Source organism: Microbacterium sp. NPDC087665, from assembly GCF_044743285.1.
Lineage (GTDB): Bacteria > Actinomycetota > Actinomycetes > Actinomycetales > Microbacteriaceae > Microbacterium.
Window position 1 is genome coordinate 450983 of the sequence record NZ_JBIUWD010000001.1, and the last position, 55473, is coordinate 506455.

Annotated in this window: 59 protein-coding genes and 1 tRNA gene (2 of these 60 only partly in view); 31 read left to right on the forward strand and 29 right to left on the reverse strand. The window is 67.9% G+C overall.

The genetic code is table 11. The features are described 5' to 3' along the window. The 3 genes from ACIOSY_RS02180 to ACIOSY_RS02190 all read right to left on the reverse strand — a co-directional run. Nucleotides 1-1084 carry the 5' portion of an alpha/beta hydrolase gene (locus ACIOSY_RS02180; RefSeq protein ID WP_400848286.1) on the reverse strand. The gene continues 899 nt to the left of window position 1, outside the view, so the window shows 1084 of its 1983 coding nt (coding positions 1-1084); its start codon is at nt 1082-1084; its stop codon lies off the left edge, out of view. Further along, nucleotides 1081-1452: a hypothetical protein gene (locus ACIOSY_RS02185; RefSeq protein WP_400848289.1), complete on the reverse strand. Its 372-nt coding sequence runs from the start codon at nt 1450-1452 to the stop codon at nt 1081-1083. The genes ACIOSY_RS02180 and ACIOSY_RS02185 overlap by 4 nt, the downstream gene beginning before the upstream one ends. Before the next feature lie 153 nt (nt 1453-1605). Beyond that, nucleotides 1606-2613, reverse strand: a complete 1008-nt coding sequence (locus ACIOSY_RS02190; RefSeq protein WP_400848291.1) for a LacI family DNA-binding transcriptional regulator — start codon at nt 2611-2613, stop codon at nt 1606-1608. 191 nt (nt 2614-2804) lie between these two features. Here ACIOSY_RS02190 and ACIOSY_RS02195 point away from each other — a divergent pair, with 191 nt between their 5' ends. Continuing rightward, nucleotides 2805-8828 (forward strand): GH92 family glycosyl hydrolase, encoded by a 6024-nt coding sequence (locus tag ACIOSY_RS02195; protein WP_400848294.1) that lies wholly within the window; start codon nt 2805-2807, stop codon nt 8826-8828. A gap of 92 nt (nt 8829-8920) precedes the next feature. Beyond that, nucleotides 8921-9367, forward strand: coding sequence for an NUDIX hydrolase (locus tag ACIOSY_RS02200; RefSeq protein ID WP_400848297.1), 447 nt, complete (start codon nt 8921-8923; stop codon nt 9365-9367). Nucleotides 9368-9467: 100 nt separating this feature from the next. On the opposite strand, the gene ACIOSY_RS02205 is transcribed toward ACIOSY_RS02200, so the two are convergent. Further along, on the reverse strand, nt 9468-10583 hold the full coding sequence (locus ACIOSY_RS02205) for a M24 family metallopeptidase (protein ID WP_400848300.1): 1116 nt from the start codon (nt 10581-10583) through the stop codon (nt 9468-9470). 10 nt (nt 10584-10593) lie between these two features. Next, on the reverse strand, nt 10594-11766 hold the full coding sequence (locus tag ACIOSY_RS02210) for an MFS transporter (protein WP_400848303.1): 1173 nt from the start codon (nt 11764-11766) through the stop codon (nt 10594-10596). 50 nt (nt 11767-11816) lie between these two features. Here ACIOSY_RS02210 and ACIOSY_RS02215 point away from each other — a divergent pair, with 50 nt between their 5' ends. Then, nucleotides 11817-12812: a LacI family DNA-binding transcriptional regulator gene (locus tag ACIOSY_RS02215; RefSeq protein ID WP_400848306.1), complete on the forward strand. Its 996-nt coding sequence runs from the start codon at nt 11817-11819 to the stop codon at nt 12810-12812. A 4-nt stretch (nt 12813-12816) separates the two neighbouring features. Here the strand turns inward: ACIOSY_RS02215 and ACIOSY_RS02220 are convergent, their stop codons facing one another. Next, nucleotides 12817-13266: a hypothetical protein gene (locus ACIOSY_RS02220; protein WP_400848309.1), complete on the reverse strand. Its 450-nt coding sequence runs from the start codon at nt 13264-13266 to the stop codon at nt 12817-12819. A 120-nt stretch (nt 13267-13386) separates the two neighbouring features. On the opposite strand from ACIOSY_RS02220, the gene ACIOSY_RS02225 reads away from it, so the two are divergent. Both ACIOSY_RS02225 and ACIOSY_RS02230 read left to right on the forward strand, forming a co-directional pair. Next, a complete protein-coding gene (locus tag ACIOSY_RS02225) occupies nt 13387-14979 on the forward strand; it encodes an amidohydrolase (RefSeq protein WP_400848312.1) in 1593 nt (530 codons plus the stop codon). A gap of 44 nt (nt 14980-15023) precedes the next feature. After that, nucleotides 15024-15446, forward strand: coding sequence for an NUDIX hydrolase (locus tag ACIOSY_RS02230; protein WP_400848315.1), 423 nt, complete (start codon nt 15024-15026; stop codon nt 15444-15446). A gap of 3 nt (nt 15447-15449) precedes the next feature. Here the strand turns inward: ACIOSY_RS02230 and ACIOSY_RS02235 are convergent, their stop codons facing one another. Both ACIOSY_RS02235 and ACIOSY_RS02240 read right to left on the reverse strand, forming a co-directional pair. Next, on the reverse strand, nt 15450-15878 hold the full coding sequence (locus tag ACIOSY_RS02235; RefSeq protein WP_400849079.1) for an aminoacyl-tRNA deacylase: 429 nt from the start codon (nt 15876-15878) through the stop codon (nt 15450-15452). Nucleotides 15879-15943: 65 nt separating this feature from the next. After that, on the reverse strand, nt 15944-16468 hold the full coding sequence (locus tag ACIOSY_RS02240; protein WP_400848318.1) for a DNA helicase: 525 nt from the start codon (nt 16466-16468) through the stop codon (nt 15944-15946). 146 nt (nt 16469-16614) lie between these two features. Here ACIOSY_RS02240 and ACIOSY_RS02245 point away from each other — a divergent pair, with 146 nt between their 5' ends. Both ACIOSY_RS02245 and ACIOSY_RS02250 read left to right on the forward strand, forming a co-directional pair. Beyond that, nucleotides 16615-17172, forward strand: coding sequence for a peptidylprolyl isomerase (locus tag ACIOSY_RS02245; protein WP_400848321.1), 558 nt, complete (start codon nt 16615-16617; stop codon nt 17170-17172). A 21-nt stretch (nt 17173-17193) separates the two neighbouring features. Next, nucleotides 17194-18084 carry a rhomboid family intramembrane serine protease gene (locus tag ACIOSY_RS02250; protein ID WP_400848323.1) on the forward strand — a complete coding sequence of 297 codons (891 nt, stop codon included), beginning with the start codon at nt 17194-17196 and terminating at the stop codon, nt 18082-18084. Nucleotides 18085-18259: 175 nt separating this feature from the next. Here the strand turns inward: ACIOSY_RS02250 and ACIOSY_RS02255 are convergent, their stop codons facing one another. After that, the gene (locus tag ACIOSY_RS02255; RefSeq protein ID WP_400848326.1) at nt 18260-18499 is read right to left on the reverse strand and encodes a cell division protein CrgA; all 240 of its coding nucleotides are present in this window, start codon (nt 18497-18499) and stop codon (nt 18260-18262) included. A gap of 102 nt (nt 18500-18601) precedes the next feature. Here ACIOSY_RS02255 and ACIOSY_RS02260 point away from each other — a divergent pair, with 102 nt between their 5' ends. The 3 genes from ACIOSY_RS02260 to ACIOSY_RS02270 are packed head-to-tail and all read left to right on the forward strand — an operon-like array spanning nt 18602 to nt 20197. After that, nucleotides 18602-19396 (forward strand): class E sortase, encoded by a 795-nt coding sequence (locus ACIOSY_RS02260; protein ID WP_400848329.1) that lies wholly within the window; start codon nt 18602-18604, stop codon nt 19394-19396. 19 nt (nt 19397-19415) lie between these two features. After that, the gene (locus ACIOSY_RS02265; protein ID WP_400848332.1) at nt 19416-19571 is read left to right on the forward strand and encodes a hypothetical protein; all 156 of its coding nucleotides are present in this window, start codon (nt 19416-19418) and stop codon (nt 19569-19571) included. Further along, entirely contained in the window at nt 19568-20197 is a 630-nt protein-coding gene (locus tag ACIOSY_RS02270) for an anthranilate synthase component II (RefSeq protein WP_400848335.1), read from the forward strand. The genes ACIOSY_RS02265 and ACIOSY_RS02270 overlap by 4 nt, the downstream gene beginning before the upstream one ends. Nucleotides 20198-20253: 56 nt before the next feature. Here ACIOSY_RS02270 and pknB read toward each other — a convergent pair whose 3' ends face one another. Genes pknB through ACIOSY_RS02305 form a run of 7 tightly spaced genes read right to left on the reverse strand, consistent with a single transcriptional unit; the run spans nt 20254 to nt 29087 of the window. After that, nucleotides 20254-21933 (reverse strand): Stk1 family PASTA domain-containing Ser/Thr kinase, encoded by a 1680-nt coding sequence (pknB, locus tag ACIOSY_RS02275; protein ID WP_400848338.1) that lies wholly within the window; start codon nt 21931-21933, stop codon nt 20254-20256. A 47-nt stretch (nt 21934-21980) separates the two neighbouring features. Next, nucleotides 21981-23720: a protein kinase gene (locus ACIOSY_RS02280; RefSeq protein WP_400848341.1), complete on the reverse strand. Its 1740-nt coding sequence runs from the start codon at nt 23718-23720 to the stop codon at nt 21981-21983. Further along, nucleotides 23717-25171: a peptidoglycan D,D-transpeptidase FtsI family protein gene (locus tag ACIOSY_RS02285; protein ID WP_400848344.1), complete on the reverse strand. Its 1455-nt coding sequence runs from the start codon at nt 25169-25171 to the stop codon at nt 23717-23719. Before ACIOSY_RS02285 ends, ACIOSY_RS02280 begins: the two co-directional genes overlap by 4 nt. After that, entirely contained in the window at nt 25168-26553 is a 1386-nt protein-coding gene (locus ACIOSY_RS02290; protein ID WP_400848347.1) for an FtsW/RodA/SpoVE family cell cycle protein, read from the reverse strand. The genes ACIOSY_RS02285 and ACIOSY_RS02290 overlap by 4 nt, the downstream gene beginning before the upstream one ends. Continuing rightward, complete coding sequence (locus ACIOSY_RS02295) at nt 26550-27845, reverse strand: PP2C family protein-serine/threonine phosphatase (RefSeq protein ID WP_400848350.1); 1296 nt, start codon at nt 27843-27845, stop codon at nt 26550-26552. Before ACIOSY_RS02295 ends, ACIOSY_RS02290 begins: the two co-directional genes overlap by 4 nt. A gap of 7 nt (nt 27846-27852) precedes the next feature. Beyond that, nucleotides 27853-28374 (reverse strand): FHA domain-containing protein, encoded by a 522-nt coding sequence (locus ACIOSY_RS02300; RefSeq protein WP_400848353.1) that lies wholly within the window; start codon nt 28372-28374, stop codon nt 27853-27855. Continuing rightward, nucleotides 28371-29087: an FhaA domain-containing protein gene (locus ACIOSY_RS02305; RefSeq protein ID WP_400848356.1), complete on the reverse strand. Its 717-nt coding sequence runs from the start codon at nt 29085-29087 to the stop codon at nt 28371-28373. Before ACIOSY_RS02305 ends, ACIOSY_RS02300 begins: the two co-directional genes overlap by 4 nt. Before the next feature lie 203 nt (nt 29088-29290). Here ACIOSY_RS02305 and ACIOSY_RS02310 point away from each other — a divergent pair. Beyond that, nucleotides 29291-29373, forward strand: a tRNA-Leu gene (locus ACIOSY_RS02310). Nucleotides 29374-29706: 333 nt separating this feature from the next. Here the strand turns inward: ACIOSY_RS02310 and ACIOSY_RS02315 are convergent. The 3 genes from ACIOSY_RS02315 to ACIOSY_RS02325 all read right to left on the reverse strand — a co-directional run bounded on the left by ACIOSY_RS02315 (nt 29707) and on the right by ACIOSY_RS02325 (nt 31274). Next, nucleotides 29707-30288 carry a helix-turn-helix domain-containing protein gene (locus ACIOSY_RS02315; RefSeq protein WP_400848359.1) on the reverse strand — a complete coding sequence of 194 codons (582 nt, stop codon included), beginning with the start codon at nt 30286-30288 and terminating at the stop codon, nt 29707-29709. Between the two features lie 53 nt (nt 30289-30341). Then, on the reverse strand, nt 30342-30692 hold the full coding sequence (locus ACIOSY_RS02320) for a cupin domain-containing protein (protein ID WP_400848362.1): 351 nt from the start codon (nt 30690-30692) through the stop codon (nt 30342-30344). Between the two features lie 96 nt (nt 30693-30788). Further along, a complete protein-coding gene (locus tag ACIOSY_RS02325; protein WP_400848365.1) occupies nt 30789-31274 on the reverse strand; it encodes a MarR family winged helix-turn-helix transcriptional regulator in 486 nt (161 codons plus the stop codon). Nucleotides 31275-31358: 84 nt separating this feature from the next. On the opposite strand from ACIOSY_RS02325, the gene ACIOSY_RS02330 reads away from it, so the two are divergent. Further along, nucleotides 31359-32150 carry an SDR family NAD(P)-dependent oxidoreductase gene (locus ACIOSY_RS02330; RefSeq protein WP_400848368.1) on the forward strand — a complete coding sequence of 264 codons (792 nt, stop codon included), beginning with the start codon at nt 31359-31361 and terminating at the stop codon, nt 32148-32150. A gap of 26 nt (nt 32151-32176) precedes the next feature. On the opposite strand, the gene ACIOSY_RS02335 is transcribed toward ACIOSY_RS02330, so the two are convergent. Then, a complete protein-coding gene (locus ACIOSY_RS02335; RefSeq protein WP_400848371.1) occupies nt 32177-32668 on the reverse strand; it encodes a hypothetical protein in 492 nt (163 codons plus the stop codon). A 107-nt stretch (nt 32669-32775) separates the two neighbouring features. Here ACIOSY_RS02335 and ACIOSY_RS02340 point away from each other — a divergent pair, with 107 nt between their 5' ends. From ACIOSY_RS02340 to ACIOSY_RS02360, 5 genes are all read left to right on the forward strand, one after another. Next, nucleotides 32776-33573, forward strand: a complete 798-nt coding sequence (locus tag ACIOSY_RS02340; RefSeq protein WP_400848374.1) for a siderophore-interacting protein — start codon at nt 32776-32778, stop codon at nt 33571-33573. A gap of 192 nt (nt 33574-33765) precedes the next feature. After that, entirely contained in the window at nt 33766-34293 is a 528-nt protein-coding gene (locus tag ACIOSY_RS02345) for a hypothetical protein (RefSeq protein WP_400848377.1), read from the forward strand. Nucleotides 34294-34374: 81 nt separating this feature from the next. Further along, entirely contained in the window at nt 34375-34995 is a 621-nt protein-coding gene (locus ACIOSY_RS02350) for a DUF2510 domain-containing protein (protein WP_400848380.1), read from the forward strand. A 76-nt stretch (nt 34996-35071) separates the two neighbouring features. Continuing rightward, the gene (locus ACIOSY_RS02355; protein ID WP_400848383.1) at nt 35072-36061 is read left to right on the forward strand and encodes an aldo/keto reductase; all 990 of its coding nucleotides are present in this window, start codon (nt 35072-35074) and stop codon (nt 36059-36061) included. Nucleotides 36062-36069: 8 nt separating this feature from the next. Continuing rightward, nucleotides 36070-36495 (forward strand): hypothetical protein, encoded by a 426-nt coding sequence (locus tag ACIOSY_RS02360; RefSeq protein WP_400848386.1) that lies wholly within the window; start codon nt 36070-36072, stop codon nt 36493-36495. 33 nt (nt 36496-36528) lie between these two features. On the opposite strand, the gene ACIOSY_RS02365 is transcribed toward ACIOSY_RS02360, so the two are convergent. The 4 genes from ACIOSY_RS02365 to ACIOSY_RS02380 all read right to left on the reverse strand — a co-directional run bounded on the left by ACIOSY_RS02365 (nt 36529) and on the right by ACIOSY_RS02380 (nt 40163). Continuing rightward, nucleotides 36529-38124, reverse strand: coding sequence for a hypothetical protein (locus tag ACIOSY_RS02365; RefSeq protein WP_400848389.1), 1596 nt, complete (start codon nt 38122-38124; stop codon nt 36529-36531). Between the two features lie 61 nt (nt 38125-38185). Next, nucleotides 38186-39175, reverse strand: coding sequence for a hypothetical protein (locus tag ACIOSY_RS02370; protein ID WP_400848392.1), 990 nt, complete (start codon nt 39173-39175; stop codon nt 38186-38188). Beyond that, nucleotides 39172-39810, reverse strand: coding sequence for an RNA polymerase sigma factor (locus ACIOSY_RS02375; protein WP_400848395.1), 639 nt, complete (start codon nt 39808-39810; stop codon nt 39172-39174). The genes ACIOSY_RS02370 and ACIOSY_RS02375 overlap by 4 nt, the downstream gene beginning before the upstream one ends. Nucleotides 39811-39980: 170 nt before the next feature. Further along, nucleotides 39981-40163, reverse strand: coding sequence for a hypothetical protein (locus ACIOSY_RS02380; RefSeq protein ID WP_400848398.1), 183 nt, complete (start codon nt 40161-40163; stop codon nt 39981-39983). Nucleotides 40164-40346: 183 nt separating this feature from the next. Here ACIOSY_RS02380 and ACIOSY_RS02385 point away from each other — a divergent pair, with 183 nt between their 5' ends. Beyond that, a complete protein-coding gene (locus ACIOSY_RS02385; RefSeq protein ID WP_400848401.1) occupies nt 40347-40946 on the forward strand; it encodes a class I SAM-dependent methyltransferase in 600 nt (199 codons plus the stop codon). Nucleotides 40947-40961: 15 nt separating this feature from the next. Here ACIOSY_RS02385 and ACIOSY_RS02390 read toward each other — a convergent pair whose 3' ends face one another. Further along, entirely contained in the window at nt 40962-41339 is a 378-nt protein-coding gene (locus tag ACIOSY_RS02390; RefSeq protein WP_400848403.1) for a UBP-type zinc finger domain-containing protein, read from the reverse strand. A gap of 389 nt (nt 41340-41728) precedes the next feature. On the opposite strand from ACIOSY_RS02390, the gene ACIOSY_RS02395 reads away from it, so the two are divergent. After that, a complete protein-coding gene (locus ACIOSY_RS02395) occupies nt 41729-42130 on the forward strand; it encodes a GreA/GreB family elongation factor (protein ID WP_400848407.1) in 402 nt (133 codons plus the stop codon). A 39-nt stretch (nt 42131-42169) separates the two neighbouring features. Here ACIOSY_RS02395 and ACIOSY_RS02400 read toward each other — a convergent pair whose 3' ends face one another. Further along, nucleotides 42170-43717: a Fic family protein gene (locus tag ACIOSY_RS02400; protein ID WP_400848410.1), complete on the reverse strand. Its 1548-nt coding sequence runs from the start codon at nt 43715-43717 to the stop codon at nt 42170-42172. 223 nt (nt 43718-43940) lie between these two features. Between ACIOSY_RS02400 and ACIOSY_RS02405 the strand changes: the two genes are divergently transcribed. From ACIOSY_RS02405 to ACIOSY_RS02420, 4 genes are read left to right on the forward strand one after another with little or no spacing between them, the layout of a single operon-like run. After that, complete coding sequence (locus tag ACIOSY_RS02405) at nt 43941-44852, forward strand: ABC transporter ATP-binding protein (RefSeq protein WP_400848413.1); 912 nt, start codon at nt 43941-43943, stop codon at nt 44850-44852. Continuing rightward, nucleotides 44849-45670, forward strand: a complete 822-nt coding sequence (locus ACIOSY_RS02410) for an ABC transporter permease subunit (RefSeq protein ID WP_400848416.1) — start codon at nt 44849-44851, stop codon at nt 45668-45670. The genes ACIOSY_RS02405 and ACIOSY_RS02410 overlap by 4 nt, the downstream gene beginning before the upstream one ends. Nucleotides 45671-45680: 10 nt before the next feature. Further along, the gene (locus ACIOSY_RS02415; protein WP_400848419.1) at nt 45681-46934 is read left to right on the forward strand and encodes a sensor histidine kinase; all 1254 of its coding nucleotides are present in this window, start codon (nt 45681-45683) and stop codon (nt 46932-46934) included. Then, complete coding sequence (locus tag ACIOSY_RS02420) at nt 46931-47605, forward strand: response regulator (RefSeq protein ID WP_400848422.1); 675 nt, start codon at nt 46931-46933, stop codon at nt 47603-47605. Before ACIOSY_RS02415 ends, ACIOSY_RS02420 begins: the two co-directional genes overlap by 4 nt. A gap of 26 nt (nt 47606-47631) precedes the next feature. Here the strand turns inward: ACIOSY_RS02420 and ACIOSY_RS02425 are convergent, their stop codons facing one another. Further along, entirely contained in the window at nt 47632-48252 is a 621-nt protein-coding gene (locus ACIOSY_RS02425) for a cyclodeaminase/cyclohydrolase family protein (RefSeq protein ID WP_400848425.1), read from the reverse strand. A 104-nt stretch (nt 48253-48356) separates the two neighbouring features. Between ACIOSY_RS02425 and ACIOSY_RS02430 the strand changes: the two genes are divergently transcribed. From ACIOSY_RS02430 to trxA, 3 genes are all read left to right on the forward strand, one after another. After that, nucleotides 48357-48944, forward strand: coding sequence for a hypothetical protein (locus tag ACIOSY_RS02430; protein WP_400848428.1), 588 nt, complete (start codon nt 48357-48359; stop codon nt 48942-48944). After that, on the forward strand, nt 48944-49462 hold the full coding sequence (locus tag ACIOSY_RS02435; protein ID WP_400848431.1) for an RNA polymerase sigma factor: 519 nt from the start codon (nt 48944-48946) through the stop codon (nt 49460-49462). The genes ACIOSY_RS02430 and ACIOSY_RS02435 overlap by 1 nt, the downstream gene beginning before the upstream one ends. 71 nt (nt 49463-49533) lie before the next feature. After that, complete coding sequence (gene trxA / locus ACIOSY_RS02440; RefSeq protein WP_400848434.1) at nt 49534-49899, forward strand: thioredoxin; 366 nt, start codon at nt 49534-49536, stop codon at nt 49897-49899. A gap of 23 nt (nt 49900-49922) precedes the next feature. On the opposite strand, the gene ACIOSY_RS02445 is transcribed toward trxA, so the two are convergent. Continuing rightward, nucleotides 49923-50243, reverse strand: a complete 321-nt coding sequence (locus ACIOSY_RS02445) for a DUF952 domain-containing protein (protein ID WP_400848437.1) — start codon at nt 50241-50243, stop codon at nt 49923-49925. A 51-nt stretch (nt 50244-50294) separates the two neighbouring features. Between ACIOSY_RS02445 and ACIOSY_RS02450 the strand changes: the two genes are divergently transcribed. Further along, complete coding sequence (locus tag ACIOSY_RS02450; RefSeq protein ID WP_400848440.1) at nt 50295-50867, forward strand: TetR/AcrR family transcriptional regulator; 573 nt, start codon at nt 50295-50297, stop codon at nt 50865-50867. A 1-nt stretch (nt 50868) separates the two neighbouring features. On the opposite strand, the gene ACIOSY_RS02455 is transcribed toward ACIOSY_RS02450, so the two are convergent. After that, nucleotides 50869-51447: an isochorismatase family protein gene (locus ACIOSY_RS02455; protein WP_400848443.1), complete on the reverse strand. Its 579-nt coding sequence runs from the start codon at nt 51445-51447 to the stop codon at nt 50869-50871. 165 nt (nt 51448-51612) lie between these two features. On the opposite strand from ACIOSY_RS02455, the gene ACIOSY_RS02460 reads away from it, so the two are divergent. The 4 genes from ACIOSY_RS02460 to ACIOSY_RS02475 form a co-directional block, all read left to right on the forward strand. Continuing rightward, nucleotides 51613-52617, forward strand: coding sequence for an SIS domain-containing protein (locus tag ACIOSY_RS02460; RefSeq protein ID WP_400848446.1), 1005 nt, complete (start codon nt 51613-51615; stop codon nt 52615-52617). 19 nt (nt 52618-52636) lie between these two features. Beyond that, nucleotides 52637-53920, forward strand: a complete 1284-nt coding sequence (locus ACIOSY_RS02465) for an ABC transporter substrate-binding protein (protein ID WP_400848449.1) — start codon at nt 52637-52639, stop codon at nt 53918-53920. A gap of 71 nt (nt 53921-53991) precedes the next feature. Next, the gene (locus tag ACIOSY_RS02470; protein WP_400848452.1) at nt 53992-54873 is read left to right on the forward strand and encodes a carbohydrate ABC transporter permease; all 882 of its coding nucleotides are present in this window, start codon (nt 53992-53994) and stop codon (nt 54871-54873) included. A gap of 2 nt (nt 54874-54875) precedes the next feature. Continuing rightward, a protein-coding gene (locus tag ACIOSY_RS02475; RefSeq protein ID WP_400848455.1) for a carbohydrate ABC transporter permease crosses the window boundary here: on the forward strand, nt 54876-55473 show its 5' portion. Its footprint extends 242 nt past the window's final position; 598 of the gene's 840 nt are visible here — the first part of the coding sequence; the start codon lies at nt 54876-54878; its stop codon lies beyond the right edge, outside the window.

Consider the following 55473-nt stretch of genomic DNA (forward strand, 5'->3'; position numbering starts at 1 on the left):
GGTCTGGATCTGCCTTCTTCTGCTTGTCGAGGTTGTCACTCAACCCCTGCAGTTGCGCCCTCTGCTCCGCAGTCAGATCCCCGGCGAGCCACTCCTTCAAGGTCTGCCGGTTGAACTCATCCCGAGCGTCCGCTGGGATCCCATTGAGGTTGCCGATCACGGCCGGGGCGACGTCGAAGAGGTGCGCGAGAGGCCCGTCTTCCCATTGCTCGCCCGCCGCATCGCGGGTCGACTTCTTCTTCAGGTCGTCCCACAGCTTCGCCGCCGGCGCGACCGCCACGAAGCCGACGGCCCCCGGGAAGTCGGGGTGAGCGTCGAGCCAGTCCTCCACGTCATCGGGATCGGCGGTGGCCATCCAGGAGATGACATTCGCGACCTTCGTCGACAGTCGGTCGCGCAGGCGATCGGCGAGCCCGACCTCGGTCAGCGGACCGCCCGGGTAGTCGCGGATGCTCTCACCCCACGAGGCCTGCGAGGCGAGAATCTCATCGCCCCATGCGCCCGCCACCGTGTCACCGCCGCTGATCTTCTTGAGTCCGCGCGCGACCTCGTCTTCGGCGTCTTCGAGATCGTGGACGAATTTCCGGATGTCGGCTTTCAGCTCCTCGACCGCTGCGTCCGCGGCGTTCCAGGCATCCGTCGCATCGGTCTGCGCCGTGCCCATCTGCCGGGTCGTGTCCGACGCCGGATCCGACTCGTAGGCCGACCAGTACGCCGTGTTCGCGCACTCAAGGCCGCTCTGCGCGGCGTCCCACTGCTCGTTGACCGCGATGATGCGCGAGGCGAGCTCTTTGCGCCGAGTGCGCAGCGCCGGAAAGGTGTCGGTCGCTGCATCGCTCAGTGTCTTCTGCGCCTGCTCCATCGCATCGGCGAACAACTCCGTGGAGGTCTTGGCTGGCACGAGCATCATGAACGCGCCTTCGGCACCGGTCACGGCGAACACCTCGGGCAGACGCGCCCAGCGCTCATTCGCCTGAAGGGTGGTCGCATGGAGCGCGTCCGCACCCGCCGCGATCCGGGTACCGAGATCTTCGAGCACAGCGGGATCGACGACGTTCGGGAGCTCTGTCGTGATCGCGCTCACCACGCACCTCCGGGCATGTAGGCGAGCGACGGCGCGATTCCCCAGGCATCCTCGGCGTGGTCCTGCGCTGCCTCGGTATCGGTAGCGATCTGTTCGTCGCCGGCGACGATGGCGAGCGTCGCCTCGCTCACCGCGTGAGACGAGACATTGATCGTGTGGATGACCTTGCCCGGAACCGACCGTCGCTCGTCCATGAACGCGGTCCATGCCCGTGACATCACGGTGCGATCGTCGATTGCGAGGGCGGTCGTGCCGTCATCCGCCACCTCATCGATGTCGCGCACCGCCTTCTCGAATTCGCCACCGAGGTCGTCGAGCCCGGCGAGGATGCCCAGCACCCCATCCGCATCGACCCGATACTCGCTCACGTCTCGCCTCCGATCGCGCCGGCCTTCGGCGACGATCGAAGATACCAAATATGCACCCATATGGCGACACAAAGAATCTGGACGGATAACCCATGTCGGTGGTGCGGGGCCCCGACGCGGTCGCAACCGGTCAGCGCGCGACCGCGCAGAACCTCAGGATGCCGTCGAGCGCCGCACGATCAACCGCATCGGCAGCACAACGTTCTCGTGCGCGCGGGTGCGATCGCCCAGACGCGCGACGGCGAGACGCGCGGCGCTGCGGCCGAGCTCTTCGATGTCGCCCGTGACGACGCTGATGCCGAGCACCCGGGCCCACTCGGGGTCGTCGAATCCGATGACGGCGGGCGAGGAATCCGATGCCGAGATCTCTTCCATCGCACCGAGCAGGATGCGGTTGTTACCCGCCACGATCGCCGTCGGCGGCTCATCGAGGGCGAGCAGTCCGCGCACGCACTCGCGAGACGAGGCGACATCGTGCGCATCCGTCCGCAGCAGATCCCGCCAGCTCGCAGAAGAACCATCGAGCACGTCGCCCATGCCGGCGAGACGCTGCCGGTAGGTGGGCAGCCAGGCGTAGTCGCCGATGAAGGCGATGCGTCGGTGGCCGGCCTCGATGAGGTGACGGGCGACGAGACGCCCGCCTTCGCGGTTGTCGAAGACGACGGAGTCCGCCGCGAGGTTCTCGGCGGGGCGGTCGACGAAGACGACGGGGATGCCGCGGGCCTGCAGTTGCGCGTAGTCGCTGTGGTCGGTCATGGCCGAGACGGTGATCACGGCTTTGGTCTGGCGGTCGGCGAGGTCGTGCGCGACGCGCTTCTCCTGCTCGGCGGACTCGCGCGAGTTTGCGACCGAGAGGTGCATGCCACGGGGGCGGATCTCGTCTTCGACGGCCTGTGCGAGCGCCGAGTAGAAGGGGTTGGTGAAGTCTCCGGTGATGAGTCCGAGCGAATCGGCCAGGCGTCCGCTGGCGAGCAGGCTGGCGGCAGCGTTGCGCTGATAGTCGAGTTCGGCGGCGGCCGCGAGCACGCTGGTGAGGGTCTTCTCGCTCACGTACGACTCGCCTCCGAGTGCCCGTGATGCGGTCTTGAGGCTCACGCCGGCGCGGGCGGCGACCTGGGCGAGGGTGGGGCGAGGCGTCACCTCGTCATCTGTCCGTGTCATTCGACTCCTGCCGCCTCCCGTGGTCAGCCCATTATGGCGGCTCATTCAATGTGAGATGCATCTTCCCTGCATCGCACGCGCTGTGATAGCGTCCTCATCATATGACAGCGATGTCATATCGTCGCGCAGCCCGACCCCCGGAAATCTGCGACAGGCGAACGACACACAGCAGTGGAGTTTGAGGAGCAATCATGACGGTTCCCAGCCCGAGGAACGAAAGACCCGTACGCCGAGTATGGGCGGCCGCAGGCGCCGCTCTCACGGTGACCCTGGCCATGCTGACGCCGATGCCGGCATCCGCTGCGGCCGGCGGGACGTTCTCATCATCATTCGAATCGGCGGATGCCGCGCCCGTGCTCACCGGCACCGGTCAGCCCGTCAACGTGACGGGCAACCGCTTCGCGACCGGCAGCATGCTGCCCGCCGTGAAGAACGTGACCGCTTCCGCGCAGAACGCCCCGGGCGAGGCGGCAGCCTTCGCCGCTGACGCCAACGCGGCGACCAAGTGGCTCGCCTTCGTGAACAAGGGGTGGCTGCAGTACGAGCTCAACGGCGCGCAGCCCCTGACGAAGTACACGCTCACCTCGGGCGGCGATGCCCAGGAGCGCGACCCCAAGAACTTCCGCGTCCTCGGCTCCAACAACGGCACAGACTGGATCCCGGTCGACGAGCGCTCCGGCGAGATGTTCACCGGTCGCGGCCAGACGCGCACCTTCGAGCTCGCCGCTCCGAGCGCCGCGTTCGTCTTCTACCGTCTCGACATCACCGAGAACCGCACCCCCACCACGAACCTGATCCAGCTCGCCGACTTCGAGCCGATCACCGTGAACGATGGCGTTCCCACCCCCAGCGACCTGCGCCTCGCCGTCGGCAACGGCCCGACGGCATCCGACACCGCCAAGACCGGCGTCGGCTTCACCGGTACTAAGGCGCTGCAGTACACCGGCCGCCACCTCGCCGCCGGTCCCGCCTCGTCGACGAGCACCCTCTACACCGACGTCGACGTGACCGTCGAGGACGACAGCCAACTCTCGTACCTCGTCTTCCCCAACCTCGACGGCGAGCAGACCTACGCCGCCACCTTCGTCGCGGTCGACCTCACCTTCGACGACGGCACGAAGCTGTCGACCAGCGGCGCCGTCGACAGCTACGGCTACACGGCGAACGCCCGCACCCAGGGCCAGTCGAACCGCCTCTGGCCGAACCAGTGGAACAAGGTGTCCGTCGACCTCGGCCAGTTCGAGGGGCGCACGATCGACGACATCCTCTTCACCTACGACCACCCGGGATCCGACGTCAAGGGCGTGGAGGTGCCCACCGCGGCCACCGGCTTCAGCGGATGGCTCGATGACGTGGCGATCGGAGCATCCGAAGAGCGCGACATCAGCGACGGACTCGTCTCGTACGTCGACACGCGTCGCGGCACCAACTCGACCGGTGGATTCTCGCGCGGCAACAACCTGCCCGCGACCGCATGGCCGAACGGCTTCAACTTCATCAGCCCGATGACCAACGCCGACAACACGGGCAACATCTACCAGTACCAGCGTGGCAACGACGCGCAGAACCGTCCGGGCCTCAACGGCATCGGCTTCTCGCACCAGCCCAGCATCTGGATGGGTGACCGCAACCAGTTCGCGGTCATGCCGGCCGCGAACGCGAACCCCTCGTCGAGCCTCACCGGACGCAAGCTCACGTTCACGCACGAGAACGAGACCGCACGCCCCGACATCTACGACGTCTCCTTCGACAACGGCATCCGCACCGAGGTCACCGCCACCGACCACGGCGCGATCTACCGGTTCACCTTCACCGGTGACGCGAGCTCGATCCTCATCGACCAGGTCGTCGGCAGCTCCAAGCTCTCGATCAACGGCGACACGGTGAGCGGATGGGTCGACGGCGGCTCCGGCTGGCCCGGACGCACCCGCATGTTCGTCTACGGAACCTTCGACCGCGCGGCCTCGACCGCCGGCCCGACGACCGTCGGCGACCGCAACGGCAGCGCCCGCTTCGCCTCGTTCGACACCACGGGCGACCGCACGGTCGAGCTGCGCATCTCGTCGTCGTTCATCTCGCAGGACCAGGCGAAGAAGAACCACAACCTCGAGGTCGAGGGCGTCTCGTTCGAGCAGGCCCACACCGCGGTGAAGGATGCCTGGAACGAGCGTCTGAGCGTCGTCGACAAGGTCAAGGGCGCGACCGACACGCAGCTCGTCACCCTGTACTCGAGCCTCTACCGCCTGAGCCTGTACCCGAACTCGCAGTTCGAGAACACCGGAACGGCGGCGAACCCGGTCTACAAGTACGCCAGCCCCGTGGCCGGCACGACCGGTTCGGCGACCGACACCCAGACCAACGCCAAGATCGTCGACGGCAAGATCTACGTCAACAACGGCTTCTGGGACACCTATCGCACCGCCTGGCCGCTCTACTCGCTGCTCTACCCCGACGTGACCGAAGAGCTCGTCGACGGCTTCGTGCAGCAGTACCGCGACAGCGGCTGGATCGCCCGCTGGTCGTCTCCCGGCTACGCCGACCTGATGACCGGAACGAGCTCCGACGTCGCGTTCGCCGAGGCCTACCTCGCCGGCTCCCTCAGCACCGAGACGGCGCTCGAGGCCTACGATGCCGCGGTCAAGAACGCCACCGTGCTGCCGGCATCCAACGCCGTCGGCCGTAAGGGTCTCGCGCAGTCGATCTTCCTCGGGTACACCGAGGAGACGACCCACGAGAGCGCATCGTGGGGTCTCGAGGGTTACATCAACGACTTCGGCATCGCCGAGATGGCGAAGGCGCTGTCGGAAGACCCCGCCACCCCGGCAGATCGCGTGGAGCAGCTGAAGGAAGAGGCCACGTACTTCGAGGCCCGCGCCGAGCACTACGTCGAGATGTTCAATCCCGAGGCGGGCACGTTCACCTCGCGCAACGCCGACGGATCGTGGACCTCGGGTGCCGAGTTCGACAAGAAGGCCTGGGGCGGTGCCTTCACCGAGGCGAGCGCCTGGACCTTCGGGTTCCACGCACCGCACGACGTCGACGGCCTGGCTTCGCTCTACGGCAGCCGTCAGGGCCTCGTCGATGTGATGCACCAGTTCCTCACCGAGCGCGAGAAGGCCGACTACTCCGGCATCCACGAGGCTCGCGAGGCGCGTGACGTGCGACTGGGCATGCTCGGCATGTCGAACCAGATCGCGCACCACATCCCCTACGTGCTGGCCGAGGCCGGCGACCCGTCGGGGGCGCAGGAGCTCATCCGCGACATCCAGGACCGTCTCTTCATCGGCGACGACATCGGCCAGGGCTACCCGGGCGACGAGGACAACGGCGAGTTCTCGGCCTGGTACGTCTTCTCGGCCCTCGGTTTCTACCCGCTCGAGGTCGGATCCGGCGACTACACGATCGGCACGCCGCTCTTCGACAGCGCGACGCTGAACATCGGTGACAAGAAGCTCGTCATCAATGCGACGGGAGCGTCTGCGGGCAAGGACTACGTGGCCGGCGCCAGCATCAACGGCACGCCGATCACCGAGACCACGTTCGACGGAGACCTGCTCCGTGCGGGCGGAACGCTCGACTTCACCATGAGCGCCACGCCCTCCACCTGGGGTGCGAAGGACCTCGACGAGAAGCTCGACGTGCCCACCACGCTGGTCGACGCGACGAAGGTCGGCCGCGGCATCCTGGCGGCGACCGATGGCACTCCCGTCGGATCGCTGGTCGACGACAACATGAACTCGAAGGTGACCTTCGCGGGTGACACCACCGAGCTCGTCTGGACCTCGCAGTCCGGGCCCGTCTCGATCGGCCAGTACACGCTCACCAGCGCGGCGAAGGCGAACGCCCCGTCGAGCTGGAAGCTGGAGGGGTCGCTCGACGGCACCACCTGGACCGAGATCGACAGCCGTGAGGGCCAGTCGTTCACGTGGGACAGCCAGACCAGGCCGTTCACGGCCGCCAGCCAAGACGGCTACACGAGCGTGAAGCTGACGCTGAAGACGGATGCCGCGACGCTGGCGCTGTCGGAGATCGAACTGTTCGCCTCGGCATCCGCCGCAGAGGGACTCTCGATCGCCGCGGGTGCCCCGCAGCGGGTCGCCGTCGACACGGCCTTCACGGGCACGATCGCGACGATCGTCGGCACCGAGACGGATGCCTCCGGCTACACCGTCACGGTCGACTACGGCGACGGCGTTCCGGCGACCGACGTGAAGCTCACGCGTGACGACCTGGGCGGCTGGAAGGTGAGCGCTCCGCACACCTTCACCACTCCGGGCACCTACTCCGCCGCCGTCACGGTGCGGGACTCCAACGGGGCAGTGGCGCAGACCACCGCGACCGTCACGGTCTTCCGCGACGAGACGCTGGTCGGTGCGTTCAACAACGTCTGCATCGGTGACCTCAACGTCACGGCCGCGAACTGCGACTCGCAGGGCCACGGCTACTTCCGCGACAAGATCAACGCCGACGGGTTCGTGCAGGGTCAGACCCTGCCGGTCCCGGGCACGAGCCTGACGTACGACCTTCCGGCCATTCCGGCCGGCGCGCCCGACAACATCACCGGCGAGGGCCAGACGGTCAAGGTCTCGTTCGGCGAGGGCGCGAAGCAGATCTCGTTCATCGGCACCGCCACCGAGAGCAACCGTGACTCCGACGCCACGTTGCACTTCACCGACGGCACCACGCAGAAGGTGACGATCAGCCTCGGCGACTGGGTCGGAGCATCCGGCAACCCGTACAAGCAGAACACCGTGCTCACGATCTCGGAGGGTCGCCTCTCGGGCACCGGTGCCGAGTCGAGCGTCAAGAACACGGCGATCTACGCCACCGCCCCCATCACCCTCGCGGTCGATGAGAACGGTGCGCCGAAGGTGGTCGAGTCGCTCACGATGCCGAAGGAGACGGGTTCGCTCAACAACGGACGCGTGCACATCTTCGCGATCGCCTCGGACGGCGACCGTGCGGAGTCCGCAGCCCTCTCGGTCACGGGGGGAACGGTCGACGGACAGATCGCGGGCGAGGAGTTCGACGCGAAGCTGGCCACGGTCGCCGGCGGTCTCGGCGACACGACGGCGATCGTCAACTGGGGTGACGGATCACCCGTCGCCGCGGTCGAGGTCGCAGACGGCACCGTTGCCGGCACCCACACCTACGCCAAGGGCGGCACCTACACGGTGACGGTCACGGCCGATGACGGTGTGCAGTCGGCGGATGCCCAGCTGCAGATCGCTGTGGAAGAACCCGAACCCGAGTACGCCCCCGAGATCGGAGTGCCCGCTTCGGCGGCCCCCGGTGACACGGTGGCCGTGACGGGTACCGGATTCGCCCCGAACGAGAACGTCTCGATCCGCATCGACGACGAGCAGCCGGTGGTCGTGAAGGCCGATGAGAACGGTGAGCTCGACGGTGCACAGATCGTCGTTCCGGTCGACGCGCTCGACGGACCGCACCCTGTGGTGGCGCTCGGCGACGTCTCGAATGTCGAAGCACGGGCGTCACTCCAGGTCACGATCGACACCACGGTGCCGCAGCGCACCTCGGTGACGGTGGCCGCAGGGTCGGACGACCCGGTCGCCGGCGAGTCGATCCCGCTCATCGCGACGGTGAAGCCCGCAGGAGCGGCCGGCAAGGTCGACTTCTTCGAGGGCGACGAGATCGTCGGATCGGCGGAGGTCACCGGCGGAACCGCCACGGCCGACGTGACGATCGCGACCTCGGGCGAGCACACCTACATCGCGCGGTTCGTGCCGTCCGACCCGGAGGCGTTCGCAGGCTCCGAGTCGACGCCGCTCACCGTCGATGTGCGGAACACCCCGGTGCTCGACGCCGAGCTCGTGGTCAGCGCCAACAGCGTGGTGCAGGGCGGTTCCGTGCAGGTCACCGGCCGGGGCTTCGCCTCGGGCGAGACCGTCACGGTCACCCTGCACTCGGCCCCGATCCGCCTGGCCCAGGTGGTCGCCGATGAGAACGGCGCCTTCCGCATCCAGGTGACGGTGCCCGCGAACGCAGAGGTCGGCGCCCACACGCTGATCGCTGAGGGTGCGGCTTCCGGACTCAGTGCAGAGGCGGCCCTCGCGGTCACCGCCGCACCGGGCGCGGGTGGCGGACTCGCCGGTACCGGCGGCACGGTTCCGATCGCGGCGGTGGGGATTCTCCTCCTCCTGCTCGCCGCGGGTGGCGTGCTGGTGCTCCGTCGACGCCGCGTGGAGTCGTAACCCACTCCCCAGAAAGAGAGGCCGCCTTCCCCAACGCCGGGGAGGGCGGCCTCTTCTGTCGAAGCATCCGAGACGGCCGATACGCTCGCGAGGTGGATGCTGAGCACGAGACCGTCGTACACGTGACACCGGATGCCCCGTGGCTGCCGAGCGGCGGCAGGGCCGAGGTGGTCCGGTGCTCGGTCCCGCCTCAGCCCATGTCGATCGTGCGGCTGCTGCTGCGACGCGGCGACGAGGTGTTCTGCGTGCCCCGGCCCGAGACGGGCAAACTCGACCTTCCGATGCGGATCGCGGCTACCCATGATGCGGACGGCTCGATCACGATCCGTGCGCTCGCCGACGAGGTCGTCGGCTCCGGGCCTGTGGAGTTCCTCGGCGCCGTGCGCAACGTGGTCGATGCACCGGGTGACGACTACGCCTGGCCGGCGCCTCTCGCGCACTTCGGCGTGTGGACGACGACGGATGCTCCGCTCATCGCCGGCACCTGGGTCGACGTCGCGGCGCTGCGCGCCCGACACTGGCACCCGCTGCTCGGCTGAGCACCTGTGTTCCCGGACCCTTCGACAGGCTCAGGGACCCAGCTGCATCTGGTCGCTGATCCTCCTGGGTCGCTGAGCCTGTCGAAGCGTCCCCGCCGCGTCAGACCGACCGCAGTGCGTGCTCGGCCACGTTCAATCGTTCACACCCGTCGGCGGTCAGCACGACGATGTCCTCGATGCGGGCACCCCACGAGCCTGCGAAGTAGATGCCGGGCTCGATGCTGAAGGCCATGCCCTCGCGCAACACCAGGTCGTTGCCGGGAGCGATGTACGGCTCTTCGTGCACCGAGACGCCGATGCCGTGCCCGGTGCGGTGCAGGAAGGCATCCGCCAGATCGGCATCCGCGAGCACCTGGCGGGCCGCCGCATCGACCTCGGATGCCGTCGCCCCGGGCCGTGCCGCGTCGACCGCCGCCTGCTGCGCCCGCACCAGTACGGCGATGCGCGCTGCCGCCGCGGGGTCGGGTGTGCCGACGACGTACGTGCGGGTGCTGTCGGAGTTGTAGCCACTGGGCACCGCTCCCCCGATGTCGACGACGACGATGTCGCCGTCTTCGATGACCCGGTCTGACACCTCGTGGTGCGGGTCGGCGCCGTTCGGACCCGACCCGACGATGACGAACTCGACAGTGCGGTGGCCCTCGGCGACGATCGCCTGCGCGATGTCGGCGGCGACCTCGCGCTCGGTGCGACCGGCTCGCAGCCACTCGGGCACGCGACGGTGCACGGCATCGATCGCCTGGCCTGCACGACGAAGCTCGGCGATCTCTGCCGCATCCTTGATCATGCGTCCTTCGCGCAGCACGGGCGTCGCCAGTTCGAGGCGCGCGCCGAGCCGTTCGCCGATCGGGATGACATGCAGGGCGGGCAGAGCATCCGACACCCCGACGCGGGCGACCGTGCCCGCGGCCGCGGCCACGAGGTCGTACGGATTCTCGCCGTCGACCCAGTCCGACAGCGCCAGCCCGAGCGACCCGACGGCGGTGCTGCGCACCTTCGCCAGCTCCATGCGGGGCACGATGACGGTCGGCGCGATGCCGGGTCCGAGCACCAGCGCCGTCAGCCGCTCGATCGTGTCGCCCTCGACGCCGACGAGGTACTGCAGGTCAGGACCGGGCCCGACGATCACGGCATCGAGACCGGCCTCGGCGGCGAGAGCGGATGCCCGATCCAGCCGGGCGGCGTACACGGACGAGTCGAAAGGCAGAGTGCTCACGCGACCCACGCTACTCCGCACGTGACTCCGCACGCTGGTCCGCACGCTGGCCGCGCCGGGTGAAGGCCGGGGCGAAGACGGCGAAGGCCAGGGCGAGGACCGCGACGCCGACCATGGCCGTGCGCAGGCCGAGGCCACCGGCGAGCAATCCGACGTAGACGGGACCGAGGAGGAAGCCGAGGTAGGCGGTGGTTCCGACGATCGATGTGGCCCGCCCCCGTTGCTCATCGGGCACGTCGCGCGTCGCTCGACTCAGGAGAGTGGGGAACAGCACCGAGGTGCCCACCGCCGCCACCGCGAGACCGGCCACCGCCCACACGATGCTCTGCGAGGCGCTGAGGAGTAGCGTTCCCGCCGCCGCGGCGATCGCGCCTCCGAACAGCAGAACGACGTCCGGGATGCGTCGGAAGGCCCCTACCCCGAACCGAGTCGCCGCAGAGAACGCGGCGAACGTCGCCGGTGCGAATGCGGCGATGAGCGGACTGGCGTGGAGCTCATCGGCGAAGAAGATCGCGCTCCAGCTCTGATGGGCGTTCTCGATCGCGAAACCGAGAGCGCCGATGAGTCCTGCTGCCAGGAACGGCAGAAGGGCCCTGAGTCGTCGATCGGGTGAGGTGGATGGCGGACGCAGTGCGCGAGGGGCCGGTCCCTCGGCGAGGACGAGCACGGTGACCCCCGCTGCGGCGACGAGGAGTCCGCACATCAGGAATGCAGCATCCAGCCCGTCGCTCACCGCGAGCAGCGCCCCTGCGCCGAGGCTTCCGGCGACGACGAACGATGAGAAGACGGCGTGCGCCAGCGTGATCACGCGACGCCCCGAGCGTCGTTCCGCGAGCCCTGCCAGAGCGTTGGCGGCCACGTCAGCGGCTCCTGACGTGGCGCCGACCAGCAGCATCCCGATGCTCAGGGTGGTGATATCTCTGGCGTAGAGGGACAGGCCGAGACCGGTCAGCGCGAGCAAGATCAGGGGGATGCCGGTCATCCGAACCCCGAAGCGGTCGATCGCGCGTCCGATCAGGGCCATGGAGGGCAGCGCGCCGGCTCCGATCCAGAGAAGAGCACCGCCCAGCTGGCCGTCGGTCAACCCGGCGCCGTCCCGTAGTGCGGGAAGTGCGGCTCCCCACGTTCCCCAGAACACCCCGAAGGCAGCGAAGGCAACGTAGGCGGCAGCGGCAAGTTTCATCTGTGTATCGTTACACAAAATGTAGCGTTACACACGCCTAGACTCGGAATGTGAAGACGCGGCGAGTGACGATGCGCCAGGTGGCGGCCGAGGCAGGGGTGGCTCCGATGACGGTGAGCTACACGTACACGCGTCCGGAACGCGTGGCCACCGACACGCGCGCTCGCGTGCTCGAGGCGGCCGAGAGGCTCGGCTATGCGGGACCCGACCCCGTGGCGCGCTCCCTCCGCAGCGGTTCGACCGGCAACCTGGGGGTCATCCTCGGTGAACACCTCGGCTATGCCTTCGAAGATCCACAGGCGGGCCAATTCCTTGCAGGCGTGTCGCACGTCTGTGTCGAGAATCGATTGGGTCTGGTGCTGATCCCGAGCACGGGAGCATCCGATGACGCCCACCGTGTGCGCGAGGCCGCCGTGGACGGATTCGTGGTGTGGACCACCACCGAAGACGATCCCGTGCTCGCAGCAGTCAGCGCCACCGGGCGGCCCGCCGCCATTCAGGGCGGCCCGACGACGGCCGGCATCACCACCGTCGCGCCCGATGATCGCAGCGCGGCCGACGCGATCGCGCGGCGGATGCTCGAGCACGCGAAGTCACCGCTGATCCTGTCGTTCCCCTTCGATCGCGGGCGGAATCCCGGGGTGCATCGAGGTCCGAACACCGACGTCGGGTTCCCGGTCACCCGGGCGCGGCTCACCGGCTTCCGCGACGCGATCGAGGCGTCCGGCCTGCGCTGGAACGAGACGCCCGTCGCCGTTGTGGCCCGTCAGAGCCGCATCGCCGGCGAACGTGCGGTTCAGCAGGCCCTCGAAGAGACGACACCCGACGTCGTCATCGCCATGAGCGATCAGCTGGCGGCCGGCGCGCGCGACGCGCTCGGCACCGCGTTCCCGGTGAGCGGGTGGGACGACAGCGAACTGGCTCAGACTCTGGGGTTCCCGAGCATCCGCCAGTCGCTGTTCGATCAGGGCGTCGCCTGCGCGCGCGTCGCCGCGGGGATCGGTGCACCGACGGCGGCCCCGGAGTGGTCGCTCTCGCTTCGCTGAGCCGTCAGCTCACGGCGAGACGGATGCGCTCGGTGAGCAGCTTGCGGTTCGCATCGTTCAGGTCAAGCACGGCGTACGCGGTCGGCCACATCGTGCCGTCGTCGAGGTTCGAGATCGGCTCGAAACCGAACGTGCCGTACCGCACCTTGAACTTGCTCGCCGGCTGGAAGAAGCACAGCACCTTGCCGTCCTTCCCCCACCCGGGCATGCCGTAGTAGGTGCGCGGCATCAGGTCGGGGGCGACCTCCATGACCAGTTCGTGCAGGGCCGTGGCGAGCTTCTTGTCGTTCTCGTCCGGGAGCTTGTCGATGGCCTCCTTCAGGTCGGCCTCGCCTGCGGCGCGCTGCTCTTCGGGGGTCTTCTTCGCGCGCGAGCGCTTGGCCTTCGCCTCTTTCGCGGCGGCCTGCATCGCTTCACGCTCTTCGGCGGTGAAGTTCTTCGTGTCCTCAGCCATGACGGCTCCTCTCGAGGGTTCGGTGTTGAGATCAGCGTAGAGACCACCGAACCGGAACGGCTTCTCGATTCGTGACCGATTCTCCTGTCGGCTTTCGACCCTCCCTGTCAGACTGACGAAATGACGACTGTCTTCACCGGCCGCATCCGTCCGCTCTCCCCCGCCATCGACACCCAGGCGGAGGCGATCGCGGTCGACGACGGCACGATCGTGGCGGTCGGAGCATCCGCCGACCTGCAGGTGCGGTTCCCGGATGCCGACACCGTCGCGCTCGACGGATGGGTGATGCCGGGCCTGATCGAACCGCACGGGCATCCGGGGTTCACGGCCATCCTCCAGTCCGATCTCGTCGTCGACATCCGCCCGGTGCTGATCCCCGATGCCGACGGCGTGCACGCCGCGGTGCGCGCAGCGGTGGCGGATGCGTCGGGCCCGGTGTACGCGAACGGATGGGATGCTCTGCTGCAGCGTGGCCTGCCCGACCCCGACATGCACCTGCTCGACGAGATCGCCGGCAGCATCCCGCTCGTCGTGATCCACAACTCCGGTCATTCGGCCTACTTCAACAGCGCTGCGGCGCTCGCCGCGGGAATCGATCGCACGACCCCCGACCCGGCCGGTGCCTCATTCGGCCATGACGAGAACGGCGACCTCACCGGCGTCGCCCTCGAGGCGGCCGCCGTCGAGAAGGTCATCGCCCCGCTGCTGGCGACCGCGCAACAGCAACTCCCCCGGCTGCTGCTCGCGCACCTGCGCGATCTCGCCGCCCGGGGCATCACGACAGTCTCCGATCTGTCGTGGAACCCCGAGATGAACCCGCTCATCGCCGCGCTCCGCGCGAAAGACGTTCTGCCGGTGCGTCTGCGCTGGTACGAGATGTCGCGACCCGGTGGCGTAGCCGCTCCGGCATCCGATGGCGACCCCGTCTTCCGGCAGACCGGCGTGAAGACCTGGTCCGACGGCTCGCCCTGGATCGGCAACATCGCCACCTCGTTCCCCTACCTCGACACCCCGGCCACGCGTGACCTCGGTCTCGAGCCGCACCACATCGGTCACGCGAACTACACCCCCGCCGAGCTGCTGACCATCGCAGCGCCCTATGCGGCGGGCGGGTGGCAACTCGCCTGCCATGCCCACGGTGACGTGGCGATCGACGCGACCCTCGACGTGTACGAGCAGATCATCACGGCCCACCGGCTCGACGACCATCGCTTCCGTCTGGAGCACTGCGGAGCGATGACACCGGCGCAGTTCTCGCGCGCGGCCGCGCTCGGTGTGACCGTCAGCCTGTTCGTCGACCACATCACCTACTGGGGCGAAGTGCTCGTCGACGACCTCTTCGGCGCCGAGCACGGCGGTGCCTGGGCCGACGCCGGTGCCGCCTTCGCGGCCGGCCATCGCGCCACCTTCCACAACGACGGCTGGGTCACGCCGAACGAGCCGTTCCGCAACATGGCCGTCGCCGAGACGCGCACCACCCGCAACGGATATCGGATGCCGGGGGGCACCCCGGTCACGCGAGAGCAGGCGCTCCGCGCCCACACCGCGAATGCTGCCTGGCAGCTGTTCAGCGAGCACGAGGTCGGGTCGCTCGAGGCCGGCCTGTTCGCGGACTTCATCGTCGTCGATCGCGATCCGCTCACCGTCTCGCCGGAGGACCTCGCCCACACGGTCGTGAACGCGACCTACCTGGCCGGCGCCCGAGTCGCCTGACATATGCCGATATCTCCGGATGCCCGGGAGATAGTGTGGACGCCATGGACCTGCGTGTCGCGGCATACGCGGTCGTCACCGATGACGACAACCGTCTGCTGCTCGCGCGCTGGATCGAGGGGCGCCGCGTCGCCTGGACCATGCCCGGTGGCGGCCTCGAGGCCGGCGAATCGCCGGAGGATGCCGTGCGACGCGAGTTGCGCGAAGAGACCGGCTACACGGTCAAGGTCGGCGAGCTGCTCGGCATCCATTCCCGGGTGATCCCCGCCAGCCAGCGCGTGCAGAAGGCATCCGAGCCGCTGCACACCCTGCGCATCGTCTATCGAGCCACCATCACGGGGGGCAAGCTGCGGTACGAGACGGAAGGCTCGACCGACATGGCCGAGTGGTTCACGCGCACCGCCGTCGCCAGCCTGCAGCGGGTGAAGCTCGTCGACATCTCACTGCGCATGGCCGGGATCTTCTGACCCTCAGCCGCGCGGTTCCTCCGGAACGGAGATGTCGGCAACGGTTGCGCCGTAGGCGGCGATGAGGTCGTCGGCCTCGACGAAGAGGCTGTAGCCGTGGGCACCCGCACCCATCGCGATGCGCTGACCCACGATCGACTCGTCGGCGAAGATCGGCCAATCGGTCGTGCTGCCGATCGGCACGATCGTGCCGCGCTCATAACCCGTGGCGGCGAGTGCCAGCTCGGGTTCGGGCAGACGGAGCTTGTTCACTCCGACCACCGCGCGCAGTTTGGGCCATGAGATCGAACGACCACCGGGAACCAGCGCGAACAGGTAGGTGTCATCGGCGCGCTTGACCACGAGGGTCTTCACGATGCCGGACGGTTCGAGGCCGAGAAGCTCAGCCGCCTCGAAAAGGCTGCGCGCCTCCGGCCGCTCACGGATCTCGATCTCGAGACCGCGAGCGGCGGCGGCGTCTGCGACCCGCGCGTGCGGGTCAGGCGAAGGCTCTTCGCTCACGCGTCAGGCGCGGAGAGCGGGTCGTCGGCGACCCAGAGTTCGTCATCTGCGCGGAGAGCGGTCCACGCGGCGTAGAGCACGGCGGCTGCGGCAGCAGCACCGAGGATCAGAGCGACGATCGAGCCGAGACCCGAGCTCTTCTCCTGCTTCTTCTGGTGCGCCTTCTGCGCCTTCTTCACCTTCTTGGAGATGGGCGCGACGATGCCGTGACGCTTGTTGTTCGCGACGTCCCAGGCGCTGAGGGCGGTGCCCACGACGCCTCCGACGATCGGAACGACCTTGTCATCGACGACGTGCTTGCCGATCTTGACGCCGCGGTCGACCACGGGGGCCACGCGACGGTTGTACGTGTCCTGAACGACGGGGACGACCTGTTCGCGATTGAAGTGGCCGAGCTGGCGGCCGGCTTCACGGGCGACGCCTGCGGCGTGGCCGACGAGCTCCTGCTGTACCTCCCACAGGTGATTCGCGTCGTTCTGAAGACGACGCAGTTCCTTCTTCCGCTTGCGGCTGAGGCTCACGATGATCTCCTATCGGTGTGGAGTACGGGTTCCCCATCTTGCCAGACGAGTCTGGATACGGGGAGGGAATCGCTGAGCCCTTGACTTATGCCGACAAGTGAGGGGGAACCCGGCGAACACACCGGAAGCTCTGAGAGAATGGATGCATGCCTCACGCTTCCCATGTCGCAACACTGCACACCAACCACGGTGACATCGTCATCAACCTCTTCGGCGACCAGGCCCCGAAGACGGTCAAGAACTTCGTCGGCCTCGCCGACGGCACCCAGGAGTGGACGCACCCCGCCACCGGCAAGCCGGGCGAGGGTCCCCTCTACACCGACGTCATCTTCCACCGCATCATCCCCAACTTCATGATCCAGGGCGGCGACCCGCTCGGTCAGGGCGTCGGCGGACCCGGATACAACTTCAACGACGAGATCGACGCCGAGCTCAACTTCGACGCCCCGTACATCCTCGCCATGGCGAACGCCGGCCTGCGCCGCAACGCCATCACCGGTGAGGCCGAGGGCACCAACGGCTCGCAGTTCTTCATCACCACCGACCCGACCCCGTGGCTCAAGGGCAAGCACACCATCTTCGGTGAGGTCGCCGACGACGCCTCCAAGGCTGTCGTCGACGCCATCGCCGCGGTTCCGACGGCTGCGGGCGACCGCCCGATCGAGCCCGTCGTGCTGCAGTCGATCGACATCGTCGCGGCCTGACGACAGCGATCGCCGATCCGGATGTCGACGCCTGAGTTCGCGAGCAATCGCGACAACTTCTGTTACCGGCATCCGGATCGGCAGAGCTTCGTGCTCTGCCAGCGCTGCCTGCGCACGATCTGCGGCGAGTGCCAGACGCCCGCCGCCGTCGGGGTCATCTGCCCCGAGTGCATGAAGAAGGAGCGCAAGAACCGCACCCCCGCCCAGAAGCGCGCCGAGCGCCGGTGGGGCGGCCGCAACACGGCGATGGCGGTGACCCGCAGCGGCAAGCCCGTCGTCACGTACGCGCTGCTCGCGGTGACCTCGCTGCTCGGGTTGATCGGTCTCATCCCGGGAATCGGCGAGCAGATCAACAGTCAGCTGGCCTTCTACGCGCCCTATCTGTACCCGTCGCTTTCGCTCCTCTCCTTCGAGCCGTGGCGTCTGCTCACGGCCCTCTTCGTGCATGGCGGTTTCATCCATCTGGCGCTGAACATGCTCGCGCTGTGGTTGATCGGACAGAGCCTCGAGCCCATGCTCGGCCGCGCCCGATTCCTCGCCCTCTATCTCATCAGCGGCCTCGGCGGCTCGGTCATGGTCGCTCTGATCGCGCCCGGTCAGCTGACGGTCGGAGCATCCGGTGCCATCTTCGGCATGATGGCCGCGCTGCTGATCATCGGCCGACACATCGGTGCCAACGTCACTGGACTCCTGGTGATCCTCGGCGTGAACTTCGCCTTCGGGTTCTTCAATTCCGGCATCTCGTGGCAGGCGCACCTCGGAGGCGCCATTGTCGGCGCCCTCGTGGCCCTGATCATCGTCGCGACCAAGCGGCGTGAGCAGCGCATCTGGCAGATCCTCGGCCTCGCCGGCCTGACGGTCGCGCTACTGGTCATCGTCGCGTTCATTCCACCGCTGATCATTTTGTCCTGATCGCGATTTGTTAACAGGGTTGTGCACCCCTGTGAATAACACCCGTGTAATTCTCCCCAGGCTGTGGAGAGACCTGTGGATAACTCCTCGCCATGGCTTCTCGCCGTCGTCACGGGCAACGCGAAAGGCCCCCCGCTGAGCGAGGGGCCTTCGGAAAGACGAGAGAGTGGGCGGTTCAGCGCCAGCGCGTGGTCATGAGGAAGCCGATCAGGGCGATGCCGAGACCGATACCGAGGTTCCAGTTTCCGAGGCCTGGAATCGGGAACTGCTGGCCCGAGATGTAGAACACCAGGATCCAGGCGAGGCCGAGCAGCATGAAGCCGATCATCACCGGCTTGAACCAGACGGCGTTGGGAGCGGCGTCGCCTTCGGCGCGCTCGACGACGGGTTCTTCAGCGTTGCGGTCTCGTGCCATATCAGCAGTGTACCGAACACCGGCGTCCACACCGAGATCGGATGCTCCGCCGAACCCCTGATCGCTCGGCAATACCACAGGACAACCGGATAAGATCGCGCCATGACTGCATCTGTCGTGCCTGGGGGGCGACGCGCGCGACGGTCACGGCCACGATCGCGCGCGACATTCGCAAGTGTGCTCGGCGAGCTTCTGCTCACCGCCGGAGTGCTCGTTCTGCTGTTCGTCGCGTGGCAGATGTGGATCGGCGACATCATCATCGCGGCGCAGAAGAACGACGAGGGTGCCGCCGTCTCGGCGGAGTGGGCCGCGGGCCCGGCTCCCGAGCTGCCTCCCCTCATCGAAGCCGATGACGGCACCACCTACTACGAGCCCGTGATTCCGGCGGCCCCCGCCGACACGCAGCAGCTCGGCCAGATGCACATCCCGCGGTTCGGCGCCGACTACAACTTCGGCATCTACGGCGGCACGACCCGCGCACGCACGCTCGACAACCTCGGCATCGGCGTCTACACGAACTCGAAGATGCCCGGCGAGGTCGGCAACTTCGCGATGGCGGGTCACCGCACGACCTGGGGCAAGCCGTTCAATCAGCTCGACAAGCTGCAGATCAACGATGCCATCGTGGTCGAGACGCCCGACGGGTGGTACACCTACCGCTTCCGCACGCTCGAGTACGTGAAGCCCACGCAGACCGACGTGCTCGCCGACGTGCCGCAGATGCCCGAGGTTGCCACGGGCGAGCGGTACATCACCCTCACGGCCTGCTCGCCGCTGTACTCGCTGGCCGAGCGCATCGTCGCGTACGGGGTGTTCGAGAGCTTCCAACCCCGCGCCGAGGGACCGCCGAAAGCCCTCACCGACCCGCCGCCCCCGCCGGCGGCACCGTCCATCTAGAGAGCCACGAGGAGAACCGATGTACGCCGCAATCTGGCGCCTGCTGCCCGGCCCGTGGTTCGTTCGACTGCTGATCGTGCTGATCGTCGTCGCCGCCATCCTCTACGGTCTGTTCTTCTTCGTGTTCCCGTGGGTCAGCCCGTTCATCAACCCGGGCGAAGTCGACCTCGAATGACCCGGGTGCTCGTGGTCGACAACCACGACAGCTTCGTGCACACCCTCGTCGGATACCTGCACGAACTCGGCGCCGAAACGCAGATGATCGAGTCGGATGCCGTCGACACGGCGCACCTCGAGGCGATGCTGCCGCAGTTCGACGCGCTCCTGCTCTCTCCCGGGCCCGGCACCCCTGCGGATGCGGGCGTCTCGCTCGACGCGGTGCGCCTCGCGGCGGAACGACGGATGCCGCTGCTCGGCGTCTGCCTCGGGCACCAGACGATCGGCGAGGCGTTCGGTGCCCCCGTGACCGAGGCGCCCGAGCTGATGCATGGCATGGTGTCGCCGGTCGAGCACGACGGGTCTGCGCTGTTCGACGGCATCCCTTCGCCCTTCGATGCCGGTCGGTACCACTCGCTCGGGCTCGCGGCATCCGCTCTCCCGCCCGAGCTCACGGTGACGGCGCGAGCCGACACGGGAGCCGTCATGGGAATCGCGCACCGCGAGCTGCCGATTCTGGGCGTGCAGTTCCACCCCGAGAGCGTGCTCACGCAGGGCGGCTACCGCCTTCTCGCGAACTGGCTCTCGCTGTGCGGTGACACCGATGCGGTGGCGCGGGCGAAGAGCCTGCACCCGGTGGCCTAAGCCCGTCGGGCTGCCGGCCCTTCGTCTCGCTTCGCTCGCTCAGGAACCGGTCGGTGCTATCCGCCGGTGCAGAACCGCAGCTCGACCGCCGAGTGCACGGGCACGTCTCCGGGCGGCACCGACATCGATGCGACCGTCGTCGGGTTGGTGGCCGGGCAATCGGCCGCCTCGACGGGTGTCGCCGTGAGGCCGAGCGACTCGAGGTTCGCGGTCGCCGCGGCGACGGTCCATCCCGCGAGGTCTGTCAGTGTGACCTTTCCGCTGGCGACGACGAGATTCACGACGGTGCCCGGCGGCACCTCGGCATCGGCCTTCTCGCTCGACGTGATCACCGTGTCGCCGGCGAGGTTTTTGTCGTTGCGTTGATTGACCGTGCCGAGTTCGAGGCCGGCGGCGCTGAGCGCCTTCTTTGCGTCTTCCAACCCCATGCCCTCGATCAGCGGGACCTTCACCTTCTCTTGCCCGGTCGAGACGTAGACGGTGACCAGCTGGCCCTTGTCGACGGCGACCCCGGCTTGCGGATCGGTGCGGATGACGTTGCCCTCGGTGATCTCGGCGTTCGGTTCGAGCACCAGCTTGGCCGAGAGCTCGAGTTCGGCGAGATCGGACTGCGCCCGCTCCGACGAGACGTTCACGAGATCGGGCACGATCCGAGCCGACGGTGCCACCTCGGGGGTGCGCATCGTGACGACCCAGAAGAGAACAGAGGCGATGAGCACCGCAAGCAGAGCGACGCCCGCCCAGATCCAGGCCACGGGAGGGCCGGACTGCGTGCGCGTCATCGTCGTGTCGGTGCTGAGCTGACGCAGCGACCGTGCGGTCTCCTGAGCCTGACGAGGGCTCGGACCGTAGAGCTCGCTGGTGAGCGCGCCGAGCTGCTTGCGCGTGGGGGCATTGCCCGTCACGGCCTCGTCGAGCGCGGCACGGAAGTGCGCAGCATCCGGATACCGCTGGTACGGGTCTTTCGCGAGGGCCCGCAGCACGATCGGATCGAGGGCGCCCGGCGACTCCTCGTTGATCTCGGTCGGCGGCACCGGGGTCTCGCTGACGTGCTGGTACGCGACCGCGACGGGTGATTCACCGCGGAACGGCTGGCGTCCGGTCAGCAGCTCGTAGAGCACCACACCGGTCGAGTACAGGTCGGCGCGCGCGTCGACCGGCTCGCCCTTCGCCTGCTCGGGCGAGAAGTACGCGGCCGTGCCGATGATCTGCGTGGTCTCGGCGACCGTCGACGACGAGTCGGAGACGGCTCGGGCGATGCCGAAGTCCATCACCTTGACCTTGCCGTCGGGGGTCACCATGACGTTGCCCGGCTTGATGTCGCGGTGCACGACGCCCGCGCGGTGCGAGTAGTCGAGTGCTTCGAGGATGCCATCGGTGTATCGCACCGCATCGTCGAGGGGAACCGGCCCCTCGGCGATGATCTCCTTGAGAAGCTTTCCCTTGACCAGCTCCATGACGATGTAGGGCGGGTCGTCGGATCCGTCGGTGGAGGAGTCGCCGGCGTCGAAGACGCGCACGATCGAGGGGTGCGACATGCGAGACGCCGCTTGCGCCTCGAGGCGGAACCGCGTGCGGAACGCGGTGTCACGAGCTAGGTCGGGGTCGAGGATCTTGATCGCGACCTCGCGGCCGAGAGTGAGATCTTGACCCCGATAGACCTTCGCCATTCCGCCGTGACCGATGAGCTCGTCGACGCGGTACCTACCCGCGAGCACGCGTGGCTCTGTGGACACGGATGACCCCCCTGGATCTACGACTGTGAATGGTGTGGAAGTACAGGCTACTCGCCGTCGCCGTCGGTTCCCGGATCGGGGACGGCGGCGATGATCGTGCCCGACTGGCCCTGCGGCGAGACCTCGGAAGCACGGTCTCCGCAGAAGGCGCGGTAGGTCGCGGTGACGACCTGTCCTGCCTTGCCGGCGTCGACCGTGATCTGGGCTGTGCGGGGAGGTGATGCGTTCGGGTCGAAGTTCAGCACCGTTGCACCGCCGCTGAAGGTGGCGTTGGTGAGCGTCACCTCGTACGACGAGAGGGTGCCGGTACCGGACGGGCAGGTGAAAGCGGTCCAGTTGACAGTGGCGGGCTTTCCCTCTGTGACAGGACTCGAGAACGTGGGCGCGTTCTGCGGCTTGCCCACGGGGGTCTGCGCGGCGTATAGCGTGAGCGTGATCGCCGAGCCCGGAGCGACCGAACCGCGAGGTTCGACGCGTTCGACGGCGCCCTCAAGGTCGGCCGAGGGAGCCGTGGTCGAGCCGGTGACGCAGTTCGGTTCGAGACCGGCGTCGCGCGCTGCCGCCATCGCGGCGTCGCACGTCATGCCCACGAGACCGAGGGCATCGATGTCGACCGGCTCCGGTTCGGGGGTCTCGGTCTCGGTCGGCGTCGGCTTGGGCGTGACAGAAGTGGTCGGCTTGGGCGTCGGGTCGGCCTCGTCTTCGCCGGCGTTCGACAGGGTCCAGATCGTTCCGACGATGAGGCCCACGAGCAACACGATCAGCGCCACGAGCGGCCACGTCCACGGGCTGCGCTTCTTCTTCTTGGTCTCGTCGCCCTCTTCGGGCTCGCCGGCCGGAAGCTGCGCCGTGGTCGGCAGTACGCGGGTCGCGCCCTCGTCGCCGGATGCCGTGAGGATGCGGGTCGCGTCATCGGGCGCCACACCGCCGTTCGCGATCGCGGGAACGGCGATCGCGGCGGAGTTGAGGTCGCCACGTCGCAGGGCCTGAGCCGCGCGCGCCACGGTCGCCGAAGACGACGGGCGATCGCTCGGCTTCTTCGCGATCATCGCCATGACGAGGTTCTGCACCGGGATCGGCACGGTCGGCGGCAGCGGCGGCGGCTGCTCGTTGATCTGCGCCATCGCGATCGCCACCTGCGACTCGCCCGTGAACGGACGCTTACCCGCGAGGCACTCGTACGCGACGATACCCAGCGAGTAGGTGTCGGTCGCCGGCGACGCCGGGTGACCGGATGCCTGCTCGGGCGAGAGGTACTGCACGGTGCCCATGACCTGACCGGTGGCGGTCAGCGGCACCTGGTCGGCGATGCGTGCGATGCCGAAGTCGGTGATCTTGACGCGGCCGTCGGGCGTGATCAGCAGGTTTCCGGGCTTGATGTCACGGTGCACGAGACCGGCGGCATGCGCCGCCTGCAGGGCGGATGCCGTCTGGGCGACGATGTCGAGCGTCTTGTCGGCGCTCAGCGCACCGTCGCGCTCGAGCACGGTCGAAAGCGCCTCGCCGGGCACGAGCTCCATGACGAGATAGGCGCTGCCGTTCTCCTCGCCGTAATCGAACACACTCGCGATGCCCTCATGGTTGACGAGTGCTGCGTGACGGGCCTCTGCGCGGAAGCGCTCGAGGAACCCCGGATCACCCATGTACTCGTCTTTGAGGATCTTGATCGCGACGGTACGTCCGATGACGTGATCCGTCGCCTCCCAGACCTCGCCCATGCCACCGATCGCGATTCGCGATTGCAGCTCGTAACGACCACCGAACGACACACCCTGCGTCGGCCTCATCTGCCCAGCACCGCCTCTATGACCATCTTTGCAATCGGAGCGGCGATCGTGTCGCCGGATCCGGATTGTCCCTGTCCGCCGCCGTCTTCGACGACGACTGCTACTGCAACCGCGGGGTCGTCCGCCGGCGCGAAGCCGGTGAACCACAACGTATGCGGCCTGTTTCCGTTCTCAGCGGTGCCGGTCTTACCGGCCACGTCGATCCCGTCTATTCTTGCACCCTGCGCAGCTCCTGATGAGACGCTCGCGACCATGGCGTCGGTGACCTCGTCGGCGACGTCGGCCTCGAGGGCCCGACCGAACTCGGTGTTGTCGAACGACCGCACGACCGACAGGTCGTTGCCGATGACGGCGTCCACCATCTGCGGGTTCATCACGACCCCGTCGTTGGCGATGCCGGCGGCCACCATGGCGATCTGCAGGGGCGTCGCGGTGACCTGACCCTGACCGAATCCGGTCAGGGCGGTCTGCGCGTCGTCGAGGGCCCGCGGGTAACTCGACGCGGTGGATTCCAGCGGCGTCTCGAAGCTGCGATTGAAGCCGAACTTCTCGGCCATCTCGCGGATCGCGTCGTCACCGAGCTCGACGGCGAGTTCTGCCATCGGGATGTTGCAGCTGAGGCGGATCGCCTCGGCGATCGTGACCGTGTCGCCGGGTCCGCAGGCGCTGCCCCACGCGTTGGAAACGCGGTTCGACGATCCCGGCAGCGTGTAGACCGCGGGGTTGGGGAGGGTCGAGTCGGGGGTGAAGTTGCCGCTGGCGTAGGCCGCTGCGGCGACGACGAGCTTGAACGTCGAGCCGGGCGGGTTGAGGTCGCCGGCGATCGCGCGGTTGTACAGCGGCTTCAGCGGATCGTCGACGAGCTGGTCGTACGTCGAGTTCGCGGCATCCGCATCGTGCGTGGCCATGAGGTTCGTGTCGAAACCGGGCGTCGAGACCATCGCCAGGATGCGCCCGGTCTTCGGCTCGATCGCGATCACGGCACCCTTCTTGTCTCCGAGGGCGTCGTACGCGGCCTTCTGCACGGCGGCGTCGAGCGAGAGCTCGACGCTGAAGCCGCGCGCCGGCTGCCCCGAGAAGATGCGCTCGATCTCGGCGAAGAAGGCGTTCGATCCGGTGCCCGACAGGTCGGCGTTCATCGCGTGCTCGATGCCCGTGCTGGAGCCGAGCGCGGGGTTGAAGTAACCCGTGACCGGCGCCCACATGGCGGCATCCGAGTACACGCGTTGGAATTTGTACGTGTCATCGCTCGGCACCGACGAGGCGATCGAGATGCCGTCGACGATGATCGCGCCGCGCTGGATCTCGTAGCTCTCGAGCTGCGTGCGCTTGTTGTGCGGATTCTGGGCGAGGCTATCGGCCTCGACGACCTGGATCCAGCTCACGGAGACGAACAGCGCGATGAACATGAACAGCATCACGATGCTGAGACGGCGGAGTTCCTTCGTCATCCGATCACCACCCTCGGTTGGCGGCGGACGCCGTCGGATATCCGTAGCAGCAGTGCGACGATGAGCCAGTTCGCGACGAGTGAGGATCCACCGGCGGCGAGGAACGGAGTGGTGAGGCCGGTCAGGGGGATCAACCGCGTCACGCCGCCGAACATGATGAACACCTGCAGCACGATCGTGAACGACAGACCCAGAGCGAGCAGCTTGCCGAAGTCGTCTTGACCGGCGAGTCCGATGCGCACGCCGCGGCTCGCGAACACCATGTACAGCGCCAGGATCGCGAAGAGCCCGATCAGGCCGATCTCCTCGCCGAGGCTCGTGATGATGTAGTCGCTGTGCGCGAGAGGTGTCTTCTCAGGCAGGCCCTGACCCCAACCGGTGCCGACGAGACCGCCGCGTGCGAGGCCGAAGAGCCCCTGCATGGGCTGGTAGCCGACGCCGTCGGGGTCGACCTGGTTCGGGTCGAAGAGGAACAGCCAGTTGATGAAGCGGCCGCGCACATAGCTGAGGATCTGCGTCGCGAGCGCGACACCGGCGACCACGAGGGTGAGGCCGATGACCACCCAGCTCGTCTTGCCCGTGGCGACGTAGAGCATCGCGACGAACATGCCGAAGATCAGGGTTCCGGTACCGAGGTCGCGCTGGATCACGATGATACCGAGCGAGATTGCCCACACCACCAGCACCGGGCCGAGTTCGCGCATGCGCGGCCACGTCATGCCGAGGAAGCGCGTGCCGACCGAGGTCAGGCTCTCGCGCGTGCGCACCAGGTAGCCGGCGAAGAAGATGGCGAGGCAGATCTTGGCCAGCTCACCGGGCTGGAAGGCGAAGGCGCCGCCGAGCGACACCCACACGGCCGCGTTCGCATCGGGGATGCGCAGACCGGGAACGAACGGCAGCAGCAGCAGCAGGATGCCGGCGAGGCCGAAGATGTACGTGTACCGGAACAGCACCCGGTAGTTGCGCAGCAGGATCACGACGGCGATCGCACCGGCGAGGGAGATCGCCGTCCAGGCGAGCTGCTTCGTCGAGTACGCGTTCCACCCGGTGAGGCTCTTCGCGATGTCGATGCGGTAGATCATCGCGATGCCGAGACCGGTGAGGAGCGTGGCGATCGGCACGACGAACGGGTCGGCGTCGGACGCCACGATGCGCAGGGTGATGTGCAGGGCGAACGCGAGCACGGCCAGGCCGCCGCCGATCGCCAGGATCATCGGGTCGATCGTGCCCAGGGCCCCCAGCTGCACGAGCGTGAGCGAGGCCCCCGCGATCAGCACGGCGAACAGCAGCAACCAGAACTCGCGATTGCGCTGCTTCTGGGGCGTGCGCAGGCGCTTGAGCGCCTTGATCACGCTCGTGTCGGCGGAGACGTCGGCGCTCATCCCTCACCGCCGTCGGGGGTCTCGGTCGGCAGGGGAGTGGGCAGCGGGGTCGGCAGAACATTGGCCTCGGCGCCGGCGCGCAGGCGCTCGACGATGGCCATGGCATCCGACAACGAGCGCGCGGTGATGGTGCTCTCGACGGACGCCCGCTGGTACTCGGGCAGGTTCGCGAGCAGGATGTCGGTGTCTTCCACCGGCGTCGACAGCGTGATCGGGCCGATGTTCTGCTGTACGCCCTGGAAGATCACGACGCTGTCGTCGTCGGCGCCGATGAAGTAGCGCGTCTGCGTCCAGCTGTAGGCCGCGAAGGCGGCGACGCCGAGCATGGCGAGCACCAGGAGCATCCCGGCGATCCATCCGACGCGGCGACGCGTCGCGCGTCGGCGGTCTTCCTCGATGAGCTCCTCGAGGTATTCGGGAGCGGGCTCGAAGTGGCTGGGCTCGTTGGCGGCCTGGCGCACGGGGTGCAGCCAGTTGCCGCGCGGTGCGCGCACGGGCGGGACGATCACGCCCGACGGGTTCGATGCCGCCCCGACGATCGTCGGGGTGCCGGAGGAGAGCGGATGCTGTCCGCCCACGTCGACCAGCACGATCGTGACGTTGTCGGGAGCACCACCGTCGAGGGCCTGCTTGAGCAGGTTGTCGGCCGTGCGGCCCGGGGCCATGCCCAGGCGCATTGCCTTGAGGATGCGGGTCTCGTCGACGACGCCGGAGAGGCCGTCGGAGCAGAGCAGCCAGCGGTCGCCCGGCTGCGTCGGCATGACGAACATGTCGAGCTCGGGGTCGGCATCCATATCGCTGAGCACGCGCATGAGCACGGATCGGCGGGGGTGGTAGCGCGCCTCTTCGGGCGTGATGCGGCCCGAGTCGACGAGGCGCTGCACGAAGGTGTGGTCGGCGGTGATCTGCGTGACCACGTCGTCGCGGTAGAGATAGATGCGCGAGTCGCCGATGTGGCCGATCACGGCGTAGTCGTCGACCATGATGATCGCGCTGACCGTGGTGCCGAGCCCGGCGAGTTCCGGGCGCTCCTTGGCGGCACGGATCAGGTCGCCGGCAGCCGTCGTCGCCGCGGCCTGCAGCGAGGCCTGGGCGTCGTCGGTCGAGGCGTAGGCCTGATCGAGGGGCTGCAGACGCTGGATCGCGATGCTCGACGCGACGTCACCACCGGCGTGGCCGCCCATGCCGTCAGCGACGGCGAACAGGTTCGCTCCGGAGTAACCGGAGTCCTGGTTGTTGGAGCGGATCTTCCCGGTGTGGGAGATCGCGGCACTCGAGCCTTCGAAGACCATGCCCGCGTCAGGCTCGCAGCTCGAAGGTCGTGGCGCCCACCTTGATCGGCGTGCCGAGCGAGAGGGAGACGGGCGCGCCGGTCACGCGCTGGCCGGCGACGAACGTGCCGTTGGTGGAGTCGAGGTCCTGCACCGCCCAGGCGTCACCGCGCAGCAGCAGGCGCGCGTGGTGGCTGGAGGTGTAGTCATCGCGGATGACGAGCGCCGATTCGCTGGAGCGGCCGATGGTGAGAGCATCCGTGCCCAAAGGCAGCTCGAGACCCGCCTTCGGGCCCGACGTGATGACCAGCCGCTTAGCGGTGGCGACCGTCGCAGGTCCGGTGTTGGCAGGCCGTGCGGAGGCCGGCTTCGTCGCGGCGGGTTTGGGCGCCGCTGCCGGAGCAGACGCGCCGGCCGTCGCCTCGGCGGGAAGCTTGCGCACGCGCACACCGAACAGGTCGGCGCGCAGCGAGTACACCACCCCGAACACGAAGAACCACATCAGGATCAAGAACCCGATGCGGAGAAGGAGAAGAGTCAGTTCACTCATTGAATGCTCCCGAAGGCGCGCGTCGCGTCGCCGCCGGCGCGCGAGGGCGCAGCCTGGGGGACGATGCGGAAGACGAGATCGGTGCGACCGATCGTGATGGTCGTGTCGGTGGGGAGGGCCGCTTCACGCAGCTTGTTCCCGTTGACCTTCGTGCCGTTCGTGGAACCGAGGTCGCGCATCATGGCGCGCTCGCCGTCCCACAGGATCTCGGCGTGCTTGCGGCTCGATCCGGCATCGGCGATCGTGATGTCGGCATCCGTGCCGCGTCCGATGACCGTGCGGGCACTGGTGATGCGGTGACGGCGGCCGTCGACGTCGACCACGGCGTCCCAGCTCACACGACCCTCGACGGTGCCCGAGCTGACGCGCACCGTGCCGGTCGCGATCTTGTCGTCGCCCTCGAGAGCGATCGAGAGCGGGCCAGAAAAGCTGTAGCCCTGCGCCTTGGAGTGCTTGGTGAGAAGAGCATGCAGTTCATCGGTGAGCGCGCCGCCGAGCGAGCGCATGCGCTCGGCATCGTCGGTGCTCAGACGCACGACGTAGTTGTTCGGCGCGATGATGCGGTCGCGGCTGACGACAGCCGCCTTCGTGTCGGCCTCACGCCGAAGCGCCGAAGCGATCTCCACCGGCTGGATACCGCTGCGGAAGGTCTTCGCGAAGGCGCTGTTCACAGCGCGCTCGAGACCTTTCTCAAAGCTGTCAAGTAGTCCCACTGGGCTCCTCTGGCATGCCAACCGGTAGGGACATCGTAGCCAGGTGTGCTGAAAGTCCGCCCCGCCGGGAGGTTGTGGCGGCGTAATCATGCGGGAATCGGCGGCTGTGACGGGTGGGGGAGCGGTCAGACCCGCCCTGGTTTCTTCGGGGGTCTGGACGCGTGATATCCTCGGGAAGTTGAGTTCTTCGGAGCGAAACACTCGCGCGAGTGGCGGAATGGTAGACGCGCTGGCTTCAGGTGCCAGTGTCCTTACGGGCGTGGGGGTTCAAGTCCCCCCTCGCGCACAGCGAGTGAAAAGGCCCGGTCAGATGACCGGGCCTTTTTCGTGTCCGGTCATCTGAAGTCGGGCGGTGGTGGTGGAGCGAGCGGGGGAAGGCCCGCCTCTAAAAGGTTCGCCACTCGGTCGTACGTCCGCGGCCGATGCCGTCGGGGAGAAAGATCTTGGCTTTATCGTTCACCCAGTTCAGCGGCGAGCCGCGTTCCTTCGCCACCTCGACTGCGACGGCTTCGACATCCTGGAACGGAGTGACGGGACCATCGACGCCGGTCGATCGCCGTCGATGATGTCGTCTCGCGTCAGAACGCTCGACATGATTCTCCAGGAGCTTGCGAGCGTGTCACACGCTCGCAAGCTCGCCTTCTTCAATGGCGATGCCGCGTCGGAGGAACTCCCGCGGCACTTGGGTCCGATCCGCGGAGACCGGAAGCGGACGCGCGCTCCGCTGAGGCTCCCATACGGAAGCCGGGTCGCCCAGGCGCGTCGTAACCCATGACGGGATGGGGGCGGACGCCTGATTTAAGCGGAGTTCCAGGAGCGCGGCGATGGCATCGAGCCACCGAGATGCCGACTGATCGGGTTCTTCGGCGGAAAGGAGCACGCGTGTCACGGGATCTGCGGAGGCGAGATCGTCGGCGAGCTGGATGAACCGCCGGTATGCCACAGGGAACTGGCCCAGGGATTCCGCCTCCACGATCTCTTCCGCGGCGCGCGCGGCAGACGAACGCCCTTGTGTGGCAACGGGGATCAGCTCGATACCGATGGCGAACGCGAGCCGATCCACCGTCGAGGTGGTGGGGTCGCGGTGTCCGTTCTCGATGGCGCTGAGATTGCCGGCGCCGACTCCCGATCGCGATGCGATGGTTCGAAGGGAAGCGCCCGAGCGTCGTCTGGCCCGGCGCAACGAACGTGCGATGCTCATGCGACCTCCCCGTGTTCTCTAATACGATAACAGTTCGATGGGGAGCGGCGGCGTCAGCTCTCCGTATAGCTCCACTCGGGCTTGCCGCCGGCGGCGTTCGAGGTCACGCTGCGACCGATGATGAGGAATCGCGCCTCCTCTGGGGCGACGGGGCAGTGCTCGACCCCTTGCGGAACAGTGAAGAGGTCGCCCGGACCGAGCTCCACATCCTCGTCGCGCAGCTGCACGATCAGTTTTCCCGACAGCACCAGGAACGTCTCGTCCTGATCGTCATGGCTGTGCCAGCGCGTCGAGTCGATGCCCTTCGCGACCTTGAGCAGAGTGCCGTTCGACTCCTGCAGGACTCGCTGCGACCAGAACTCGGTCAGCGTCGCGGTCTCGTCGAACACATTGTGCTTGTGCATCCTCCAACGATGGCCCGGCCGCGAGAGGGAGGCCAGGGGCCGGGCTGCCATCCGCCGTGCGAATTCCGCCCGACTCGGGTGGGGAAGGATCCGCACCTACGCCGGGCTCCACGCGGCATCGGGCCCGACCGCCGCGGACACCTTGCGGCTGATCGTGCCGAGCTGTCGGGCCTGAGCATCCGTGAGCGCGTCGAAGACGAGGCGACGCACGAGAGCCTGGTGGCCGGGCGTCGATTCGGCGACCTTCTCTTCGCCGGCATCCGTCAGCACGCCGAGCGTGAAGCGCCCATCGGTCGGGTCGATCTCGCGACGCACCCAGCCCTTGGAGTCGAGGCGGGAGATGGCGCGCGACAGTCGCGACAGGGTGCAGCTCGCGTACGAGGCGAGCACGCTGAGCCGCAGGGTGCGCTCGGGTGTGCTGTGCAGGGCGAAGAGGATGCCGTGCTCGAAGTGCGTGAGGCCGCTGTCGCGCTGCAACTGCGCGTCGAGAGCGGTGGGCAGGCGCTCGAGCAGAGTCGCGACGGATGCCCAGATCTCGAGCTCGTCGCGGCTCAGTGCATCGTCGTCCTTCGTCATCGCCATGGCTTCAGGCTACCGTTGCTGACTTGCCCGGACAAGTGAATGAGCGTACCGTGACTTGCTCAGGCAAGTGAAAGGGCGACCATCATGGATCTGCGACTCGCAGGCAAGAAGGCATTCATCAGCGGTTCGAGCCAGGGGATCGGTTACGCGATCGCCGCAGCGCTCGCCGCCGAGGGAGTGCAGGTGACGTTGAACGGACGCGACGCCGCGCGTCTCGACACCGCCGTCGCTCGGCTTCGTGAGGAGCATCCGCACTCGAACCCGACCGGCCTCGTCGCCGACTTCGCGAAGCCCGACGAGGTGTCTCGGCTGTTGGTCGAACTCGGCGACGTCGACATCCTGGTCAACAACGTCGGCCTGTTCGGCCTGGCCGAATTCGGCGCGGTCGACGACGACGAGTGGGCGCGCTACTTCGATGTCAACGTCATGAGCGCCGTGCGACTGTCGCGGCACGTGCTCGGCGGGATGCTCGAACGCGGCTGGGGCCGCATCGTCTCGATCAGCAGCGAATCGGGCGTCAACGTGCCCGCCGACATGGTGCACTACGGCGTGACGAAGGCGGCGATGATCGCCCTGAACAACGGCCTGGCCAAGCTCACCCGCGGCACCGAGGTCACCGTCAACACAGTGCTCGGCGGACCCACGTACTCCGACGGCGTCGCGGCGACCGTGGCCGCGGTGGCCGACGCCCAGTCGCTGCCGACCGACGCCATGAAACAGGCGATCATCGGCCAGAACCGTACGACGCTGCTCGAGCGCTTCCTCGACCCGGCCGAGATCGCGAACCTCGTCGCCTATCTCGCGAGCCCGCTGGCCTCGGCCACCAACGGCGCGGCGGTCCGAGGCGACGGGGGAGTGCTCACCGGCATGTTGTGACTCGTGGCGCAACCGAGCGGGTCAGATCAGACGGCGCACTCTTCGGACTGCTCCGTGATGATCCATCCGGTCGCGGAGCGGGCCATCACGACGGTGCCGCAGTCGCCCGAGTCGACATAGGTCACGAAGAGGGTGGCATCGGATTCGCTCTGCTCCTGCACCGACACCTCGACCTCGGCGCTCTGACCCGTCGCACGATAGAGCTCGGCGGTGGCGGTGATCATCTCGTCGCAGGTGCTGACCTGAAACGGTCCGCTGCTGTTCAGCTCGGCGATCATCCGGGCGGCGAGCTCTTCAGAGATGCCGGCGCATGCCTTCTCGGCGTCTGGAGCTCGCGACGCGTCGATCCAGGCAAGGAAGGTCTCGACCGGGCCGAGCGGGGTGACCTCGTCCGGGGTGGGCTGCGGAGCGGTCGACGGCGCGGATGTCACGATCGGCGCGGTCGTATCCTGCGGGGAGGCGGGTGCGGCGCAGGCGCTCATCATCAGCCCGGCGGCCACGAGGACCGCCCCCATCATGACTGCGCGCCGACGACCGAGAATCACCCGATCATCATGCCACTCGCCCCCCCCGCCGCTGCATCCCGGGCAGACTGGAACGAGCATCCGCGAATCCGGGAGAAGTAATGTCAGATCAGCCTCGTAAGGCACCCACCCAGGCCGTTCTCACCGTGCAGGAGGTGGAGCAGGTCAGTCCCGAACTGATCCGCATCACTGCCGGCGGTGACGGCTACGAGGCGTTCAACGACAACATCTATACCGACAAGTACGTGAAGATCCTCTTCGCCAACCCGCGTCACGGTCTCGTTCCGCCGTACGATCTGGCGCAGCTGCGCGACGAGAGCCCCGAGAAGCTCCCGACCCGGCGCACGTACACGATCCGCGCGTCCGACCCCGCTGCGCGTCGACTCGTCATCGACTTCGTCGTGCACGGTGACGAGGGTGTCGCCGGCCCCTGGGCACGCAACGCGCAGCCCGGAGACACGCTCGTCGTGAGCGGCGCCGGTGGAAGCTACCTGCCCGAGCCGAGCGCGCCCTGGCACCTGCTCATCGGCGACCACACGGCTCTGCCCGCGATCTCATCGGCCATCGAAGCGATGGATGCGGATGCCGTCGGCCACGTGCTCCTCTCGATCGCCGATGCGGCCGACCGCGTGCTGCCGGAGGTGCCGGCGGGAGTGAACCTGCGCTGGACCGAGACCGACGACGGGCTGCTGAGCGCGCTCGAAGAACTCCCGTGGGCCGAGGGCACTCCCTGGGTCTTCGCGCACGGTGAGCGCGGCACGATCAAGCAGGTGCGCGCTCTGCTGAAGCAGCGCGAGGTGCCGCGCGAGTCGCTGTCGATCTCGGCCTACTGGGCGCGGGGCCGCGCCGAAGACCAGTTCCAGGCCGAGAAGCGCGAGCCGATCGGGCAGATCGAGTAGTCCCGGCATCCGGGGTCGGCATCCGGCATCCGGCATCCGTTCCGGCATCCGCCTTCCGTCATTCAGGAGGAGATCGGCACCGGGGAGGACGAACGCGGGCGGATGCTCCTCCCGACTGCCGATCTCCTCCCGAACGCCGGCTCAGTATCATCAGGGGAACGCGCGCGCTTGCGCGCTGACCGAAGGGGCCCGTTGACCATGACCGTCGTGCGCCTGGGCCGCCCGACGCCGTGGCGCGGCATCATCGTCAGCCTGATCATGGGCGTCGGCGCGACAGCCGTCGGTTCGGTCTTCGCGCTGTTCAGTTCGCATCCCGAAAACACGCCGCTTCTGCTGCTGTTCCTGCTCATCCCGGTGATCGTCACCCCGCTGCTCATCGTGCTCAACCAGTACGCGGAGTTCGACCCGCAGACCGGCCTCATCCGCATCAATGGCGCGCCTCCCGTGCCGCTCTCACGCATCGACCGTGCCCGAACGATGACCTTCCGCGGTGTCAGTACCCTCGACCTCGGCATCGGCCCGACCCGCAAAGAGCGTTTCATCGTGGCCAACGGTCCGTTCGGCAGCCCGCGCATCGAGCGCGACTGGGTGCGCCACCTGTTGCCGTACACCGGTCTCCCGCGCCGCGGCCATGTGCTCGGCGATGCGTTCAGCACGCGACATCTGCGCTCGGCGACCCTCGAAGACGCCACGGTGTTCGCGCACGAGTGGCTCAAGTAGCTCCACGCCGGGCGCAACATCCGGGGCGCATGCACCCCAGTAGGGTGGCGGGATGAGCGCACTGGTGAATGGCGACGACGCGTGACCGCTGCTGCGGGCTGGTACCCGGACGCATCCGGCACCCCACGCTGGTGGGATGGCGTTCAGTGGGTCGACGTCGCACCTACGGTCGGGCCGACGAGTCCGCCGCACGTGCCTGCGGGAACCAGCTCGCATACGACCTGGATATGGCTCGTCGTCTTGCTCCCACTGCTCACCCTGGTTCCGATGATCGGCTACCTCGACCATCTGCAACGCAGCATGGTGGATCTCGTGGCGTCGATCCCGACCGACGGGTCGCCTCCGAACCCCGAGTTGATCGTCGGTGCACCACTCGATCTCATCTTCACGCCGTGGTACCTGGTCGCGCTCGTGGTCGGATGGGTCACGTCGGCGCTCTGCATCTGGTCCGCATACCTCGATACCCGCGTACTCGCCGAGCGTGGTTTCGTGCGTCCGTTCGCGTGGTGGTGGATGTTCATCTCTCCGCTGGCCTACGTGATCGGCCGCCACGTCGTCGTCCGTCGCCGTGGAGGGAGCGGCCCGGCACCTCTCATCGTGACCGTCGTCATCCAGGTAGCAGTGTTTGCGCTCGTCATGGTGTGGGCGTTCGTCTGGAGTGGGCAGCTGGTGGCGACCATCCTCGAGAAGGTGGCGGCCTAGGCTCCTTCCTCCGCACTGCCGCCCCGTCGGTGCCCTGTGAGACGATCGGAACGACCGACGACAGGACGGAAAGCGGATGCTCGACACCACAGACAGCGTGAAGCTCGGCCGATCGGGGCTGCGTATCTCCCCCGTGGTGCTGGGATGCATGAGTTTCGGGGCTCCCGACCGCGGCACGCACGGCTGGTCGCTGAACGAGGAGTCGAGCAGGCCTCTCATCCGGCAGGCGCTCGAGGCCGGGATCACCACGTTCGACACGGCCGATGTCTACTCCGACGGCACGAGCGAGGAATTCGTCGGCCGCGCGCTCGGCGACTTCGCCCACCGCGACGAGATCGTGATCGCCACGAAGGTGCACGGGCGCATGGGCCACGGCGCCAACCAGGCAGGCCTCAGCCGCGCGCACATCCTCTCGGGCATCGACGCGAGCCTGCGTCGCCTCGGCACCGACTACGTCGACCTCTACCAGATCCACCGGTGGGACCCCGAGGTGCCCATCGAAGAGACCATGCAGGCGCTGCACGACATCGTGCGCTCGGGCAAGGCCCGCTACATCGGCGCCTCGTCGATGTGGGCGTGGCAGTTCGCGAAGGCGCAGCACGTCGCCGTGCAGAACGGATGGACGCCCTTCGTCTCGATGCAAGACCAGTACAACCTGCTGCAGCGCGAAGAAGAGCGCGAGATGCACCCGTTCTGCCTCGACTCGGGCGTCGGTGTGCTGCCCTGGTCGCCGCTCGCACGCGGTCGTCTGACGCGCGATTGGGACGAGAAGACCGCACGCACGGCGACGGATGCTTTCGGCGCGACCCTCTATCACCGCGAAGAGGAGTCGAACCGGGCCATCGTCGACGCTGTCGCGCGCGTGGCTTCTGAGCGAGGCGTCTCCCGCGCGCAGATCGCGCTCGCCTGGGTCGCTCAGCAGTCGGCCGTCACCGCGCCGATCGTCGGCGCCACCCGTGCCAGTCATATCGATGACGCGGTCGCCGCCGCCGGCATCCGTCTGGAAGCATCCGAACTCGAAGCACTCGGGAGCGCCTACACGCCGCGCGAGGCCGAAGGATTCTGAGGAGTGCCATGACGACGTCGCGCACCCGCCGCCGTGCCACGCTGACCGCGCTCGCCGCAGGGGCGTTGCTGCTCACCGGATGCGTCCATTCGCCGATCGATGATGTGCTCGAGAGCGGCACGGCGGTGGAGCTGCCGAACAGCTTGGCCGAGGAGCAGAGCGGGCTCGTGGAGCTCGACACGGCGAGGTTGCTGGGCGAGGATTCCGAAGGGCGTCGGTTCCACGTGGCGAGAGGCGGCGACACGTACGGAGCGACGAACACGATCTGTCTGATCGTCGACGGGCTGGCCACCGGCCCGATGACGGGATGCGGCGCCCTCCCGCTCGAGATCGCATCCGACGAGGTTCGGGTCGTGCTCACCTACGACCCCGACCTCGGTGCCGATGACGACGACGCTGAACGAGTGGGCGACTACGTCGTCGTCTTCGACTGAGCGAATCGCCGCTCGCTGAGCGAACCCGCCCGCTCAGATCGTCGTGAACTCGACCACGCGCGTGCGACTGCGCATGCGTCGCAGCGTGAAGGCGCGGTTCTCGCGAACCCAGCGGCCGTCGCCCGAGGCGGGGCCGAGCGCCTCGACCAGATACTCCACCACCGAGGCGAAGCGTGCGTCGTCGTCAGCGGGCAGAGAACCCGGAGCGCGCACACCCGGCGCCAGGAAGAACGATGCGCGGGGCCCCGTCGTCGCGTGGAGGTAGACGGTGACTGCAGACGGAGAGAACGGCGAGGGGGAGTCTGCCGTGCGTTCCAGTGCCGGGCGGTCGTCGATGTAGCGGTGGCGGGCGGCCCAGGCGGCGGCATCCGCTCCCTGCAGCCAGTCGGCGGCGGCGTCGCGCAGTTCGGCCGCCGAATACTCCGGATGCAGGTGCACGCCCACCCCGCGGCCGCTCACCGTGAGCGAGGCGGTGAGCTGCCCGATGTTCCAGTGCCGGTCGGTGCCGGAGTGCTTTCCGACTCGCTTCGTGATGGCAGATCGGAGCTGCCTCTCGAACCCGTCATCCGGGGCCGGGTCGAAGCGGAAACGGAAGTGCGCGTGGCCCTGTGTCGCCGAGGCGCGCTCGTCGTCGTCGACCGTCAGCTGGGCGGAATGCAGGGCGTCGAGAACGGCCTCAGGCTCGCGGGAATCGCGCTTCCACAGGTCTTCGATCAGGGCCGGGATCGCGGCCAGCAGCTGGTCGGGGGAGTAGCGCTTCGCGTCGGATCGGACGCGTGCCGCCGGGTTCTGGTCGAGGCGGGGCGAGTCGCCTGTCGCCCCCGAAGCGCGCCCCGAAGCGGCACCGGATGCGGCATCCGACGTCGTCTCGAACGTCACCTTCAGGTACGGGCGCCGACTCGTCGCCCCGGTCGACCGCAGCGTGAAGGAGCGGCCCTCGCGCTCCCACGAACCCGGGGTCGCGGAAGCGCCGAGGGCCTCCGACAGGTAGTCGATGAGCGCGGCGAAGCCCTTCTCGCTGTCGGCGCTGAGCGCGTCGGGCGCCCGCACGGTCGCGGGAACGAGCAGCGAAGCGCGCGGCCCGTGCTCGTCGTGCAGATGCACCTCAGCCGATCGAGGCGAGAACTCGGCGCGCGAAGCATCCGCCGCCCGTTCGTTCGCCGGGCTGTCGTCGACGAAGCGGTGGCGCACCGCCCACTCGGCCGCATCCATGCCGGCGATCCAGTCGACCGCCGCCGCGCGCAGCTCGGTCGTCGCGTACTCGGCGGACAACCGCATATCGACGGTCTTGCCCGACGAGATCACTCCGGCCCGGAAGCGCCCGATGTTCCAGGCCCGGTCGTCTCCCGTCGCCTTGCCCAGCCGTTTCGTGATCGCCGCGCGGAGTCGACGCTCGAACGTCTTGTCGCCGGGCTCCGCCAGGCGGAACCGGAACACCGTGGCCTTTCGCTCTGCCGCCGTTCGGAGCGAGTCGTCGACGGTGAAGCCTGTGGCGCGAAGAGCGGCGACGATCTCGTCGGCCTCGCGCGAGTCTCGCCGCCACAGTTCGACGAGCAGGTCGGGCACCGCCGTCATCAGGAACTGCTCGGAGTACAGGGGGGCTTCGTCGACCGCTCGCGTCTCGCTCATACCCACAACACGATAGGTGAAGGCGCCGCCGGGTCGCCAGCGCTCCGCGACCCTCGCGGAGCTACCCCACGTCCCACAGCGTGTACCCGGTGACACCCGCGGGAATGAAGTCGAGTGGCTCCATCAGCTCGTCCTCCATGCCCACGATGCGTCCGGTGTCGCGCGAGACGAGCACCGTGATGCGATAGAGCGGGTTGAACGGCTCGGAGACGCGCAGCCCGACCACGTCTCTTCCGAGGCGATCCGTCGTCTGGCCGAGCACCGTCACGCCACCGGCGTCGACGAGCATGTCGAGCAGGGTCGCGTGCTGCTCATCGGTCAGCGTCCACAGGCTCAGCAGCGAGCCGATGGCCGTCGCGAGTTCCCCCGACGTCGGATTCGGATCGTCTTCGACGTACGGCGCGAGCGCGGCGGCCAGATCGTCCCGACTCGAACCGCTGAGCGCGGCGGTGGCGGGTGGAATGTTGAACTGCTCCGGCGTCATCACGACCCGGTCGATCAGGTCGCCGGGCTCGTAGGGGCTCTCGCCGAGGCCTTCGGGGCGCTCGTCGTCGGTCCAGAACGACTGTCCGGCGACGATGGTCGTGACGCTGCCGCCCTCGGCCGTCCAGTCGCTCGTGATCTCCTGAGGGATGACCTCGATGTGCTCCTCGGACATGTCGATGCTCCACCCCCACGTCACGTACTCCACGTGGTTCGCCTGCGCCGGGCCGTTGCCCTCCGCCAGGGCGGTCTGCGCATCGCGGATGACCGTCGGAAGCGGTTCGGGACTCGTGTAGCTCAGTGGCGGAGGGGTCAACGCGACCGCGCGCTGATCGGGAGCGAGCACGTTCACGGCGATGAGCGCGACGATCGCGCCGCATGCGATGGCCGTCGTCAGGCCGGCGGCCCAGATGCCCCGGCGTCGCGGTGCGCGCCGCGGTGCAAGGTCGCCACGGATGATGCGTTCCCGCAGCGCGATGTCCTGAGCGCTCGGCACGGCGAACTCCTGCGGCGGAGCAGGGTTCGCGGCGATGAGCAGCCGGTCGAGCTGGTCGTCGGTCAGTGTCATGCTTCTCCCTCCCTCGCATCGAGTTGCGTGCGGAGCTTGGTGCGCGCCCGCGTCAGCGTGGTCCATACCGCGGCGGGACTGCACCGCAGCACCTCCGACACCTCTCCGGCGCTGAGTCCGTCCCAGTAGGTGAGCACGATCACCTGCCGCTCGCGCGCGCTGAGGGCGGTGAGCGCCTCGCGCAGGGCGAGCGTCTCGAGCGGATGCAGCGACTCCGAGTCGTCTCGCAGCCCCCGGGTGAGTGCGTCGATGGCCCGCTTGCGGGAACGATCGCGTCGCGCTGCGTCGCGCAGCTTGTTGTCGGCTGTGCGGAGCAGCCAGGTGATGCCCATCGGATGCTCGGGCTTGAGCTTCTTCCACGCGACGACGAAGACGTCGGCGACGATCTCGTCGACTTCGTCGCGGTCGTCGAGGAAGCAGGAGAGATGGCGGCGCACGCGAGGGAGGTGCTCGTCGAACAGGATGCGGAACACCACCGCCTTGTTGCGCACCGGCGGCTGTGCCGAGGAGCGCCCGCCCCACGGGGAGGACCTCTCGGGCGAACCCTGTCGGGCGGCATCGGCGAACACTGTGCGCAGGCTGGAGCGCAGGCCGAATCGCAGCCGCATCGCCACCCCGCTCCGTGTCTTCGTCACCCTCACGCTACCCAACGGCGGCACTCGTGCGCCCCTCGCGGGGGCGCACGAGCCGGCCCCCCGGCTTTCAGTATGGAACGCCGCTCGTGGGGCGGGGCATCCGCTCTTTGCCGCTGAAAGCGATTCCTTACAGAATTCGATCGCGATCGTCTGCGCGGCCATGCCGTCATCTACGCGCGGGGCTCGATCGCCGTCAGAGCGACGTTTCCGATGGTCGCGATGACCACCAGGAGCAGCCCGAGGAAGAAGAGCACCCCGTGGATGCCGGGCGGGGGCTCGCCGGTGGCTGCCTGCTGCTCGACCATGCGCAGGCTCATCGACGCGGCTGCCGCCACGGTTGCGAGTCCTGCCACCAACGCCGTCAACCACATGAATCGCCGCACTGTTAGACCCCCTCGGGAGCGAGACTAATTCGCTGTCGTCGACGGCATTCACGCTCTCTTTGCGGCTGCGGCCGATTCCTTACCCTTCATTTCTCGGGCCGGTGGCTGGCCTACGGTTGTGCGTATGAGAACTCTCCGGCAGGGGTGCACCGGGTGACGGAGGTGACGACGGCATACACGCGCCGGGCGCAGGAGTACGCCGACCTGCTCGGAAGCATGGATGCCGTGCACCCGTCGGACCGCGCCCTCATCGAGACCTGGGCAGACGGCATCGACGGCCGAGCGCTCGATGCGGGGTGCGGCCCCGGCCACTGGACCGCGCACCTGGCATCGCGCGGCATCGAGATTCGCGGCATCGACCTGGTGCCCTCGTTCATCTCGCATGCGCGGGTGACGCATCCGGGTGTGCGCTTCGACGTCGGCAGCATCGAGCAGATCGACGAACCCGACGCATCGCTCGGCGGCATCCTCTCGTGGTACTCGACGATCCACCACGAGCCCGCGCGCATCTCGCTGCCCCTCGACGAGTTCGCGCGGGTGCTGAGAGCCGGCGGAACCCTGGTGCTTGGCTACTTCGATGCCCCGTCGACCGAATCGTTCGACCACGCCGTGATCGGCGCGTATCGCTGGTCGGCCCAGGAGCTGACGGATGCCGTGACCGAGGCGGGCTTCGACGTCGTCGAGGCCCATCGTCGGTCGGGACCGGGCCACCGCCCCCACGGTGCGCTCGTGTGCGAGCGGCGCGCGAGCTGACCCCGGAACGAACGGCTATGAACCGGCGCCGAGCCGCTCTTCCCAGTCCTCCGGAACTCGGTCGGCCGGGCCGGGGGTGGGCTGCGAGAGCGGGTGGCTCGTGGGCGGGGCGAGTACCGGGCCGTCGATGATGCTCTCGGTCTCGAAGTCCCAGAACCAGTCCTCGCCCGGCTCGTAGCTCTGCATCATGCGGTGCCCGGTCTCGTGGGCGTGCTTCGTGCCGTGCTTGTGCAGCGAGTCGTCGCAGCATCCGACGTGTCCGCAGGCCGCGCAGCGCCGCAGATGCAGCCACCACGATCCGATGGCGTCGCAGTCGACGCATCCTGCACCCGAGGGGGGAACCTCCAGATGGATGAACGTGCTCACGTCGCTGCCGGATGCTGAATCGGTCATCTCTCACCTTTCGCTCGCCTTTGCTCATTCTGCACTCCGGCGGCCGGATCTGGTAGACTGACGCGTCTTTTTTCCCGGTCAGGGGAAATATTTGACTTCCCCTGGATACCCGCTATGGTCGGTGGTTACGCCAGCCAGAAGAAGGGGAAGCGACCATGTCTGGAAAGACCAAGAAGGCTCCGCAGCTGTCTCTCAAGGAGAAGCGAGCAGCCAAGCGCGAGAAGAACGCACCGGATGCGTTCCTCAAGCCTCGCAAGGGTGCCAAGGGCTGAGCCCGCCGCGCGGGTCGTCACGACTTTGGCGACCCGCGCCCGCCCCCTCAACAGCACAACACCCATCGACGCGTTCGACGCGGAACGCCGATACGACCTCACTCCGAAGGAGCCCCCGTGGACACAACAGCGGTATGGATGCCGTCCGCAACGCTGTCCGCCCTGCAGGCAGAGGTCTTCGACCTGGAGTCGAGGACCGAAGCCCTGAGCCTCGGGCAGATCGCCCGCCTGGCCGAGCTGAGAGCCCTCGTGCGCAACGCCGACACAGGCGCCAAGCCCGACGACGGCCTGGTCGAGCCGGGCATGCTCGTCACGGTCCGTTTCGGCAGCGGTGGCGACACCGAGACGTTCCTGCTCGGGGACCGCGGGGTGCTCGCCGATGCCCGTGCGCTCTCGCCGGCGTCGCCATTGGGCAGCGCGGTCGACGGCCGGCGCGTGGGTGACCGGGTGAACTACGCGGCGCCGAACGGCCCCATCGAGGTCACCGTGGTCGCCGCGGAACCAGCCTCCGCCGGCTGACGCCGAGGCGCACTAACCCAACGCCGACAGGTGCGCGCGTTACGGGAGACTGTCCAGCACTCCTCCGAACAATGAGCTTCCTTCGGTGGAACTCGGTGGCAACGGGAATGGTTGATCGGGCATCTCGTCGAGCTGTCCGATTCGCAGAAGCTGCAGATGGATGCCCTGCTCGGAGGCGACACCGGAATCAACGAGCGCGTTGGTAACCCGGAGGTACTTCTCTGCTGTCTCCAGGTCGCCGAACTCGCCGCGCTCGACCCACTTCTGCGCGTGCTCCAGAACTCGATGGAGCGTGGCCGGGCCGTTGCCGGCGGTGATGCGAGACAGCCCCGACAGATACTCGTTTCGGATGACGGTGGGGATGATGATGCGATGGTGCCCGGCCGTGACGAGTTCCGCGTTCATCGCAACCCGGGCGCTGCGTCCGTTGCCGTCAGCGAAGGGGTGAACTTCGCTGACGAGGAACATCATGTAGAGAGCGCGCTGGAACGGATCGGTGAGAGAGCGTCCCTCCTCCCACCCTGCGCGCAACGTTCCGGGCACCTTCTCGGGGTCGACGAACACTGTGGACCCGGCCCGGTTGGCCTCCACCTTCCACTCGCCCGGAAGCTTGTCCGTGCGCGCGGCCATCATCACGCGATGCCGGTCGCGGAGGGTGTCGAGGAACTCGTCGGCGTCGGCGAAACGTCTGCTCATCTCCACCGTGTCGGCGACGACCTCCCAAGTGGCGCGCATGTCGTGAGCGTCCTGGGGCTTGCCGACATCGGCGTTGTCGAAGATCACTCGACGGGCCTCATCGACGTTCAGGGTGGAACCTTCGATGTAATTGGAGAAGTACGCCTCATAGAACGGGACGTAGGCGGCCCTGTCGACATCCGTGATCAGACGCATCACCGGCGGCGAATCCTGAAGATCGGCGGCGAGCTGGCGGAACAGCGCGACCCGCGCGTGATCGTACGGCTCATTCCGCTGTGCTGCACTCAGCGCGTGCGAGCTGGTGGGCAGGGAGCGGAGGCCTTGCGCTGCTTCGATGATCGTGACGATTCGCTCGGCGGCGACCTTGTTCGCGTTCGCCTGCACGTCGCCGATCATGTGGCGAACCTGGCTGGCGGTGGATGTCGTCACGATGTGGGTGATTCGATCGTGCAGTTCTTCAGTATTGAATCGTCGGGGTACCGCCGATGGCCTGCCGCGAAGCTCGGCATTGTCGATGAGGGCTCGGGTGCGGTTGACGCCGAACAGGGCACCGTCGGCGACCCGGAACGTGTCGGGACCACCGGCACCATTGTCTGCCTTGCCGTCGGGATACACGGTCAGCCCGGGGAGGGTGAGGGGGGTGGACCGCTTGTGCGAGACGAACAGCTCGCCGTTGACCGGGGCGAGCGCGAAGGCGGAGCGGTCAGTGATGACGGCATTCGGAAGGAGGTGCGCGACGATGGTCTGCCAGTGCTGTTGGACGACGGCCTCAGGGGGTTCGTCGACTTGATCGGTCCAGACTCCTCGGTACAACGCGCGGATCACGCCGTCCTGCAATCGCCGGTTGCGCCCGGTGATCGACGGGAAGTCCTTTGCGAACAGAACAGTCATCGATCCTCCGGATAGTTATTGGGGAAAACATGCCGCGCGATGCACGAATTGGATACTTATTTATGTAATAGTAGGGTATTTCGGAAACTTTCATGGGTAATACTTCGGCAACCGGATACTTATCGCACTAATCACGACCTCCTCCGGAAGGCGGATGCCCGGCACCGCAAGACGGTACTTCAGGCGGATGCGCCGCCCCCGCGCTCGCTCGTAGCGTGGAGGCATGATCACAGCAGAAGGCCTCACGAAGAGGTTCGGAGACAAGACGGCCGTCGACGACGTGTCGTTCACGATCAAACCAGGAACCGTCACCGGCTTCCTCGGGCCGAACGGCGCGGGCAAGTCCACCACGATGCGCATGATCGTGGGCCTCGACCGGCCCACATCGGGTCGCGCCACCGTGGCGGGCAACGAGTACCGCAAGCTGCGGGCTCCGCTCACCGAGGTGGGCGTGCTGCTCGACGCGAAGGCGGTGCATACCGGCCGCACGGCACGGAACCACCTGCGCGCGATGGCGGCGACCCACGGCATCCCCGCATCCCGTGTCGATGAGGTCATCGACCTCGCCGGCATCGGATCGGTGGCCCGCAAGCGCGCCGGCAAGTTCTCGCTCGGCATGGGGCAGCGGCTCGGCATCGCCTCGGCGCTGCTCGGCGACCCGCACACGCTCATCCTCGACGAGCCGGTCAACGGCCTCGACCCCGAAGGAGTGCGCTGGGTGCGCCAGTTCGTGCGCCACGCGGCATCCGAAGGGCGCACCGTGCTGCTCTCGAGCCACCTGATGAGCGAGATGGCGCAGACCGCCGACCACGTCATCGTCATGGGGCGCGGCAAGGTTCTGGCGGATGCTCCGCTCGAAGAGCTCGTGCGCGCCTGGACCACCAACCGGGTGCGCGTGCGCACTCCGCGGGGCGCAGCGCTCGCCGAGCTGGTCTCCGGACCCGATGTCGAGATCGTCAGCACCGCACCCGACCTGTTCGACATCACGGGCCTGCCCGCCGCACGCATCGGCGACCTCGCCGCCGAACGCGGCATCCCGCTGCACGAACTCACCCCGACCACCGGGTCGCTCGAAGACGCCTACCTCGCCCTCACCGGCGAGTCGGTCGAGTACCGGACGAAGGAGATCTCATGACCGCCCCGGCGATCACCCAGCCCCGCGCGGTCACTCCGCACCGCGTCGACACCCGTTACCGCTTGAGCTTCGTGCGTGCGCTGCGCGGTGAGTGGATCAAACTCGCCACCCTGCGCGCCACCTGGTGGTCGATCGCGGTGACCGCCGTGATGACGATCGGCATCGCCGTGCTCATCGCGTCGGCGGTCGACATGCCCGGCTTCGAGCCGATCCAGGCGGTCGTCTCGCCCATTCAGTTCACGATGCTGCTCGCCGGCATCCTCGGCGCGATCTCGGTCACCGGCGAGTACTCGACGGGCATGATCCGTTCGACGCTCACCGCCAACCCGGGTCGCGGGTCGGTGCTCGCAGCGAAGTCGGTCGTGCTCGCCGTCTTCCTGTTCGTGTCGTCGCTGATCATCTTCGGCGTCGCCGCGCTGGCGGTGTCGCTGGTCGTGTCGACCCGTGACCAGAGCATCGACTGGTCCGACCCTTCGGCGTCGTTCCTGCCGATCGTGGTCGCCTCGCTCTCGATGGCCGTGTTCGCCCTCATCGGCGTCGCGTTCGGCTTCATCCTGCGCTCGGGCGCCGGCGCCATCGCCGCAACGGTGGGTCTGCTGTTCGTGCTGCCGATCGTGGCGAGCATGTTCGCGATCGCCGGCGACTCCTGGCGGTGGGTCATGGACGCCGCGAGCTACCTGCCGATGGCGGCCGCGCAGAGCGCGATCCTCCCCGGATCGGGCGGACTCGACGAGCCGGTCGCCTACCTGACGCTCGCATGCTGGGTCGCGGCGACCCTGCTCTCGGCCTGGGCCGTGCTGCGCACCCGCGACGCGTAGAGTCGCGAGGGTGAGCAAGACGCGCAGCCGCAGCGCCTCTGTCCGTGAGGACGAGGAGTTGCGGCTGCCGCGTCCGCCCGGGGTTTTCCGGCGGTTCTGGGCGCGGCATCCGGTGTTCGCCGATGTGCTGATCGCGCTCCTCTGCCTCTTCCTGTCGCTCACCCCGGCGAATCGGGTCGACGCGTCGCTGCCCGACCCCGTCGGACAGGTGCTGTCGGTGCTCGTGCCGGTGACCGTGGTCGCGGCCTGCGCGACGCTGCTGTGGCGTCGCCGCATTCCGCTGCTGCCGTTCATCACCTCATTCGTGGTGGAGGCGCTCTTCCTCTTCGGCACTCTGCCGGGGGGCACGCCGCTCGCCCTCTTCACCTGTTACGCGCTCGCCGTCTACGGGTCGTCGCGTGCCGCCTGGACCGGATTCGGCATCGGCGCCGGATCGTTGATGGTCGTGGCCGCGAGCCTCAGCCTGAGCGGCGCGATCACCTTCCAGGTGGCGATCAACCCGGTGCTCAACGTCGTGGTGCTCGGTCTGATCGGCACCCTGATCGGCGTGAACGTCGGGGGCCGCAAGCGCTACCTGGACGCCGTCATCGACCGGTCGCGCCAGCTTCTCGTCGAGCGCGACCAGCAGGCGCAGCTCGCCGCCGCCGCCGAACGCGCGCGCATCGCGCGTGAGATGCACGACATCGTCTCGCACTCCCTCACCGTGGTCGTGGCTCTGTCGGAAGGGGCAGCGGCGACGCCCGACCGCGAGCAGGCCCGCGCGGCTTCGTCGGCTGCGGCCGCGACGGCACGCAGTGCTCTCACCGAGATGCGGTCGATGCTCGGTGTGCTCCGCGACGACGAGAATCCGCTGCCGTTGGCGCCGCTGACCGCACCCTCGCCGCACGACACCGTGGCCCACGCGCAGCGCGCCGGATTCCCCGTCACCCTCGTGACGGTCGGCACGGCCGTGACCCTTCCCGCCGCCGTCGACCATGCCGTGTCGCGCATCGTGCAAGAGGGCGTCACCAACGCGATGCGGCATGCGCCGACAGCGACCGAGATCGCCGTGCGCGTCGCGCACACACCCGAAGAGGTGCGCATCGAGATCGTCAACGACCGGGCCGGCGGAGCCGTCGGCACTGCCGGGTTCGGGCTTCGAGGGTTGAGGGAACGTGCCGCGCACGTGCACGGCACCATCGATTACGGCCCCGCCGACGGTGGCGGATGGATGCTGCGCGCGGCGCTGCCCGTCGCCCCCGACTCTTCCGAGGAGAAGACATGACCGAACAGATCAGAGTGCTCCTCGTCGACGACCAGGAGCTCATCCGCCTCGGCTTCCGCATGGTGCTCGAGGCCGAAGGAGACATCGTCGTCGTCGGCGAGGCCGGAGACGGCCGCGAGGCGATCGCCCAGTCGGCGGCGCTGCAGCCCGACCTCGTGCTCATGGACATCCGCATGCCCGGGCTCGACGGCATCGCCGCGACCGAGGCGATCGTGCGCGAGCATCCGCAGACCCGCGTGCTCGTGTTAACGACGTTCGACCTCGATGAGTACGCGTTCGGGGCGATCCGCGTGGGTGCGAGCGGGTTCCTGCTCAAAGATGCCCAGCGCCACGAGCTGCTCTCCGCCCTGCGGGCCGTGCATCGCGGCGACGCGGCGCTCTCGCCACGGATCACCCGGATGCTGCTCGAACACGTCTCGCCGCAACTCGGTGCCGCGCCCGCCGGGGTGGGGGCGGAGCATCCGCTCGTCGCGACCCTCACCGAACGCGAGCACGACGTGTTCCTCGCCATCGCCCGCGGTCTCAGCAACGCCGAGATCGGCGACGAGCTCTACGTGAGCGAATCGACCGTCAAGACCCACGTCGGCCGCGTGCTCGCCAAGCTCGGCGCGCGCGACCGCGTGCACGCCGTGATCCTCGCGCATCGGCTCGGGCTCGCCGGGGCCGAGTGAACGGCCCGAACGGGCTCGAGCGGCGGTCAGTCGTCGAGCTGCGCCCTGACCCGCTGAGCGATGACGGATGCTCGGGACCGGGCATCCGCCAGTCGTTCTGCCTCGCGCTCGAGGGCGTCGCACGCAGTCGCGTCGGCCCCGTGCTTGCGTGCGAGGCGGAGGTCGGTGCGCAGATTGATCGTCGCGCCCGAGATGCCGAGGGCGAGCGATTCGGCGGCGATCGCTAGGTCGGCCGCGACGGCGGGGTTCGCGATCTCGGCCAGGAGCTCGAGGTCGGGCAGGAACCGCGCTCCTGCAGCGCCGAGGCCGACGGACGATTCGGATGCCGAGACCGCCGCATCGGCGACGCGGCGATCGCGCTCCGGATCGTCGCTCGGCAGAGCGAGCGCGGCGCCGAACGCGGCCGAACGGGCGCCGTCGGCTTCGGCCGCACGCAGCGCCTCGTGGCGCGCCCCCGAGAGTCGTTGCGACGACGCGGCGGCTCGCGCATCGTCGGTGTACTCGGCCACCATGTGCAGCAGTCCGGCCGACACGGCGAGGATCACCCCGCTGGCGGCGCCTCCGCCGGGTGCCCCGTTGGGCTGCGCGAGCGCGGTGAGCCAGGCATCCAGCGGGGTGGCCGTCGAAACGGGAGGGGTTTCGGTCATGCGCGTCACCCTACCGGCGTGAAAGAAAGTTCGATGCGGCATGGACAATCCACCCCGCCACCGACATGTACGTGATGTAGGTGTTGATGACGGAGGGATACGACATGGATGAGTTCGACGAAGATCGCCTGCGTGCGAGCGCCCCGTGGGCGGGTGCTCCGCTCGGGCTCGCGGAGCACCGTCAGCGGATCATGTCGGAGGTGCGCGGCAGGCGCCGCACGGTGAGCCGCATCTGGACCGGGGCGGCGATCGCGACGGCGGCCCTCGTGGGAGCGGGGAGCGTCGCTGTCGCCGGCAACGGCACGGAGACGCCCTGGGGGTGGAGCGCGGATGCCGTCTATTCGATTCCGGGACCGAACGGGCAGACGTGCTTCGCCGGGATTCGGGTGATGCCCGACGGGGTCGCCGCGGACTCCGAGGCGATGCTGCAGGCACGCGAGATCGTCGCCGCGATCGACCTCGACAGCCTCGACACATCGGCGTACGAGCAGGAGATGGCCGCAGAGATCGGCACGCCGTTCGACGACGGGGCCGAAGGTACGGTCTTCTATACGCCGCAGGAGATCAAGCAGAGCGCGGTGCACTCGATGGTCGCCGAGATCCTGTTCGACGAATTGGCGCGCCGCGGCCTGTCGAGCCCCACGGAGAACGGACCCGTGTCGCTCTCGTCCGACGCGATGGGATGCCAGTGATGCGGCGCGCTCGCGAGCGGGAGAGCGTCTTCGACGAGATGATCCGCCGGAACGAAGCCGACCTCCTCGCGTACTTCCAGCGCCGGACGCTCGATGGGGCGGATGCGGCGGACGCGTTCGGCGAGCTTCTTCTCGTCGCGTGGAAGCGGAGCGCGAAGATCCCCACCGATCCGGAGGCCGCTCGCATGTGGATGTTCGTGGCCGCCCGCAATGTGCTGCAGAACAGCCGGCGGTCGGCGCAGCGCAGCCGTCGAGCGGTGCAACGGCTCGCCGAGGCCATGATGACGACGACTCCGGCAGGGGACGCCGACGACGATGCGCTCACGGTGCGCGCTGCGATCGATGCGCTTCCTGCCGAGGACGCGGAACTCGTGCGGTTGATCTACTGGGACGGGTTCGCCTCGCACGAGGCCGCGGCCATCCTCGGCGTGAACGCCTCGACGGCGCGCTCGCGGCTGGCCAAAGCCAAGGAGCGTCTCCGCGTGGCGCTGAGCCCGGAGCTGACCACGCAGGACTGAGGGCGTGCGCCGCCCCCGCGGCGCACACGGTCTCTAGGCTGGTGGTGAGATCCCGACGAAAGGACCCCCTCATGGCAACGACAGCGCTGAGCAGCGCGGACTTCGCGCAGACCGTCGAGAAGGACGGCATCGTGCTCGTCGACTTCTGGGCCGAGTGGTGCGGTCCGTGCCGCATGTTCGGGCCGATCTTCGAGCAGGCCTCGGAGAACCACTCCGACATCACCTTCGCGAAGGTCGACACCGAGGCGAACCAAGACCTAGCCGGTGCCGCCGGGATCGTCTCGATTCCGACCCTGATGGCGTTCCGCGACAACATCCTCGTCTTCTCGCAGGCCGGCGCGCTGCCCGCGCCCGCACTCGAAGACCTGATCGGCCAGGTGCGCGCCCTCGACATGGATGCCGTGCGCGCGTCGATCGCCGAGGAGACCGCGGAGTAGCCACGCGGTGACCGCGATGGCGGTCACCGCGGGATGACGCGCTCCGAGACGACGACCTCGGCCGACATCGGCAGCTCGCCGACGATGCGGGGTGCGCCGTCGACCCAGTCGACGGCGATGCCCGCGGCCTCGAGAGCCTCGACGTTGAGAGTGATGTCGAGCAGGGGCAGGTCGAGGTCGGCGTACCGGCTCGCGACCACGTCGTTCACGCGGTCGGCCGTCGTCGCGTGGATGAATCCTGATTCTTCGAAGTGCGTGCCACGGGTCGAGACGACGTACTCGCCGAACCCTCGGCTCATCTCCCAGTCGTCCTGGATGGCGATGTGGTGGATCTCTGCGGTCACGGCTTCTCCTTAATGAAACGGATTCGTAGCATTCTCGACTAGGCTACAACCATGACAGGAAAACGCGGGCGTCCCTCCGCCGCCGAGCGGCTCGAGCGGCATGAGCGCGTCATCGATGTCGTCATCGCTCTGCTCACCACCCAGGGCTACGACGCCGTCACGTTCGATCGGGTCTCGGTCGACGCCCATGTCGCCAAGCGCACGCTCTACGCCGACTTCGACGACCGCACGGGACTCGTGCGCGCGGCCGTGCGCCGCCAGCACGCCTACCTCGACGGCACCTGGCAATCCGCAGACGACCTGCGTGCAGCATCCGTCGCCGTCGTCACGCACCTGCTCAGCGACGAGGCCATCGCCGTGCACCGCGCGATCGTGGCGGATGCCGGCGCGAACGCCGCGCTCGCCGCCGAGTTCTACGACGAAGGTCCCGGTCGCGCGCAGCGCTTCCTCGCGCAGTTCCTGCCGGCGGATGCCGCAGCCCCCGCCGAGCTCGTCTTCACCGCGCTCCTCGGCGAGCCGCACCGGCGCCGACTGCTCGGACTCGCTCCGGCTCTCACTTCCGCCGAGATCGACGCCCACGTCAACCGCACGCTGCGCGCGTTGGGCGTCGCGGGCGCGGGCTGACTCAGGCGGACGCTGATCCGCTCACGCGCTGATCGGTGGTGATGATCGTCGCGAAGCCGCGGGCGGAGAGGATGCTCTCGGTGCGGCGCATGATGTCGACCCCCGATACGGCGGCCAGGTCTCCCGTCGCGGCGATGTCGGAGGTGGTCGTGGCGTCGGTCACGTAGTCGACGTTGAAGCCGAGGTCGCCGGCGACGCGCGCGGTCGTCTCGCAGCACTGCTCGGTGCGGATGCCGCAGACGACGACACGACGGATGCCCGACCGGTGCAGCTGCTCTTCCAGGTCGGTCGACGTGAACGCGTTGACCGTGGTCTTGGTGCGTGCGAGCTCGTCATCGCGGGGTTCGAGCTCGGCGAAGACGCGCACGAACCCCTGGTCGGGGTCGAAGACGCCGCCCGAGCCCGGGTCGGCGTGGGTGATCCAGATGACCTGGTCGCCGACCTCGCGAGCGTGCTCGACGAGGCGGGCGACGTTGTCGATCACCTGCGGGTTGGCGGTCGCCGCCCATTCGTCCGCTCGCTGTCGGAACGACTCCTGGGCGTCGATGACGAGGAGTGCGGTGTCGGAGTTCTGAGCCATGGGGTCATCTTCGCGCGCCGGGATCGCCTCTCGCGAGTCCGCGAGCGGTCAACCCTCGAAGGATCTCGGACAGAACCATTGACAAGCCAGGATGGGGGAGGGCATAGTCAGTCATTACATAACGTCATATAACGAGTTATGACGTCTGAATCGGAAAGGTCCATCTTGACTGCCACCGCATCGTTCATCGACTCCACCACCATCGAGAGTCAGCTCGCAGCCGCACGTGCTGCCATCGCCACCCGCGAAACCGTGTCCCGCGTGGTTCTCACCGCCTGCGGCGGCTCGTACGCGAACATGCTGCCGAACGAGTACATCCTCGGTACCCTCGCGAAGAACCTCGAAGCCACCGTGCTCAACGCGGCCGAGTTCACCTCGCGCAACTCGTCGCGCGTCGACGCCGACGCCGTCGTCATCCTCTGCTCGCACTCGGGCACGACGCCCGAGACGGTTGCCGCAGCGAAGCATGCACGCGAACGTGGAGCGCTGACCGTCGCCTTCACCTTCGACCCCACCTCGCCCCTCGCGGCGGAGTCGGAGTACGTCATCGCCTACCAGCACGGCGAGGGCAAGAGCGAGTCGTACGTGGGCGGAGCGCTCATCCTCCGCCTCGTCGCCGCCGTGCTCGAAGAACGCGACGGCGTGCAGATCGCGGATGCCGTCGACGCCGCGGTCGCGCAGCTGCCGACGCTCGTCCCGGCCGCGCGCGAATCGTACGCAGCATCCGCCGACGAGTGGGGCTTCGCCTCGCGTCGCGAACCGCTGATCTACACGATGGCCGGCGGATCGAACTACGGAACGGCCTACTCGTTCGCGATCTGCCTGCTGCAGGAGATGCAGTGGGTGCACTCCGCCGCGATCCACGCCGGCGAGTACTTCCACGGCCCGTTCGAGGTCACCGACGTCGACGTGCCGTTCATCGCCCTGCTCGGCCTCGACGAGACCCGCCCGGTCGAGCAGCGCGCCGTGAACTTCCTCACGCAGCACTCCGACAAGGCGCTCGTCATCGACGCCGAGGACTTCGGTCTCGACGTCGTCGCCCCCGAGGTGCGCGGAGCCTTCGCCCACCTCCTCTTCAACATCGTGCTGCGCGTCTATGCCGACGCGCTCGCCGACCACCGTGGACACCCGCTCTCCGTGCGCCGCTACATGTGGCGCATGGAGTACTGAGAACTCAAGGAGCATCCGAATGCGCACAACTGCACGCATCGCCACCGCCGCCATCGCCGTCGGCGCACTGATCGTCCCGCTCGCCGCCTGCGGCAGCTCGGAGTCCGAGTCCGCTGACGGCCAGGTGACGATCGACTTCTTCCACCGCTGGCCGAACGAGCCGAAGAACGCCTACTTCGCCGACCTCGTCTCGCGGTTCGAAGAAGAGAACCCCGACATCAAGGTCAACGTCGAGAGCGTCCTCAACGACGCGTACAAAGACAAGGTGAAGGTGGTGGCGGGCTCCGCCAACGCCCCCGACGTGATGTTCTCGTGGAGCGGCTCGTTCCTCGACGAGCTCGCGAAGGGCGACGCGCTCATGGACCTCGGCCCGTGGCTGGCCGAGAACCCCGAGCTCACGGAGAGCTTCTACGAAAGCCAGCTCGAACCGTTCGCGGTCGACGGCGTGCAGTACGGTCTGCCGATCGGCATGCACTCCAAGCTGTTCTTCTACAACGTCGACGTGTTCGACGAGCTCGGCCTCGAGGTTCCGACCACGTGGGACGAGTTCATCGACGTGCTCGACGAGCTGCAGGGCGAGGGGCTCACGCCGATCGAGTACGGTGCGCAGGACCAGTGGACGATCGCTCACTACGTCGGAACGCTGAACCAGCGGATGCTCGACCCCGAGGTCTTCCTCGCGGATCAGGATCCGGCGAAGGGCGAGTTCACCGACCCCGGCTACGTGGAGGCGCTCGAGCGTTTCCAGGAGCTGTCGGCCTACATGAACGACGACATGGCGGCGGTCACGCACGAGATCGCGCGCAACGCCTGGATCGCGGGCGAAGCGCCGATCATGTACATGCAGAGCTCGGAGGTCGGCTACTTCGGCGACGCGCAGTTCGAGTACGCGACGTTCAACATGCCGAGCGTCGACGGCGGCAAGGGAGACCCCGGTCAGCTGACGGGCGCTCCGGAGGGCTTCGTCATCTCGAAGACCACGGAGCACCCCGAAGAGGCGCAGCGCTTCGTGGAGTTCATGCTCAACGAGACGAACGGTGTGAAGTACTCCGAAGAGACCGGAGAGCTCAGCGCGGTGCAGGGTGCTGTCGACAAGGCGGATGTTCCGGAGATCTCGAAGGAGCTCGCGCAGGGCATCGTCGACGCTTCGGCGATGACGACCTGGCTCGACAACGCCTACGACCCGCAGATCGTGCAGGCGTATCTCACCGAGACGCAGCTGATGCTCGGTGGTCAGCAGACTCCGGAGGGTGTCATGAAGGCGGTTCAGGATGCCGCAGCGCGAGTGCGCGACGCGTCCTGAGTGATCCACGGGGGTGCCGGAGCAGCCGGCCGGCACCCCCTCTACCCCTCTATCCAGGGAGATACCCCGGCATGAAACCTCTGACACGCACCTTCGGCAATGCGCTCTACGTGCTTCCCGCACTCGCACTGCTCGGGCTCTTCGTGTACTACCCGCTGATCGCGAACATCGTCTACGGCTTCTTCTCGTTCAGTGCGGGTGCGGGCGGGATGAAGCCCGTCGGCGCCGACAACTTCCTGCGCCTGCTCGATGACCCGATCATCAAGACGGCGCTGACGAACAACCTGATCTACGCGACCGTCTCGATCATCTGCCAGGTGGGTGGGGCGCTGGTCGTCGCCGCCTGGCTCACCCGCCTGCTCGGACCCCGCATGGGCGGAATCCTCCGGTCGGTGTACTTCCTTCCCGCGGTGATCTCGATGACGGTCATCGCCCTGCTCTTCACCTTCGTGTACAACTCGCGCGGGGGTCTTCTGAACGAACTGCTCGCCCTCATCGGTCTCGAGCACCTGCAGACGGCCTGGCTGGCCGACGTCGACACGGCCCTGGGCTCGGTCATCGCGGTGTCGCAGTGGCAGAGCATCGGCTATGTCTGCATGCTCTACGTGGTGGCGCTGCAGCAGATTCCCGAGGAGTACTACGAGGCGGCATCCCTCGACGGCGCCGGACGCATCCGCCAGTTCTTCAGCATCACCGTGCCGCAAGCGAAGGAGATGATCTTCGTCGCGATGATCCTGACGGTCTCGGGCGCGTTCACCGTCTTCAACGAGCCGTACATCCTCACCAAGGGCGGTCCGGGCAACACGACCCAGGTGCTCGCCACCTACATGTACAACCAGGGCTTCTTCCAGAATCAGATGGGGTACGCCTCCGCCATCGCGAGCCTGATCTTCCTCATCACGCTGGTGCTGTCGCTGGTTCAGATGCTCTCGTTCCGAAGCGGAAAGGACTGACCGTGAGTGCACATCTGCGCCCGCTGGAGCGGGTCCGACAGGTCCCCGTCTACGCGCTGCTGCTCATCTACGCCGTCGTCATTGCGTACCCGCTGCTGTGGATGGTCATCTCGTCGTTCAAGTCGTCGTCCGAGATCTTCGCCGACCCGTGGGGTCTGCCCTCGATCTGGCTCGTGCAGAACTACGCGCAGGCCTGGGACAAGGGAATCTCGGAGTACTTCCTCAACTCGGTGATCGTCACGATCGCCTCGACGGCGGCGACCGTGCTCATCGCCGCGCTGTGCGCCTACGGCATGGTGCGCATGTCGAGTCGGGTCGCCGATGTCGTGCTCATCGTCGCGATGGGCGGGCTGGTGGTCGCCCCGCAGGTGAGCCTGATCCCGCTCTACCGGTTGCTCGACGGCATGGGGCTGCTCAACACGTCGTGGGCGATGATCCTCCCCTACGTCGCGTTCCGCCTGCCGATGGCGATCCTGCTCATCCGCTCGGTGTTCCTCGGCATCCCGAAGGAGCTGGTCGACGCGGCCACGATCGACGGATGCCGGTCGACGGGCGTACTCCGTCACGTGTACCTGCCGTTGAGCAAGTCGGTGCTGACGA

Coding starts and splice junctions, on each gene's coding strand:
- ACIOSY_RS02190 (WP_400848291.1), bottom strand. CDS start 2,613: ATGACACGGACAGATGACGAGGTGACGCCTCGCCCCACCCTCGCCCAG.
- ACIOSY_RS02195 (WP_400848294.1), top strand. CDS start 2,805: ATGACGGTTCCCAGCCCGAGGAACGAAAGACCCGTACGCCGAGTATGG.
- ACIOSY_RS02210 (WP_400848303.1), bottom strand. CDS start 11,766: ATGAAACTTGCCGCTGCCGCCTACGTTGCCTTCGCTGCCTTCGGGGTG.
- ACIOSY_RS02220 (WP_400848309.1), bottom strand. CDS start 13,266: ATGGCTGAGGACACGAAGAACTTCACCGCCGAAGAGCGTGAAGCGATG.
- ACIOSY_RS02225 (WP_400848312.1), top strand. CDS start 13,387: ATGACGACTGTCTTCACCGGCCGCATCCGTCCGCTCTCCCCCGCCATC.
- ACIOSY_RS02230 (WP_400848315.1), top strand. CDS start 15,024: ATGGACCTGCGTGTCGCGGCATACGCGGTCGTCACCGATGACGACAAC.
- ACIOSY_RS02245 (WP_400848321.1), top strand. CDS start 16,615: ATGCCTCACGCTTCCCATGTCGCAACACTGCACACCAACCACGGTGAC.
- ACIOSY_RS02250 (WP_400848323.1), top strand. CDS start 17,194: ATGTCGACGCCTGAGTTCGCGAGCAATCGCGACAACTTCTGTTACCGG.
- ACIOSY_RS02255 (WP_400848326.1), bottom strand. CDS start 18,499: ATGGCACGAGACCGCAACGCTGAAGAACCCGTCGTCGAGCGCGCCGAA.
- ACIOSY_RS02260 (WP_400848329.1), top strand. CDS start 18,602: ATGACTGCATCTGTCGTGCCTGGGGGGCGACGCGCGCGACGGTCACGG.
- ACIOSY_RS02265 (WP_400848332.1), top strand. CDS start 19,416: ATGTACGCCGCAATCTGGCGCCTGCTGCCCGGCCCGTGGTTCGTTCGA.
- ACIOSY_RS02270 (WP_400848335.1), top strand. CDS start 19,568: ATGACCCGGGTGCTCGTGGTCGACAACCACGACAGCTTCGTGCACACC.
- ACIOSY_RS02280 (WP_400848341.1), bottom strand. CDS start 23,720: ATGAGGCCGACGCAGGGTGTGTCGTTCGGTGGTCGTTACGAGCTGCAA.
- ACIOSY_RS02285 (WP_400848344.1), bottom strand. CDS start 25,171: ATGACGAAGGAACTCCGCCGTCTCAGCATCGTGATGCTGTTCATGTTC.
- ACIOSY_RS02290 (WP_400848347.1), bottom strand. CDS start 26,553: ATGAGCGCCGACGTCTCCGCCGACACGAGCGTGATCAAGGCGCTCAAG.
- ACIOSY_RS02295 (WP_400848350.1), bottom strand. CDS start 27,845: ATGGTCTTCGAAGGCTCGAGTGCCGCGATCTCCCACACCGGGAAGATC.
- ACIOSY_RS02300 (WP_400848353.1), bottom strand. CDS start 28,374: ATGAGTGAACTGACTCTTCTCCTTCTCCGCATCGGGTTCTTGATCCTG.
- ACIOSY_RS02315 (WP_400848359.1), bottom strand. CDS start 30,288: ATGAGCATCGCACGTTCGTTGCGCCGGGCCAGACGACGCTCGGGCGCT.
- ACIOSY_RS02320 (WP_400848362.1), bottom strand. CDS start 30,692: ATGCACAAGCACAATGTGTTCGACGAGACCGCGACGCTGACCGAGTTC.
- ACIOSY_RS02325 (WP_400848365.1), bottom strand. CDS start 31,274: ATGGCGATGACGAAGGACGACGATGCACTGAGCCGCGACGAGCTCGAG.
- ACIOSY_RS02330 (WP_400848368.1), top strand. CDS start 31,359: ATGGATCTGCGACTCGCAGGCAAGAAGGCATTCATCAGCGGTTCGAGC.
- ACIOSY_RS02335 (WP_400848371.1), bottom strand. CDS start 32,668: ATGATGGGGGCGGTCCTCGTGGCCGCCGGGCTGATGATGAGCGCCTGC.
- ACIOSY_RS02340 (WP_400848374.1), top strand. CDS start 32,776: ATGTCAGATCAGCCTCGTAAGGCACCCACCCAGGCCGTTCTCACCGTG.
- ACIOSY_RS02355 (WP_400848383.1), top strand. CDS start 35,072: ATGCTCGACACCACAGACAGCGTGAAGCTCGGCCGATCGGGGCTGCGT.
- ACIOSY_RS02360 (WP_400848386.1), top strand. CDS start 36,070: ATGACGACGTCGCGCACCCGCCGCCGTGCCACGCTGACCGCGCTCGCC.
- ACIOSY_RS02365 (WP_400848389.1), bottom strand. CDS start 38,124: ATGAGCGAGACGCGAGCGGTCGACGAAGCCCCCCTGTACTCCGAGCAG.
- ACIOSY_RS02370 (WP_400848392.1), bottom strand. CDS start 39,175: ATGACACTGACCGACGACCAGCTCGACCGGCTGCTCATCGCCGCGAAC.
- ACIOSY_RS02390 (WP_400848403.1), bottom strand. CDS start 41,339: ATGACCGATTCAGCATCCGGCAGCGACGTGAGCACGTTCATCCATCTG.
- ACIOSY_RS02400 (WP_400848410.1), bottom strand. CDS start 43,717: ATGACTGTTCTGTTCGCAAAGGACTTCCCGTCGATCACCGGGCGCAAC.
- ACIOSY_RS02405 (WP_400848413.1), top strand. CDS start 43,941: ATGATCACAGCAGAAGGCCTCACGAAGAGGTTCGGAGACAAGACGGCC.
- ACIOSY_RS02410 (WP_400848416.1), top strand. CDS start 44,849: ATGACCGCCCCGGCGATCACCCAGCCCCGCGCGGTCACTCCGCACCGC.
- ACIOSY_RS02420 (WP_400848422.1), top strand. CDS start 46,931: ATGACCGAACAGATCAGAGTGCTCCTCGTCGACGACCAGGAGCTCATC.
- ACIOSY_RS02425 (WP_400848425.1), bottom strand. CDS start 48,252: ATGACCGAAACCCCTCCCGTTTCGACGGCCACCCCGCTGGATGCCTGG.
- ACIOSY_RS02430 (WP_400848428.1), top strand. CDS start 48,357: ATGGATGAGTTCGACGAAGATCGCCTGCGTGCGAGCGCCCCGTGGGCG.
- ACIOSY_RS02435 (WP_400848431.1), top strand. CDS start 48,944: ATGCGGCGCGCTCGCGAGCGGGAGAGCGTCTTCGACGAGATGATCCGC.
- trxA (WP_400848434.1), top strand. CDS start 49,534: ATGGCAACGACAGCGCTGAGCAGCGCGGACTTCGCGCAGACCGTCGAG.
- ACIOSY_RS02450 (WP_400848440.1), top strand. CDS start 50,295: ATGACAGGAAAACGCGGGCGTCCCTCCGCCGCCGAGCGGCTCGAGCGG.
- ACIOSY_RS02455 (WP_400848443.1), bottom strand. CDS start 51,447: ATGGCTCAGAACTCCGACACCGCACTCCTCGTCATCGACGCCCAGGAG.
- ACIOSY_RS02465 (WP_400848449.1), top strand. CDS start 52,637: ATGCGCACAACTGCACGCATCGCCACCGCCGCCATCGCCGTCGGCGCA.
- ACIOSY_RS02470 (WP_400848452.1), top strand. CDS start 53,992: ATGAAACCTCTGACACGCACCTTCGGCAATGCGCTCTACGTGCTTCCC.